This is a genomic window from Pseudomonas sp. GM78, from assembly GCF_000282475.1.
Classification (GTDB): Bacteria; Pseudomonadota; Gammaproteobacteria; order Pseudomonadales; family Pseudomonadaceae; genus Aquipseudomonas.
Map to the genome: position 1 here is coordinate 1 of NZ_AKJF01000095.1, position 57328 is coordinate 57328.

At 60.9% G+C, this 57328-nt stretch carries 52 protein-coding genes and 1 pseudogene (1 of these 53 cut by a window edge); 24 read left to right on the forward strand and 29 right to left on the reverse strand.

The window, feature by feature from the left end:
• Window positions 1-71: 71 nt before the first annotated feature.
• The 5 genes from PMI35_RS15745 to PMI35_RS15725 all read right to left on the reverse strand — a co-directional run bounded on the left by PMI35_RS15745 (window position 72) and on the right by PMI35_RS15725 (window position 4441).
• Complete coding sequence (locus PMI35_RS15745) at window positions 72-1607, reverse strand: ArnT family glycosyltransferase (protein ID WP_008059947.1); 1536 nt, start codon at window positions 1605-1607, stop codon at window positions 72-74.
• 3 nt (window positions 1608-1610) lie between these two features.
• Window positions 1611-1889 (reverse strand): lipid-A-disaccharide synthase N-terminal domain-containing protein, encoded by a 279-nt coding sequence (locus PMI35_RS15740; protein WP_008059948.1) that lies wholly within the window; start codon window positions 1887-1889, stop codon window positions 1611-1613.
• A complete protein-coding gene (locus PMI35_RS15735) occupies window positions 1886-2626 on the reverse strand; it encodes a glycosyltransferase family 2 protein (protein ID WP_008059949.1) in 741 nt (246 codons plus the stop codon). Before PMI35_RS15735 ends, PMI35_RS15740 begins: the two co-directional genes overlap by 4 nt.
• A 46-nt stretch (window positions 2627-2672) precedes the next feature.
• Window positions 2673-3635 (reverse strand): NAD-dependent epimerase/dehydratase family protein, encoded by a 963-nt coding sequence (locus PMI35_RS15730; protein WP_032831621.1) that lies wholly within the window; start codon window positions 3633-3635, stop codon window positions 2673-2675.
• Window positions 3636-3820: 185 nt separating this feature from the next.
• A complete protein-coding gene (locus PMI35_RS15725; protein ID WP_008059954.1) occupies window positions 3821-4441 on the reverse strand; it encodes a cell wall hydrolase in 621 nt (206 codons plus the stop codon).
• Window positions 4442-4585: 144 nt separating this feature from the next.
• Between PMI35_RS15725 and PMI35_RS15720 the strand changes: the two genes are divergently transcribed.
• Complete coding sequence (locus tag PMI35_RS15720) at window positions 4586-5437, forward strand: CAP domain-containing protein (protein ID WP_008059956.1); 852 nt, start codon at window positions 4586-4588, stop codon at window positions 5435-5437.
• Between the two features lie 103 nt (window positions 5438-5540).
• Here PMI35_RS15720 and PMI35_RS33910 read toward each other — a convergent pair whose 3' ends face one another.
• The 4 genes from PMI35_RS33910 to PMI35_RS15705 are packed head-to-tail and all read right to left on the reverse strand — an operon-like array spanning window position 5541 to window position 10491.
• Window positions 5541-5681: a DUF2474 domain-containing protein gene (locus tag PMI35_RS33910; RefSeq protein ID WP_008059957.1), complete on the reverse strand. Its 141-nt coding sequence runs from the start codon at window positions 5679-5681 to the stop codon at window positions 5541-5543.
• The gene (gene cydB / locus PMI35_RS15715) at window positions 5668-6684 is read right to left on the reverse strand and encodes a cytochrome d ubiquinol oxidase subunit II (RefSeq protein WP_008059958.1); all 1017 of its coding nucleotides are present in this window, start codon (window positions 6682-6684) and stop codon (window positions 5668-5670) included. The genes PMI35_RS33910 and cydB overlap by 14 nt, the downstream gene beginning before the upstream one ends.
• Window positions 6685-6700: 16 nt before the next feature.
• Complete coding sequence (locus tag PMI35_RS15710) at window positions 6701-8122, reverse strand: cytochrome ubiquinol oxidase subunit I (protein WP_008059959.1); 1422 nt, start codon at window positions 8120-8122, stop codon at window positions 6701-6703.
• A gap of 44 nt (window positions 8123-8166) precedes the next feature.
• Window positions 8167-10491 (reverse strand): FdhF/YdeP family oxidoreductase, encoded by a 2325-nt coding sequence (locus tag PMI35_RS15705; protein WP_008059961.1) that lies wholly within the window; start codon window positions 10489-10491, stop codon window positions 8167-8169.
• A gap of 307 nt (window positions 10492-10798) precedes the next feature.
• On the opposite strand from PMI35_RS15705, the gene moaA reads away from it, so the two are divergent.
• Window positions 10799-11797: a GTP 3',8-cyclase MoaA gene (gene moaA / locus PMI35_RS15700; RefSeq protein ID WP_008059963.1), complete on the forward strand. Its 999-nt coding sequence runs from the start codon at window positions 10799-10801 to the stop codon at window positions 11795-11797.
• Window positions 11798-11803: 6 nt separating this feature from the next.
• On the forward strand, window positions 11804-12703 hold the full coding sequence (locus tag PMI35_RS15695) for a bestrophin family protein (protein WP_008059966.1): 900 nt from the start codon (window positions 11804-11806) through the stop codon (window positions 12701-12703).
• Window positions 12704-12811: 108 nt separating this feature from the next.
• Here the strand turns inward: PMI35_RS15695 and PMI35_RS15690 are convergent, their stop codons facing one another.
• The gene (locus tag PMI35_RS15690; RefSeq protein ID WP_008059968.1) at window positions 12812-14017 is read right to left on the reverse strand and encodes a molybdopterin molybdotransferase MoeA; all 1206 of its coding nucleotides are present in this window, start codon (window positions 14015-14017) and stop codon (window positions 12812-12814) included.
• Window positions 14014-14553 carry a molybdenum cofactor biosynthesis protein B gene (gene moaB / locus PMI35_RS15685; RefSeq protein ID WP_008059972.1) on the reverse strand — a complete coding sequence of 180 codons (540 nt, stop codon included), beginning with the start codon at window positions 14551-14553 and terminating at the stop codon, window positions 14014-14016. Before moaB ends, PMI35_RS15690 begins: the two co-directional genes overlap by 4 nt.
• Window positions 14554-14848: 295 nt before the next feature.
• Between moaB and PMI35_RS15680 the strand changes: the two genes are divergently transcribed.
• The 8 genes from PMI35_RS15680 to PMI35_RS15645 all read left to right on the forward strand — a co-directional run bounded on the left by PMI35_RS15680 (window position 14849) and on the right by PMI35_RS15645 (window position 22515).
• Window positions 14849-15739 carry a LysR family transcriptional regulator gene (locus PMI35_RS15680; protein ID WP_008059974.1) on the forward strand — a complete coding sequence of 297 codons (891 nt, stop codon included), beginning with the start codon at window positions 14849-14851 and terminating at the stop codon, window positions 15737-15739.
• Window positions 15740-15883: 144 nt separating this feature from the next.
• Window positions 15884-16711, forward strand: a complete 828-nt coding sequence (fdhD, locus tag PMI35_RS15675) for a formate dehydrogenase accessory sulfurtransferase FdhD (protein WP_008059976.1) — start codon at window positions 15884-15886, stop codon at window positions 16709-16711.
• A 43-nt stretch (window positions 16712-16754) separates the two neighbouring features.
• A complete protein-coding gene (gene moaC / locus PMI35_RS15670) occupies window positions 16755-17261 on the forward strand; it encodes a cyclic pyranopterin monophosphate synthase MoaC (protein WP_008059977.1) in 507 nt (168 codons plus the stop codon).
• Complete coding sequence (locus PMI35_RS15665; protein ID WP_008059978.1) at window positions 17258-17509, forward strand: MoaD/ThiS family protein; 252 nt, start codon at window positions 17258-17260, stop codon at window positions 17507-17509. Before moaC ends, PMI35_RS15665 begins: the two co-directional genes overlap by 4 nt.
• Window positions 17510-17512: 3 nt before the next feature.
• Complete coding sequence (gene moaE, locus PMI35_RS15660) at window positions 17513-17974, forward strand: molybdopterin synthase catalytic subunit MoaE (protein WP_008059979.1); 462 nt, start codon at window positions 17513-17515, stop codon at window positions 17972-17974.
• Between the two features lie 69 nt (window positions 17975-18043).
• A complete protein-coding gene (chrA, locus tag PMI35_RS15655; RefSeq protein WP_008059980.1) occupies window positions 18044-19402 on the forward strand; it encodes a chromate efflux transporter in 1359 nt (452 codons plus the stop codon).
• 312 nt (window positions 19403-19714) lie between these two features.
• Window positions 19715-21079 (forward strand): glutamine synthetase family protein, encoded by a 1365-nt coding sequence (locus PMI35_RS15650; RefSeq protein ID WP_008059981.1) that lies wholly within the window; start codon window positions 19715-19717, stop codon window positions 21077-21079.
• Window positions 21080-21231: 152 nt separating this feature from the next.
• Entirely contained in the window at window positions 21232-22515 is a 1284-nt protein-coding gene (locus tag PMI35_RS15645) for an NAD(P)/FAD-dependent oxidoreductase (RefSeq protein ID WP_008059982.1), read from the forward strand.
• Between the two features lie 106 nt (window positions 22516-22621).
• Here the strand turns inward: PMI35_RS15645 and PMI35_RS0132655 are convergent, their stop codons facing one another.
• Entirely contained in the window at window positions 22622-22813 is a 192-nt protein-coding gene (locus tag PMI35_RS0132655) for a hypothetical protein (protein WP_032831617.1), read from the reverse strand.
• On the opposite strand from PMI35_RS0132655, the gene PMI35_RS15640 reads away from it, so the two are divergent.
• The 6 genes from PMI35_RS15640 (at window position 22812) to PMI35_RS15615 (ending at window position 27962) form a co-directional block, all read left to right on the forward strand.
• Complete coding sequence (locus tag PMI35_RS15640; RefSeq protein ID WP_008059984.1) at window positions 22812-23702, forward strand: serine hydrolase domain-containing protein; 891 nt, start codon at window positions 22812-22814, stop codon at window positions 23700-23702. The two genes, PMI35_RS0132655 and PMI35_RS15640, sit on opposite strands and share 2 nt — an antisense overlap.
• Window positions 23703-23897: 195 nt before the next feature.
• Window positions 23898-24065, forward strand: a complete 168-nt coding sequence (gene napE, locus PMI35_RS15635; RefSeq protein ID WP_008059985.1) for a periplasmic nitrate reductase, NapE protein — start codon at window positions 23898-23900, stop codon at window positions 24063-24065.
• Between the two features lie 32 nt (window positions 24066-24097).
• Window positions 24098-24358: a chaperone NapD gene (locus tag PMI35_RS15630; RefSeq protein WP_008059993.1), complete on the forward strand. Its 261-nt coding sequence runs from the start codon at window positions 24098-24100 to the stop codon at window positions 24356-24358.
• Window positions 24355-26859, forward strand: coding sequence for a nitrate reductase catalytic subunit NapA (napA, locus tag PMI35_RS15625; protein WP_008059996.1), 2505 nt, complete (start codon window positions 24355-24357; stop codon window positions 26857-26859). The genes PMI35_RS15630 and napA overlap by 4 nt, the downstream gene beginning before the upstream one ends.
• Before the next feature lie 11 nt (window positions 26860-26870).
• Window positions 26871-27356: a nitrate reductase cytochrome c-type subunit gene (locus PMI35_RS15620; RefSeq protein WP_008059997.1), complete on the forward strand. Its 486-nt coding sequence runs from the start codon at window positions 26871-26873 to the stop codon at window positions 27354-27356.
• Window positions 27357-27365: 9 nt separating this feature from the next.
• The gene (locus PMI35_RS15615) at window positions 27366-27962 is read left to right on the forward strand and encodes a cytochrome c3 family protein (RefSeq protein WP_008060000.1); all 597 of its coding nucleotides are present in this window, start codon (window positions 27366-27368) and stop codon (window positions 27960-27962) included.
• A gap of 4 nt (window positions 27963-27966) precedes the next feature.
• On the opposite strand, the gene PMI35_RS15610 is transcribed toward PMI35_RS15615, so the two are convergent.
• The 16 genes and pseudogenes from PMI35_RS15610 to PMI35_RS15550 all read right to left on the reverse strand — a co-directional run bounded on the left by PMI35_RS15610 (window position 27967) and on the right by PMI35_RS15550 (window position 47967).
• Window positions 27967-28635 (reverse strand): hypothetical protein, encoded by a 669-nt coding sequence (locus tag PMI35_RS15610; RefSeq protein ID WP_008060002.1) that lies wholly within the window; start codon window positions 28633-28635, stop codon window positions 27967-27969.
• A gap of 108 nt (window positions 28636-28743) precedes the next feature.
• On the reverse strand, window positions 28744-29922 hold the full coding sequence (locus tag PMI35_RS15605) for an OmpA family protein (protein WP_008060004.1): 1179 nt from the start codon (window positions 29920-29922) through the stop codon (window positions 28744-28746).
• 15 nt (window positions 29923-29937) lie between these two features.
• On the reverse strand, window positions 29938-30387 hold the full coding sequence (tssE, locus tag PMI35_RS15600) for a type VI secretion system baseplate subunit TssE (protein WP_008060006.1): 450 nt from the start codon (window positions 30385-30387) through the stop codon (window positions 29938-29940).
• 3 nt (window positions 30388-30390) lie between these two features.
• A complete protein-coding gene (gene tssJ, locus PMI35_RS15595) occupies window positions 30391-30927 on the reverse strand; it encodes a type VI secretion system lipoprotein TssJ (RefSeq protein WP_008060007.1) in 537 nt (178 codons plus the stop codon).
• Window positions 30908-32005 (reverse strand): type VI secretion system baseplate subunit TssG, encoded by a 1098-nt coding sequence (gene tssG / locus PMI35_RS15590; RefSeq protein WP_008060009.1) that lies wholly within the window; start codon window positions 32003-32005, stop codon window positions 30908-30910. Before tssG ends, tssJ begins: the two co-directional genes overlap by 20 nt.
• Window positions 31969-33738 carry a type VI secretion system baseplate subunit TssF gene (gene tssF, locus PMI35_RS15585; RefSeq protein WP_008060011.1) on the reverse strand — a complete coding sequence of 590 codons (1770 nt, stop codon included), beginning with the start codon at window positions 33736-33738 and terminating at the stop codon, window positions 31969-31971. Before tssF ends, tssG begins: the two co-directional genes overlap by 37 nt.
• A gap of 24 nt (window positions 33739-33762) precedes the next feature.
• On the reverse strand, window positions 33763-35349 hold the full coding sequence (gene tssA, locus PMI35_RS15580) for a type VI secretion system protein TssA (protein WP_008060012.1): 1587 nt from the start codon (window positions 35347-35349) through the stop codon (window positions 33763-33765).
• Window positions 35346-38738 carry an ImcF-related family protein gene (locus PMI35_RS15575; protein ID WP_238543173.1) on the reverse strand — a complete coding sequence of 1131 codons (3393 nt, stop codon included), beginning with the start codon at window positions 38736-38738 and terminating at the stop codon, window positions 35346-35348. Before PMI35_RS15575 ends, tssA begins: the two co-directional genes overlap by 4 nt.
• Window positions 38725-39717: a hypothetical protein gene (locus PMI35_RS15570; protein WP_032831623.1), complete on the reverse strand. Its 993-nt coding sequence runs from the start codon at window positions 39715-39717 to the stop codon at window positions 38725-38727. Before PMI35_RS15570 ends, PMI35_RS15575 begins: the two co-directional genes overlap by 14 nt.
• Window positions 39718-39857: 140 nt before the next feature.
• Window positions 39858-40121 carry a PAAR domain-containing protein gene (locus tag PMI35_RS15565; protein ID WP_008060017.1) on the reverse strand — a complete coding sequence of 88 codons (264 nt, stop codon included), beginning with the start codon at window positions 40119-40121 and terminating at the stop codon, window positions 39858-39860.
• Window positions 40121-42475: pseudogene (locus tag PMI35_RS0132660) on the reverse strand (T6SS phospholipase effector Tle1-like catalytic domain-containing protein). The gene PMI35_RS15565 and the pseudogene PMI35_RS0132660 overlap by 1 nt, the downstream one beginning before the upstream one ends.
• Window positions 42463-42972 (reverse strand): DUF3304 domain-containing protein, encoded by a 510-nt coding sequence (locus tag PMI35_RS33915; protein WP_081504822.1) that lies wholly within the window; start codon window positions 42970-42972, stop codon window positions 42463-42465. The pseudogene PMI35_RS0132660 and the gene PMI35_RS33915 overlap by 13 nt, the downstream one beginning before the upstream one ends.
• A gap of 64 nt (window positions 42973-43036) precedes the next feature.
• Window positions 43037-43555: a DUF3304 domain-containing protein gene (locus tag PMI35_RS33920; RefSeq protein ID WP_008060022.1), complete on the reverse strand. Its 519-nt coding sequence runs from the start codon at window positions 43553-43555 to the stop codon at window positions 43037-43039.
• 169 nt (window positions 43556-43724) lie between these two features.
• Window positions 43725-44474, reverse strand: a complete 750-nt coding sequence (locus PMI35_RS15560) for a DUF4123 domain-containing protein (protein ID WP_008060024.1) — start codon at window positions 44472-44474, stop codon at window positions 43725-43727.
• A 16-nt stretch (window positions 44475-44490) separates the two neighbouring features.
• A complete protein-coding gene (locus PMI35_RS15555; protein ID WP_008060026.1) occupies window positions 44491-46890 on the reverse strand; it encodes a type VI secretion system Vgr family protein in 2400 nt (799 codons plus the stop codon).
• 387 nt (window positions 46891-47277) lie between these two features.
• A complete protein-coding gene (locus PMI35_RS15550) occupies window positions 47278-47967 on the reverse strand; it encodes a GntR family transcriptional regulator (protein ID WP_008060030.1) in 690 nt (229 codons plus the stop codon).
• Between the two features lie 140 nt (window positions 47968-48107).
• Here PMI35_RS15550 and PMI35_RS15545 point away from each other — a divergent pair, with 140 nt between their 5' ends.
• From PMI35_RS15545 to PMI35_RS15515, 7 genes are all read left to right on the forward strand, one after another.
• Window positions 48108-49190, forward strand: coding sequence for an ABC transporter ATP-binding protein (locus tag PMI35_RS15545; RefSeq protein WP_008060031.1), 1083 nt, complete (start codon window positions 48108-48110; stop codon window positions 49188-49190).
• 1 nt (window position 49191) lies between these two features.
• Window positions 49192-50109, forward strand: a complete 918-nt coding sequence (locus PMI35_RS15540) for an ABC transporter permease (protein WP_008060032.1) — start codon at window positions 49192-49194, stop codon at window positions 50107-50109.
• Entirely contained in the window at window positions 50106-50894 is a 789-nt protein-coding gene (locus tag PMI35_RS15535) for an ABC transporter permease (protein ID WP_008060033.1), read from the forward strand. Before PMI35_RS15540 ends, PMI35_RS15535 begins: the two co-directional genes overlap by 4 nt.
• A gap of 17 nt (window positions 50895-50911) precedes the next feature.
• Window positions 50912-51964, forward strand: a complete 1053-nt coding sequence (locus PMI35_RS15530) for an extracellular solute-binding protein (RefSeq protein ID WP_008060034.1) — start codon at window positions 50912-50914, stop codon at window positions 51962-51964.
• Window positions 51965-52111: 147 nt separating this feature from the next.
• On the forward strand, window positions 52112-53308 hold the full coding sequence (locus PMI35_RS15525; RefSeq protein WP_008060035.1) for an amidohydrolase family protein: 1197 nt from the start codon (window positions 52112-52114) through the stop codon (window positions 53306-53308).
• Window positions 53305-54792 (forward strand): amidohydrolase family protein, encoded by a 1488-nt coding sequence (locus PMI35_RS15520; RefSeq protein WP_008060037.1) that lies wholly within the window; start codon window positions 53305-53307, stop codon window positions 54790-54792. The genes PMI35_RS15525 and PMI35_RS15520 overlap by 4 nt, the downstream gene beginning before the upstream one ends.
• 12 nt (window positions 54793-54804) lie before the next feature.
• Window positions 54805-55467: a flavin reductase family protein gene (locus PMI35_RS15515; RefSeq protein WP_008060039.1), complete on the forward strand. Its 663-nt coding sequence runs from the start codon at window positions 54805-54807 to the stop codon at window positions 55465-55467.
• A gap of 121 nt (window positions 55468-55588) precedes the next feature.
• On the opposite strand, the gene PMI35_RS15510 is transcribed toward PMI35_RS15515, so the two are convergent.
• Window positions 55589-57328 carry the 3' portion of an error-prone DNA polymerase gene (locus PMI35_RS15510; protein WP_162135928.1) on the reverse strand. The gene runs 1359 nt beyond the window's last position, so 1740 of the gene's 3099 nt are visible here — the last part of the coding sequence; its start codon lies off the right edge, out of view; the stop codon is at window positions 55589-55591.

Consider the following 57328-nt stretch of genomic DNA (forward strand, 5'->3'; position numbering starts at 1 on the left):
CCATACATAAGAGCGAAACCCTGGGTGGCTGTAACCGCATTTACACCCAATCCAAATATGCATCAGCTTCGCTAGGGGACGGACACTTGCACCTGCGGATCAGCCCAGGAAAACCGATACACCGGCGACGACGCTTGCGCATGACACTGCCCGTTATCCGCATCCACCCCGACAATCGACCAGCGCGCCCGGGAGTTCTCCCCCAGTTCCCGCGCAGCCTCGGGCTTGAAGCAGCGGACCAGCACGTCGTCCGGCACCAGGGCGTAGTCCTGCGGGTGATCGCGCAGCCATTGCGCGGCTCTTTCGACGGTGGAATCGAGCATACCGAAGTGCACGATCGGCTGGCGGGCGAACAGCCAGTGCCCTTCGCTCCAGTTGACCAGGACCAGATCCGCGCCATGGGTCATGCTGTTGGCCTGTGCCATGAGCGCTTGATTGGGATTGGTCCCGTCCCTCACCGGCTCGACAAAACCCCGGGCGAACCACAGCACCAGCCAGGTCGCGACCAATGCCGGAAACACCCGCCGCAAGCGCGGGCGCTGCCTGAACCAACGCTGCAGCAACCAGGGCACCAGCGGCGCCGCCACCAGCACCAGCCCCGGCAACGCCGGGTAAATGTACAACTTGCGCTTGCCGCTGCTGATACAGAAAAACAGCACCACCAGCGCCACCCAGCCGAGCAGCACCAGCACCCGGCCATCGCGTTTTTGCAGCTGTCGGCGCCAGGCCGGCACCAGCCACGGCAACACCAACACCAGCGGCAGCCAGTACTGTGGAATGACGTTGGTGAAGAAGTACCAGAAGGGTTCGCGGTGATGCCAGGCGGCGGCATAGCGTCCGGCGGTCTGGCGCAGGAGGATTTCCCGCGCATAGGCGATTTCCTCGGCGCTGCCATTGAGTGCTATGGACAAGGCCAGGGGCAGCAGCCAGATCGCAATCGCCGCCAGCATGAACACAAGCCCGAGCAGCCATCGGCGCGCCTGGCCCGGCATCGCCACCACCCCCGGCCAATCCTTGCGCACCGCATAGGCATAGGGGATCAGCAGCAACGCCGGCAGAAAGCCCACGCCCTTGGTGATCACGCCGATGCCCATCGCCGCGCATCCCACGTAGAACCAACGCCAAGCAGGGCCGACCATTAGATGTCGCGCCAGCCCGTAAAGGCCCAGGGTCGTGAACAGAATCAGGAAACTGTCGATCTGCCCGGTGCGCAGGATGCTGTAGGTCTGGTAGGTCGCCAGGTACAACAGTGCTGCGATGCGACCGACACGCTGGCTCCAGAGCCGACGGCCCAGGTCGTAGACCAGCGCCGTGACCGTTGCCGCCGACAGCAGCCCCGGAATGTACAGCGCGACGTTGGGCAGGCCGGTGAGCCAGACGAAGAACGCCACCGTCCACATGAAGATCGGCGGTTTATCGCCGTAGATCTCCCCGGCCCGGTGCGGAATCAGCCAGGAGCCGTTGTGCAGCATCTCCAGGGCCACACCCAGGAAGCGCTCTTCATCGACGTTCTGCGCCTGGCGCAAGCCCAACCCGGCGCCGATCAACAGCAAGGCCAGCAGCATAAGGCCCAGGCATTCGACCCGGGGCGAGAGGGTTCGGCGCATGGTTCAGTCCTTGAGTTTCCGGCTTTTGTTAATCAGTTGCAGGTTACGCAGGTACACGATCGAGCCAAACGCCTGCCCGGCAATGAACACCGGGTCCTGGCGGTAAATGGCGTAGGCAAACAGCAAGGTGCTGCCGACGATGCTCAGGTACCAGAAGCTCACCGGGATGACGCTGCGCTTTTTGTATTCGCTGTACAGCCACTGCAAGACGAACCGTCCGGTAAACGCGATCTGTCCGGCAAAACCGATCACCAGCCACAGGGCTTCGCGGGTCATGATCATCCTTCCAGCTCCTGGGCGTGGCTGTTGAGCCGCGTGCGCTTGATCAGCCACCAGACACCGACCAGGTCAAGAATGCCCACCAGGGCGCGGTCGAGGTTGCCGTACTTGGACACCCCGGCGGTGCGCGCTCGATGGTTGACCGGATAATGGATCGTTCGGCCGTTATGGCGCTGGATCAATGCCGGAATGAATCGATGCATGTGGTCGAAATACGGAAGGCGCAGGAACGCCGCGCGCTCGATCAGCTTCAGGCCGCAACCGGTGTCCGGCGTGGCGTCCTTGAGCAGGCGCCGGCGCAGGCCGTTGGCGAAACGCGAGGCCCAGCGCTTGCTCGCGGTATCGCGGCGGTTGGTGCGGTGGCCGGCCACCAGTTGCACGTCGCCCCTGCCCCGCTCACTGCGCACCAGTGCCAACATGCCGGGGATGTCCGCCGGATCGTTCTGGCCGTCGCCGTCGAGGGTGGCCAGCCATTGCCCGCGCGCTTCCCGTGCCGCGTGGTAGAGCGAGGTGCTTTGTCCCAGCGAGCGGTCATGATGCAGGATGCGCAAGGCAGCCAGGCCGCTGTTCCTGATCTGCCGCAGCTCGTGCAAGGTGGCATCGGTGCTGCCATCGTCGACCACGATGATTTCATACACTTCGTTTGCCAGCGCCTCGCGCACCTCTTCAAGCAACGGCTTGAGGTTGTTCGCTTCGTTCTTGGCCGGAATCAGTACCGATACAAATATGTCTTGGCTCATGGAGTCCCCTCGCCCTATAGGTTTACCGTTATCCGCGGCGAACGATTCAAATCTGATAAAACTGCCGATACCACTGCACAAAGGCCCCGACCCCGGTTTCCACCGACACCCTCGGGCGAAAGTCGACCCACGCCTGCAGCGCCGAGACATCGGCCCAGGTCTTGACCACATCACCGTCCTGCATCGGCATGAAGTTACGCCGGGCCACGGTGCCCAATGCCGATTCCAGGCACTCGATGAAATCCAGCAGTGCCATGGGTTCACCGCGACCGATGTTGAACAATTGATGCGTACCCTCGCCCGGCGGCCGTGTGCGCAGGCGGGCGATGCTTTCAACGATGTCGTCGATGTAGGTGAAGTCCCGCGCCATTTCGCCCTGGTTGAAGACGTCGATGGGCAGGCCGTTGAGGATGGCCTGGGTGAATTTGAACGGTGCCATGTCGGGCCGGCCCCAGGGCCCGTAGACGGTGAAGAAGCGCAGGCCGCTGGCCTTGAGGCCGTACAGGTGGCAGTAACTGTGGGCCAGCAGTTCATTGGCACGCTTGGTGGCCGCGTACAACGAAACCGGGTGATCAACCGCATCTTCGACGCGAAACGGCAGGTTGCGGTTGCTGCCGTAGACCGAACTGCTCGAGGCATAGATCAGGTGCCCGGGCCGATGGTACCGACAGGCTTCCAGCACATTGAGGAAACCCACCAGGTTCGATTGGGCGTAGGCATCCGGATGGTCCAGCGAATAACGCACGCCCGCCTGGGCGGCCAGATGCACCACGTCGCTGAACCGGTATTCGCGGAACACGTCCAGCAATGCCGGCTTGTCGACGATGTCCATTTTCAGGAAGCGAAAACCCGGCAACGACTCAAGCGCCTTCAGCCGCGCCTGCTTGAGCGCTACGTCGTAATAGTCGTTGAGGTTGTCGATCCCGACCACTTCATGGCCGTCCAGGCACAAGCGCCTGGCCGAATGAAAACCGATGAAACCGGCGGCGCCGGTGACAAGAACGGTCACGAGGCGTTCACCCGAAAGGACGCAGCTGGCGGTGCCGAATGACTGCTGAAAAACCACGCTTGCTTCATGTTCTGTTTCCGCTCATGACATTTCTAACGCGTTGCTCCGTCATGAAGCTTGTAAAACAGAAATATTGCAGTTTCGCTGGCCTGGAAGAATTTCAAGGGTTTTCCAGCTAAAAGTAACTACTTCGCATCCCCGCCCAGGGGTTTGTAAAACCTGAACAAGCCGATGTCGGCCGTATGGGTGTACTCCTTGGCCCATCCCGGCTTCACCGTGCGGTCATGGAAATACAGCGCGCCTTTGGTGCGATCCGGCAATTGCTTGTTCAGCGCCTTGCGCGCGATTTCCTTGGCCATCGCGTAGGGCACCTCCTCCTGCACGGAGTCGGAACGGCCGTCGCACCACCACGAGAACTGGCAGCTTTTGGTCTCCGAGCCCTCCTTGACCACGCCGCATACGGTATCGGGAAAACCCTCATGGCCAAGGCGGTTCATGACCACGTTGGCCACCGCTTCCATGTCGGCCGCGTCCTTGCCTTTGGCCTCCCAGTAGATCGAACGGGCGAGACAGGTGATGGCGTCATCCAGCGGTGCCTTGCCCGCCGGGTCCACGGCCTGGACCTCAGGCTGGGTAATGGCTTGAGACTTGCGCGCCGCCGCGGGGCCGCTGTTTTGCGCAGCCTTCTGCTCCAGCACCTCGGCCTTGTCTTCGGCGACTTTCTGTTTTTGTTCCTGGTCGGTTGCGAATGCCGGAACAGCGAGCAGGGTCAGGGCGAGGCAGGTGGCTATCCAGTCGTGGCGCATGATCGGGCACTACTCTGTAGGCAGTATCGCTTGAGTGTAGTAGTGAAATAATGGCGCGGAGGACGCGAGATCCCGGAAAAAGGCATTGCGCTCAAGGGGGGCATTTCGCGCATCATGGGCACAGTCCGCTCAAGGAGGATTTCCATGCATTTCCTGTCATCCACCCTGCGTCTTGCCGGGTTCTCACTGGGACTTCTGTTTGCCGCCACCGCGTTGGCGAGCGATGAGTCGCAACTGATCGAGTCGATCAACGTCTACCGCGCCCAGTTGCAGCGTTGCGCCGGCCAGGTGTCATCGGAACTGCCACCGCTGTCGGCCGACCCGCGGCTGGTGCTGTCCGCCGCCAGCGTCGGCAACCTGCAGCAGGCCATGGCCACGGCCGGGTACCCGATGAAGAACGTGCAGGCGATCAGCCTGACCGGGCCGCGTGATGCGCCCTCGGCCATGAAGGCGATCCAGGAAAGCTTTTGCCAGATCGTGCTCGACCCGCAGTTCGTCGACGTTGGCGTCAGCCGCCAGGACCACGAGTGGCGCATCGTACTGGCCCGGCCATTGTTGAGCGCACGCCTGGGCGACTGGCAGGCCGAAGGGCAAAAACTGCTGGCCGAACTCAATGTCGCGCGCAGCCGCCCCCGCCAATGCGGCGCGCAAGCCTTCAACGCCACCGCGCCGCTGACCTGGAACGCCACTTTGGCGAGCGCCGCCGAAGCCCAGTCGCGCAGCATGGCCAACAACAACTACTTCGATCACAAGGACCGGGACGGCCGCACCCCGGGCGACCGCGCGGAACTGGCGGGCTACGACTTCCAGCAGATCGGCGAAAATATCGCCGCCGGGCAGGACAGCGTGCGCAAGGTGGTCGACGGCTGGCTGGCCAGCCCCGGCCATTGCGCCAACCTGATGAACCCGCAGTTCCGCGATCTGGGCGCGGCGTATGCGGTTGATCCCAAGAGCGATGCGGGGATTTACTGGACGGTGATGTTTGGGGCGCAGTAAACAAATACTGTAGGAGCGAGCCTGCTCGCGATGGACGTCAACGATAACGCGTGTTGCCTGAATGATCGCGTTGTCCAGAAGTTCATCGCGAGCAGGCTCGCTCCTACAGGGTCAGCGCATGCATCAAGATTCGCAATGCCCCCGCCACCACGCCCAACGCCACCACACTGCCCAGCCAGATCAACACCAGCCAACCAACGCGCTTGTACCAAGGCGCTGGTTGATGCTTATCAATGGTAGCCATCGCCAATCCTCACTTTGCCGCGGAAAACGTAATAGCTCCAGACCGTGTACATCAAGATGATCGGCAGGATGAACAGCGCCCCGATCAGGATGAACAACTGGCTGGTCGCCGGTGAAGCCGCTGCCCACAGGCTGATGGACGGCGGCACGATGTTCGGCCAGATGCTGAAGGCCAGGCCGATGTAGCCGAGGAACACCAGCATCAGGGTGAACGCGAATGGCCAGTGGGTGTGACGTTGACGCAGGGTCTTGAGCAGCCCGAACAGCACCAGCAAGGCCAGCACCGCCAAGCTGCCGAACACCGCCAGGTGCGCATGGCCGAACCAGCGCGTGGCGATTTCCGGGTGCAGGATCGGCGTCCATACACAGATCACTCCGATCACCGCCAGCAACAGCCAGGCCAGGGGCCGGGTGAACAGGCGCATCCGCGACTCCAGCATGCCTTCGGTCTTGACCAGCAACCAGGTGCTGCCAAGCAACGCGTAAGCGACGATCAGACCGACACCGCAGAACAGTGGAAACGGCGCCAGCCATTCCCAGCTACCACCGGCGAACTGCCGGCCGACCACCGGGATGCCGGCAATGTAAGTGCCTATCACCACGCCCTGGGAGAACGTCGCCAACAGCGAACCACCGATGAACGCCATGTCCCAGATGTGGCGTTTCTCAGGGCTGGCCTTGAAGCGAAACTCGAAGGCCACTCCGCGGAAGATCAAGCCGCATAACATCAGGATCAACGGCAGGTACAACGCTTCCAAAATCACCGAATAGGCCAGCGGGAACGCGCCATACAGCGCCGCGCCACCCAGTACCAGCCAGGTCTCGTTGCCGTCCCACACCGGTGCGACGGTGTTCATCATCACATCGCGTTCCCTGGCATCCGGGATCAGTGGAAACAGAATGCCCAGTCCCAGGTCGAAGCCGTCCATGATCACGTACATCATCACGCCGAAAGCGATGATCACGCCCCAGATCAGCGATAAGTCGATACCTTGAATACCCATGTTCAACTCCCCTATTTCAATGGACGCGAGCGTCGGTTTCGAGGACTTCGGCGTCGGCCGATAGCGGACGGCGCGGCGTAATCACCTGATCGGAATGACCCGCCGGCAAATGCTCGTGATGGGATTTTGGCCCTTTGGCCACCAGCTTCATCATGTAGCCCATGCCCACCGTGAACACCGAGAAATAGATCACCACGAACAGCGCCAAGGAGATGCTCAACTGCGTGACGCTGTGATTGGACGCAGCATTCGCGGTTCTTTGCAGGCCATATACCACCCACGGTTGGCGCCCCACTTCGGTGTTGACCCAACCCGCCAGCATCGCGATCAGGCCGCTCGGCCCCATCCACAACATCAGGCGCAGGAACCAGCGATTGCGATAAATCGCACCGCTGCGACGCAGCGCCAGGCCCAGCACACCGGCCAGCACCATCAACATGCCCAGTCCGGCCATGACGCGAAAGCTCCAGAAGATGATCGTTGCATTGGGCCGATCCTCTTTCGGGAAGCTCTTGAGCGCCGGGATCTGCTTGTCGAGGCTGTGGGTCAGGATCAGGCTGCCCAGGTAGGGAATCTCGATGGCGTACCGGGTTTTCTCGGCCTGCATGTCGGGGATGCCGAACAGCACCAATGGCGTTGCTACGCTACCGTTGTTTTCCCAGTGTCCTTCGATGGCAGCGATTTTCGCCGGTTGATGTTCCAGGGTGTTCAAGCCGTGGGCATCACCCACCACCGTCTGGATCGGACAGACAATCAGCGCCATCCACAACGCCATCGACAGCATCTTGCGCACTTGCTTCGTGTCGTTGCCGCGCAGCAGATGCCACGCCGCCGAGGCGCCGACAAAGAACGCGGTGGCGACGAACGCCGCAATCGCCATGTGCGCCAGGCGGTACGGGAACGACGGGTTGAACACGATCGCCAGCCAATCCAGCGGCATGACCCGACCATCAACGATCTCGAAACCTTGTGGTGTCTGCATCCAGCTGTTGGACGCGAGAATCCAGAAGGTCGAAATCAAGGTGCCGATGGCAACCATGATCGTCGAGAAGAAGTGCAAACCGCGCCCTACCCGGTTCCAGCCAAACAACATGACCCCCAGGAATCCGGCTTCAAGGAAGAACGCGGTGAGCACTTCATAGGTCAGCAACGGCCCGGTGATACTGCCGGCGAAGTCGGAGAAACGGCTCCAGTTGGTGCCGAACTCGTAGGCCATGACCAGCCCCGAAACCACACCCATGCCGAAGTTGACCGCGAAGATCTTCGACCAGAAATGGTAGAGATCACGGTAGGTGTCGTTGTGGGTCTTCAGCCAAAGCCCTTCGAGCACCGCCAGGAAACTGGCCAGCCCGATGGTGATGGCGGGAAAGATGATGTGGAACGAAACCGTGAACGCGAATTGCATCCGCGCCAGGTCCAGTGCCTCAAGATTAAACATGTCGATATCCTCGTCGCGGATATAAGAGAAACAAAAACGATGATTTACGCGGCGCAAGTCGAAATCAGGCTGTTGGCCTTCGCCGGTTCAATCCGGATGGCGACGAACTTGGAGGTCGGGGTGAACGTGCGGTCACCGTAGCTTTCCAGCGGTACCAGCGGATTGGTTTCCGGGTAGTAGGCGGCCGCCTGACCCGCCGGAATGTCGTAGGCGATCAGGGTAAAACCGCTGACCCGACGTTCGCGCTCGTCATCCCACAGCGCCACCAGATCGACCTTCTGCCCCGGTTCGAAACCGAGCCGGCGGATGTCCTGCTCGTTGGCGAACACCACGTCGCGCATGCCGTAGACCCCGCGATAACGATCGTCCAGACCGTACAGCGTGGTGTTGTACTGATCGTGGGAGCGCATGGTCTGCAAAATCAGATGCGGCTTCACGGCCAGGTTGCGCACGCCTTCGCTGATCAGATGTTCGGGTAATACGCTCGGGGTGAATTGCGCCTTGCCGCTCGCGGTTTTCCAAATGCGTTGCGCGGCGTTGTTGGGCATGTGGAAACCGCCCGGATGCAACAAGCGCTGATTGAAATCCTCAAAGCCGGGAATGGTGTCGGCAATCATGTTACGAATACGGCCGTAGTCGCCGATGGCCCAGTTCCAGTCAATCGGCTGCTTGCCCAGCGTCGCGGCGGCGATCCCGGCAATGATCGCAGGCTCGGACAGCAGGTGCCTGGACTTGGGTTTGAGTTGGCCATGGGAGATGTGAATCATGCTGAAGGTGTCTTCCACGGTGACGCCTTGCGGCCCTTCGGCCTGCATGTCGATGTCGGTACGACCCAGGCACGGCAGGATCAGCGCTTCACGGCCGGTCACCAGATGGCTGCGGTTGAGCTTGGTGGCGATGTGCACGGTCAGTTCGCATTTGCGCAACGCGGCATGGGTGCGCGGGGTGTCGGGGGTGGCCTGGGCGAAGTTGCCACCGAGGGCAATAAACACTTTCGAACGGCCCTGCTCCATCGCGCCGATTGCCATCACCGTGTTGTGGCCATGCTCGCGTGGCGGCTTGAAGGAAAAGCGCTTTTCCAAGGCGTCGAGCAATTCGGTGGGCGCCAGTTCGTTGATGCCCATGGTCCGGTCGCCTTGCACGTTACTGTGACCGCGAACCGGTGACAGGCCGGCACCGGGGCGACCGACATTGCCGCGTAGCAACATCACGTTGATGACTTCCTGCAGCGTCGGCACCGAATGGGTGTGCTGCGTCAGCCCCATCGCCCAGCACATGATCACGCGCTTGGCGCGGGCATACATGCGCGCAGCCAGTTCAATGTCTGCCAGGCTCATGCCCGATTGCTGCTGGATGTGCTCCCAACGGGTGGCGTCGACTTCGGCCAGGTAGGTATCCATGCCCGAGGTATGTTCGGCGATAAACTCATGGTCGAACACAGGCGTGCCACCACTGGCTTGTGCTTCGCGCTCCCACTGCAGCAGGAACTTGGCAATGCCGCGCATGACCGCCATGTCGCCGCCGAGTGCCGGACGGAAGTAAGCGGTGTTGGTCGGCTCGGAGCCGTTCATCAGCATCTCGATCGGGTGTTGTGGATGCTGGAAACGTTCCAGTCCGCGTTCCTTGAGCGGGTTGATGCAGATCACCTGCGCCCCGCGCTTCACCGCTTCGCGCAGCGGTTCGAGCATCCGTGGGTGGTTGGTGCCCGGGTTCTGGCCGATGACGAAGATCGCGTCGGCATGCTCCAGGTCGTCAAACACCACGGTACCTTTGCCCACGCCCAGGCTCTCGATCATGCTGACGGCGCTGGCCTCGTGGCACATGTTCGAGCAGTCGGGGAAGTTGTTGGTGCCGTAGGCGCGGACGAACAGCTGGTAGAGAAACGCCGCTTCGTTGCTGGCGCGGCCCGAGGTGTAGAACTCGGCCTGATTCGGCGAATCCAGGGCATTGAGGTGACGGGCGATCAACGCGAAAGCTTCGTCCCAGGAGGTCTGCACGTAACGGTCGGTGCTGGCCTCGTAGCGCATCGGGTGGGTCAGGCGACCCTGATACTCAAGCCAATAATCGCTTTGTTCCGAGAGCGTCGAAACGCTGTATTTGTTGAAAAAGGCCGGGTCGACCAAACGGCCGGTGGCTTCCCAGTTAACCGCCTTGGCGCCGTTTTCGCAGAACTTGACCATGCCGTTTTCCGGCGATTCGCCCCAGGCGCATCCGGGGCAGTCGAAGCCGCCATTCTGGTTGGTCTTGAGCATGGCACGGATATTTTTCAGCGCGTTTTCACTGCCCAGCCAGTTCTTGGTGACAGCAATCAGCGCGCCCCAACCAGCGGCGGCTCCTTTGTAGGGTTTGTAGCGGTCGACTTGGGTCATGGTTCTTCTCCGTGACAATGCACACAGGCTACGACCTGATTCAGGCCATTGATCGTTTGACGGAGAAAAGCATAGGAATACGGGTTTAATATTGTCTAATCGCTATTAATGACCACATTATCGAAGATATCTATCAAGGTGTTTTATCCTTAAAATACAGTGACTTATTAATCTTAGTAGCATGATCTGCGGGAAAATTAATTCATCATAGAGCCGCTCGATCAACCGGTCATAAATAGTGATTGGACGGTCTCGCAAGTTGCACTTAGCCTGCGCTCAACAACTGTAGGCGCCAAGCGAGGATGTCATGTCGGAACGAGTCTTGATCGATGGGTTCTCCCGGCGCGTGGATTATCTGCGGATGTCGGTCACCGACCGCTGCGATTTCCGTTGCGTGTATTGCATGGCCGAGGACATGCAGTTCCTGCCGCGTCAACGGGTGTTGACCCTGGAAGAGATCTATCAGGTGGCTGAGCGCTTCGTCGCACTGGGTACGCGCAAGATTCGCCTGACCGGGGGCGAGCCGCTGATCCGCCCAGGCGTGGTGCAGCTGTGCCAGAAGATCGCCGCCCTGCCCGGCCTGCGCGAGCTGTGCATGACCACCAATGGCTCGCAGTTGGCCAGGCTTGCCGAGCCGTTGTTCGAGGCCGGGGTCAAGCGCCTCAACATCAGTCTCGACTGCCTGGACCCGCAACGCTTTCGCGAGCTGACCCGCACCGGCGATCTGGCACAGGTGATCAAGGGCATCGACGCCGCCAACCAGGCCGGGTTTCGCAACACCAAGCTCAACTGCGTGGTGATGAAGGGCCGCAACGATCACGAGATAAACGATCTGGTGAGCTTCGCCATCGACCGCAACCTCGACATTTCCTTCATCGAAGAAATGCCCTTGGGCACCATCGATGAACACAGCCGTGCCGAGTCGTTTTATTCCAGCGCCCAGGTTCGTGAGCGGATCGCCGAGCGCTACACTTTGATTGATTCCGCCGAGTCGACCCAAGGCCCTTCGCGGTACTGGCGTCTGGCTGAAGCGCCGCACATTCGCCTGGGGTTCATTTCGCCCCACAGCCACAATTTCTGCGGCACTTGCAATCGGGTGCGGCTGACGGTGGAAGGTCGCCTGCTGCTGTGCCTGGGAAACGAGCATTGCGTTGATCTCAAGGCCGTGTTGCGCAGCCACCCCGGACAGCCAGAGCGTCTGGAGAAAGCCATCATCGAGGCGATGAAACTCAAGCCCTATCGGCACAATTTCCAAGTGAACGACGATGTCCAGGTCGTTCGTTTCATGAACATGACGGGCGGCTGAAAAACCATGATCGTCAGACCCAAACCCAATCTGATCGGCGTGCTGACTTCGCTCAAGGGCTCGATCGCTAAACGCATTGCCCTGCGCAGCCTGTTAGTGACGCTGCTCGCTTCTGCCATCGTACTGATCGAAACATTGCACCCGAGCTACTTCTCAAAGGTCAGCGCAACGCCGTTCACCCTGCTCGGTCTGTCGCTGTCGATCTTCATGAGTTTTCGCAACAACGCCTGCTATGACCGCTGGTATGAGGCGCGCAAGGCATGGGGCGATGTGATCGTGGAAATCCGCTCGATGATTCGCGAAACCCAGATCATCAAGGACGCGCCTGAGCGGCACACAATCCTGAGCAACCTCTGTGGCTTCGCCCATGCGCTCAATGCACGCCTGCGCAAGGAAAACGAACTGGCCGACAGTGGCGACTGGCTGCAACCGATGCCCAAGGGAAATACGACCGATGTGAGCGGGCAGATTCTGCTGCAGGTCGGTCAACAGTGCTCGGCGCTCAATGAGTCAGGTGTGATCAGCGAATGGCGCTACACGATCATGGCCAACCATCTGTCCAGCCTGACCCGTTCTCAAGCGGTCTGTGAACGGATCAAGAACACCCCGCTGCCGTTCCCCTACACCTTGTTACTGCACCGGACCATCTACCTGTTCTGCATCCTGTTGCCGTTCGCCATGGCCGAACCCCTGGGCTGGCTGACACCGATCTTCACCGCAATTGTCAGCTACACCTTTTTCGGCCTGGATGCGATTGCCGACGAACTGGAAGACCCCTTCGGCCGCGACGAAAACGACCTGCCCACCGACGCCATCGTGCGCAACATCGAGCGCGATGTCCTGGCGGCGCTGGGCGTGACGGAACTGCCACCACAGCTGGAGCCGGTGGATTTCGTGCTGAATTGATTGATTCCGGGCGGCGTTCCGACGATGGCGGCAGGTCAGTCAATAACCATGCCGCATGTGCCGGCCTCTTCGCGAGCAAGCTCGCTCCCACAGGGGGTTACCGTTGGTTCAGAACAATTCGTTGAACGGGATGAATCGTGCCGTATCGCCCTCTTCCAATGTGCGACCCTGCGCAACCTCCACTAACCCATCCGCCCAGCAAGCGCCCAGCAGCACACCTGAACTCTGGTTTGGATAAAGCACAGCGCGACCCGCCTCCAGCTTGGCCCGCAGGTATTCCCGGCGGCTTCCCGGTTTCGGCCAGGCAAAACCGACAGTGACCGCAAAGCTCAAGGGCTCGACATCTTCGACACCTTGAATCCGCAACAGATAAGGCCTGGCCAACAAGCCAAACGTCACCAGTGCCGAAGCTGGATTACCCGGCAAGCCAATCACGGGCACGCTACCAAAATGGCCCACGGTCAGCGGTTTGCCGGGTTTGATCGAGAGTTTCCAGAGCAGTGGTTTACCGCATTCACGCAACACCTGGCCAAGGCAATCGGCCTCACCTGCGGATACGCCGCCAGTGGAGAGAATCAGGTCTGCAGCTTGCTGCAATTGTTCGAGCTTGAGCCGCGTCTGCCGAAGCTCGTCGGGAAGAATGCCGATATCAATGACATCGCAACCCAATGCGCTCAACCAGTGACTCAACAAGGTGCGGTTACTGTTGTAGATGCTGCCGGGTTTGAGCGGCGCGCCTGGTTCGACCAGCTCATCCCCGGTGGACAGCAACGCCACCCGTGGTCGTCGCACCACCTGCACATGGGTGCAGCCCTGCGCCGCCGCGACCGCCAGTTCGAACGGCCCGAGACGCTTGCCGGCCTGCAACAACACATCCCCGGCGTGGTTCTCCTGGCCTTGCGGGCGGATATTGCAGCCCAGGCTCAGCGGCTGATTGAAGCTCACGCGGCCGTCATCCAGTACTTGCGTGTTTTCCTGCATCTCTACGCAGTTCGCGCCTGGCGGTACGGGGGAGCCGGTGAAGATTCGTGCGCAGGTACCCGCTGCTAATGCTTCGGGGGCGTGCCCGGCAAATACCTGCTGCGACACGGGCAACGGCTGGCCGTCCCAACCGTCTAGATTCAAGGCATAACCGTCCATGGCGCTGTTCGGCCAGGGCGGCAGGTCCAGGATCGCCAGCAAATCGTTGGCCAACACCCGTTGCCGTGCCGCGCTCAACGGCACTGCTTCGCTTTCCTGCAGCCGTTGCGTCTCTGCCATCGCCAGTAAACGGCGGATGGCCTCTTCCATCGGCATCAACGCAGAGCTGCTCATCCCCGCGTCCCACAGGCTTGCACCGGTTTGAGGTGCGGGACGAAATTGCACGGCCGATGCCGCGCATCCAGTTGCTCGGCGAGGATACCTTCCCACGCGGTACGACAGGCGCCCGTGGACCCCGGCAGGCAGCAGACCAGCGTGCCATTGGCCAACCCGGCCAAGGCCCGGCTCTGCACCGTGGAGGTGCCAATGTCGAGGATAGAGATCGCACGAAACAGTTCGCCAAAGCCATCGATCTGCTTGTCCAGCAAACAAGCCACTGCCTCGGGTGTGCTGTCACGCCCGGTAAAGCCGGTGCCGCCGGTAATCAGCACCACCTGAATGTTGTCATCGGCAATCCAGGTCGCCACCTGCGCACGGATCTTGTACAGATCGTCCTTGAGCAGGTTGCGCTCGCTCAGGGTATGCCCGGCTTCCAGCAGGCGGCTGACCAGCAGTTGCCCGGAGGTGTCATTGGCATATTCACGGGTATCGCTGACGGTAAGCACAGCAATATTCAGGGGTATAAACAATGCATCTTGCTTAACGCTCATGTCATTCTCCGACAGATATAAATTAAATAACTTTCAGAGACTAAAGCGCTGGAACAAGCACTGTCTAATCACTCTAACCAACCAAGTTATCGAGCGTATCTATCGGCATTTAGTTTGAATAATCGAAAATAAGCTGACTACCGATAGATCGGGTTGATGATGTCTTAAAAACAGCTGATTGGACGCCCGCCCGGGACAATGAGATCGTCCACGGCCAACGTTATCGCGCATACCTTGTGTCTTGCGCGCTTGAGTCAATACTTACCCTTCATTTCCTCCGTCAGCAGGTGCCGTCATGGACATCAAACAACTCAAGTTCCTGATCGCCCTGGAGCAGACCCGTCACTTCGGCCAGGCCGCCGCGCGTTGCCACATCACCCAGCCGACCCTGTCGATGCGCCTGCGCAACCTTGAGGATGAACTGGACCTGGTGCTGGTCACCCGTGGGCAGCGCTTCGAAGGCTTTACCCAGGCGGGTGAACGCGTACTGGCGTGGGCCCGGACCCTGTTGGCCGCCCATGACGGCCTGTTCGCCGAAGCCGCTGCCTGCCGTGGCCAATTGGTCGGTAACTTGCGACTGGGCCTGGTGCCGCTCAGCAGCTTCAACCCGGTCAGCTACATTCAGGGGCTTTCACGCAGCTTTCCCGAGCTCAAGTACAGCCTGTCCTCGTTGAGCTCCGACCAAATCATCGAGGGGCTTGGCAATAACCAGCTGGACCTGGGCGTGTGTTACCTCGATCACGTCAACCCGAGCTATTTCGAGTTTTTCGAGATCGGCGAAACCCGGGTCGGCCTGCTGTACGACACCCGTCACTTCCATTTCGAAGGCATGCATATGAGCTGGGAAGACGCCGCCGAGTTGCCGCTGGGCATGCTCAGCAACGGCATGCACTATCGAAAATCCATCGACCTGAGTTTCCGCAGCCGCGGGCTCGACCCGCAGCCGATCCTGGAAAGCGATTCGACTTACCAGCTGCTGCAGGCGATCCACGAAGGTTTTTGCTGCGCGATCATGCCCCTCGATAGCGGCCTGGAAGCGCCAATCGAATACCTGTCCTTCATCAATTTGCCCGATGCCAGCGTGCTTGCACCGTTGGGTTTGGTCATGCGCAAGACCGAACCGCGCTCTGCAATTGCCGAGAAGTGTTTCGCTGAAGCGCGGCAGTTATTTACCGCAAAAATCTGAGTCTTTAATTTGATATAAAATCCGAATTAAACAACTTCGACCTTAACGATAGACATCACCAATCACTGCATCGGAACTAGCGATTGGACGCACTGAAAAGTTACCCGTAGCCTGAACTCAATTCAGCGCTTCGAGGTTCTTCCCATGTTGTGCAAAGTTCAGAAAATCATTGATCGAAGCGATACCAATGCTCCTGCGCCAACGCCGTTGAGTGTGAACTTTCGTGAGTACGACGGCGGCGCAGCCATCGCTCAAGCGGCGCTGGCGTCCGAGATTGCCCTGGCGATCACCTACAACGGCTTGAGCCAGGCAGTGATGATGGTCTCGCCCGGCAACCTCGAAGATTTCATCCGTGGTTTCAGCGTCAGCAACGACATCGTGCAAGACCAGAGTGAAATCTACGACATCCACCTCACCCACTTTGACCAGGCCGTCCAAGCGGATGTGCAGATTTGCAGTCGCGCGTTCTGGGCGCTGAAAGATCATCGCCGGCAAATGACCGGTACCAGTGGCTGCGGACTTTGCGGGGTTGAGGCGCTGGAACAGGCATTGCCGCAACTGCAGATTCTCGACCCGGTGAGACTGCCTGCGGCCGAACATCTCATCGGTATCCGCGATCGTATCGAACAGGCGCAGCAGATGGCCCGTAGTAGCGGCGCATTGCATGCGGCGTTGTATTTCGACACACAAGGCGAGGCGCTGATCTGCCGTGAAGACATCGGCCGGCACAACGCGCTGGATAAATTGATCGGTGCCCTGCAGCACGTCGGCATCAACAGCCGTCGCGGCTTCACCGTGGTCACCAGTCGTTGCAGCCTGGAACTGATCCACAAAGCCGTCAGGGCCAGACTCGGCACGCTGGTCAGCCTGTCCGCGCCTACGGCCCTGACCGTGCAATGGGCGATCAAACATCGCCTCAACCTGATTCACGTGCCGCACCGTAACGCTCCACGAATTTACAGCCCGGCATGATGCCTTCACCTGATCACCGCGCTGGTAAGCGCAGGAACTTTCCATGACAGTCTGTTCAGATTCATCCCCCAACGGCTTGACCCACCTCGATAGCCAGGGCCGCGCCAACATGGTCGATGTCAGCGACAAAAGCTCGACCCAGCGCGAGGCTCAGGCACAAGCCTGGGTGCGCATGCGCCCGCAAACCCTGAAGTTGATCCAGAGCGACGGCCACCCCAAGGGCGATGTGTTCGCCGTGGCACGGATCGCCGGAATCATGGCCGCAAAGAAAACCCACGAACTGATCCCGCTGTGCCACACCTTGTTGCTCAGTTCGATCCACGTCGAACTGAAGGCCTGCGCACCGGACAGCGTAAAAATCGTCGGCACCTGTCGCGTCGAGGGCCAGACCGGTGTGGAGCTGGAAGCGCTGACCGCTGTCAGTGTCGCCGCGCTGACCCTCTACGACATGTGCAAGGCGGTGGACCGCGGCATGGTCATCGACGACGTCCGCCTGCTCAGCAAACAAGGTGGTCGCTCGGGCCACTTTACATTCGAGGATGCACAATGATCCTGATCAATTACTTCGCCCGCTATCGCGAGCAGCTCAACCTGGGTGGGGAAAAATTGCCCCTTACCACCAGCCTCAAGACCATCGAAGACGTCCGTCAGATGCTGATGGCCCGCGGTGAAATCTGGAACAGCGTACTGGGCGAAAGCAACCTGATGTGCGCGCTTAACCAGGAGCTCTGCCACCTGAACCTGGCGATCGAGGACTTTGATGAAATCGCCTTTTTCCCGCCGGTCACCGGAGGCTGAAGCATGACGGTTCGAGTCCAGTACAAAACGTTCGACACCGGCCAACTGATCGACAGGCTGCGGGCAAACGATCCCGGCGTCGGCGCCGTGGTCAACTTCGTTGGCTATGTGCGTGATATCAATCAGGGCGAGGAAGTGACCAGTCTGTTTCTTGAACACTACCCTGGCATGACCGAGCGCTCGCTGCAAAAGATCATCGACAACGCCAAGACGCGATGGCCGCTCAAGGCCGTGGAGATCGTGCACCGGATCGGCCAACTGTCGGTCAGTGACCCGATCGTGTTTGTCGGTGTGAGCAGCCAGCATCGTCAAGCCGCCTTCGATGCCTGCGCGTTCATCATGGACTACCTGAAAACCGACGCAGCATTCTGGAAACGCGAAGATGTGGCCTCTCGCGCACGTTGGGTCGATGCCCGTGACAGCGACCGATCCGCGGCAGGACGCTGGGAAACCGTGTCACAATAAGCAACTATCCAAAGCGCGGCATCATGGCTAAAGTCACGGGCTCAAAGCGCCTTCGCAAGGAACATCCGCTTGAGCCCCACGCCTGCCCCGAACAGCCAACCAGAGTCACCAAGGCCTGCTGCAATCAGCCTGCGAGAAGCGTTCCGCTTCTGGCTCAAGCTCGGTTTCATCAGCTTCGGCGGGCCGGCCGGGCAGATTTCGATGATGCATCAGGAACTGGTGGAGCGCCGGCGCTGGATCTCCGAGCGACGCTTTCTGCATGCGCTCAACTATTGCATGTTGCTGCCCGGCCCCGAAGCCCAGCAACTGGCGACCTACATCGGCTGGCTGATGCACCGGACCTGGGGCGGCGTGATGGCCGGCGCGCTGTTCGTGCTGCCGTCGCTGTTCATTCTGATTGCCTTGTCCTGGGTGTACATCGCCTTTGGCGAGGTGCCGGTGGTGGCCGGGCTGTTTTACGGGATCAAGCCGGCGGTGACCGCCATCGTACTGCAGGCGGCGCATCGGATCGGCTCCCGGGCATTGAAAAACGGCTGGATGTGGGGCATCGCCGCCGCGGCATTCGTGGCCATTTTCGCCCTCAACGTTCCCTTTCCCCTGATCGTTCTGGGGGCGGCAATCATCGGCTACTTTGGCGGGCGCCTGGCCCCCGAAAAATTCCGCACCGGTGGCCACGGCGCCGCGCAGAAATCCTACGGCGCCGCCGTGATCGACGACGACACACCGACACCCGAGCACGCCCGCTTCAACAGCGGGAAACTGCTGCGCCTGGCCCTGATTGGCGCGGTGTTGTGGACGCTGCCGATGGCCACCCTCACCGCCCTGTTCGGATGGGAAGGCACGCTGACGCAGATGAGCTGGTTCTTTACCAAAGCGGCACTGCTGACCTTCGGCGGTGCCTACGCGGTGCTGCCGTATGTGTACCAGGGCGCGGTCGGCCACTATGGATGGCTGACGCCGACGCAGATGATCGATGGCCTGGCGCTCGGCGAAACCACACCCGGGCCACTGATCATGGTGGTCGCCTTCGTCGGTTTCATCGGTGGCTACGTGCATCAGGTGTTCGGTCCCGACCAGGCCTTCGTCGCCGGGGCCGTCGCCGCCATGCTGGTGACCTGGTTCACCTTCCTGCCTTCGTTCCTGTTCATTCTCGCCGGTGGTCCGCTGGTGGAATCGACGCACAACGAACTCAAGTTCACTGCGCCGCTCACAGCGATTACCGCCGCAGTCGTCGGTGTGATTGTCAATCTGGCGTGTTTTTTTGGCTATCACGTGCTGTGGCCTAAAGGCTTCGGCAGTCAGCTGGATTGGCCTTCGCTGCTGATCGCGGTGGCAGCGGCGATTGCGTTGTTTCGCTTCAAGCGCGGGGTGGTCGAAGTGTTGATCGGCTGCGGGCTGATCGGGCTGGGGGTGTACCTGCTTCGCTAAAACAGACATTTACAGACGGAACATTCACCCCTAGTATCCAGACACCCCCGGATGGCTTGCCATCTGCCACTGACGTTTTCCTGGCATTGCCTCATGAAACGCATCGTCAACCTGCCCATGGCCCTGCGCCGCTCCAAACTGCGTCACTCCGCACGCCCGCCGGATAGCACCCCGCTCGCCTGATCGCGTCCACGACGCGTAGAGCCCCCCTCCTTTTTCGCTATCGCTGCCAGAGCGCCGCGGGTCTTTATCCGTCGTCGCGCCCTGGCCTGAATCCGTGCGTCCGCGGGACGCCAACGTGAGTGATGAACAATGAAATTCGCAGCCCTTGAAGACGCCCAACGCTTTTTGGCGAACAACCCCGATATCGACATGATCGAGCTGTTCATTCTCGATGCCAACGGCGTGCCGCGCGGCAAGCTGTTGCACCGCGAGGAACTGCTGGCGGTGTATGAAAGCGGTCGCCCGCTGCCTAGCACCATCCTCGGCCTGACCCTGCAAGGCGATGACGTCGAGAACTCCGGGCTGGTCTGGGAGGTGGGCGACATCGACTGCCGCGCCTATCCGCTCGAAGGCAGCCTGGTGCGTTTGCCGTGGCGGCAGATTCCGACAGCGGCGGTGCAAGTCAGCATGCACCCGCAAGAAGGCCTGCCGGCGAGCATCGCTGACCCACGGCACCTGCTGATCAATGTTATCGAGCGTTTGCAGGCCGAGGGTTACCACCCGGTGATGGCGTGCGAGCTGGAGTTCTATTTGCTGGACGCCAGGCGCGACCACAACGGTCGCCCGCAACCGGCGCTGGACGCTGACGGCGGTCGACCGCGACACACCCAGGTCTACGGCCTGCGTGAGCTGGAGCAGATCGAACCCTTCCTCGCCGACCTCTATGCCGCGTGCAAACTCCATGGCATTCCGGCGCGCACGGCGATTTCCGAATACGCCCCGGGGCAAGTGGAAATCACCCTGGAACACGGCGATGCCTTGCAGGCGATGGATCAGGCCGTGCGTTACAAGCGCCTGGTCAAGGCCGTGGCCCACAAGCACGGCATGCAGGCGACGTTCATGGCCAAACCCTTCGATCATCTGGCCGGCACCGGCATGCACATGCACGTCAGCATCGCCGACGCCGAAGGCCGCAACCTGTTCGCGTCCGAGGACCCGGCCGGCACCCCGCTGCTGCGCACCGCCATCGGCGGCATGCTGGCGTCGCTGCTCGATTCGCTGTTGCTGTTCTGCCCCAATGCCAACTCCTACCGGCGTTTCCAGGCCAACAGCTATGCGCCGCTGGCCCCGACTTGGGGCGTCGACAACCGCACCGTCAGCCTGCGGGTTCCCGGTGGCCCGGCCAACAGCCGCCACATCGAACATCGCATCTGCGGCGCCGACGCCAACCCGTACCTGGCCGCGGCGGCGATCCTGGCCGGCATCCATCGCGGCATCAGCGAGAACCTCGACCCGGGCGAACCGGTGCAGGGCAACGGCTACGCGCAGGCCACGCAGTTGCTGCCGACCGACTGGCTGACGTCACTGACGGCGCTAGAAAATTCGGCGTGGGCGCGGGATGCATTGGGGCAGGAATTTCTGGGGGTGTACCTGGCGGTCAAGCGTGCGGAGTATCGGCAGTTCATGGCTGAGGTGGGTGAGCAGGATTGGCGTTGGTATTTGACTGAGGCGTGAGCCGCCCATTCATGCACCGCAAAAACCTGTGGGAGCGGGCTTGCCCGCGAAGAGGCCGTGTCAGTCAGCATCTCTGCTAAATGACACACCGCTTTCGCGGGCAAGCCCGCTCCCACAGGGATCTTCTCTGCCTTCCCTGCCAGGACTTACCCATGACCCAACGCACCAACTCCTACTACACCGCCACCCTCAACCACGAAACCGACTATCCAACCCTGCAAGGCCAGCACCGCGTCGACGTGGTGATCATCGGTGGCGGTTTCACCGGCGTCGCCACCGCGGTCGAACTGGCGGAGAAAGGCCTGAAGGTCGCCATCGTCGAAAGCCACAAGATCGGCTGGGGCGCCACCGGGCGCAACGGCGGCCAGGTCACCGGCAGCCTTTCCGGCGACGAAGCCATGCGTAAACAGATGCGCCGCACCCTCGGTGATGAAGTCGACGATTTCATCTGGCACCTGCGCTGGCGCGGGCACCAGATCATCGAGCAACGGGTGGCGAAATACGGCATCGCCTGCGACCTCAAGCACGGTCACCTGCACGCGGCGTACAAACCGAGCCACATGGACGGTTTGCGCAAGGACTACGACGAAGCGCTGCGCCGTGGCATGGGTGATGAAGTCAGCCTGCTCGACCGTAGCCAGGTACGCGACCTGCTGCAGAGCGACCTCTACCACGGCGCGATCAAGAACACGCGCAACATGCACCTGCACCCGCTCAACCTGTGCATCGGCGAAGCCCGGGCAGCGGAAAGTCTCGGTGCGTTGATCTTCGAAAACAGCGAAGTGCTGGAAATTATTCATGGCGACAAGCCAGGCGTACGCACCGCCCACGGCCGCATCGACGCCAATCAGGTCCTGCTGGCCGGTGACGTCTACCACAAGCTGGAACCGGACAAACTCAAGGGTAAGATCTTCCCGGCCATGGGCGGCATCGTCACCACGGCGCCCCTGGGAGACCTGGCCCGGCAGATCAACCCTGAAGACCTCGCCGTCTACGACTGCCGCTTCGTACTCGACTACTACCGCCTGACCGCCGACGGCCGCCTGTTGTTCGGCGGCGGCGCCAACTACAGCGGCAAGGATTCACGCGACATCGCCGCCGAGTTGCGCCCGTGCATCGAACAGACGTTCCCGGCACTCAAAGGCGTGGCCATCGATTACCAGTGGAGCTGCGCGATGGGCATCGTGATCAACCGCATCCCGCAACTGGGCAAACTCTCGGACAACGTCTGGTACTGCCAGGGCTACTCCGGGCACGGCATCGCCACCACCCACATCATGGGCGAAATCATGGGCCGCGCGATCACCGGGCAACTTGCGCAGTACGACACCTTCGCCGCCTGCCAGCACATCCGCGTGCCCATGGGCGACCTGCTCGGCAACCCGATGCTGGCGGCGGGCATGTGGTACTACCAGATGCTGGAGCGACTACGCTAATAGTGCGACGGCCAAATTCCAACTGTGGGAACCTGCTCGCCCCCACAGTTGGATTTCAGTGACTCATTACACAACTCACGAGCCAGCTATCAATTCCTTCGATCTTTCACATCACCAAGCCGAATTTTTTATTTGCGCCGGACCTGTTCAAGATGAGCGCCATCACCCCTGTCACGGATGGAAACGACATGAATCTAAATTTCGCCTTTGCCTGCATGATCGTGGTTTCATTCACCATCGCGTTGGTGCACACCTGATTCGCGTCAGCGCGCTCCCTTTCCATCCAGAGTCGACCCATGCTTTTTGCCCTTGTATCGAACGGCGCCCTCCTCACGCCTGAACAGCCGGATACAACGGTGCCCTGGTGGAGCTTCAGCAAAACCGTGCTCGCAGCGGCGGCCCTGACACTGGTGCGCGACCGGCTGGTCAACCTGGATGACAGGGTCGCTGAAGGCCCGTTCACCCTGCGCCAGTTGCTACGGCATGAGGCCGGCCTGGCGGACTATTCGGAACTCGCTGATTACCACGCTGCGGTCGCTAATAATGAGGCTCCCTGGTCGGCGGATGACATGTTGCAACGTCTCGATGCCTCCCGCTTGCGCTACACGCCGGGTGACGGTTGGCGTTACTCCAACGTTGGCTACCTGTTCATCGCAAGACTGATTGAGCGCACCACCGGCCTCCCCCTCGAAGAAGCGCTGAAACAACGGGTGTTTTCCCCCCTCGGCTTATCCAGAGTGCGCCTCGCCAGAACACCTTCCGATCTGGCAGGCGTGAACATGGGCGCCGCGTCCGCCTACGATCCCGGTTGGGTCTATCACGGTTTGCTGGTGGGTCCACTCGCCGAGGCAGCCCTTTTCCTGAACCGACTGTTGGGCGGCGACTTGCTGCCGCAATCCCTGCTCCTGCAAATGCAGACCGTGCGCACCCTTGGTGGGCCGATTCCCGGCCGTCCATGGACGTCTCCAGGATATGGCCTGGGACTGATGCAGGGTGGTGTTGAAGGTCATCGAATCCTGAGCGGCCACACCGGCGTCGGGCCGGGTAGTGTCGTGGCGGTCTATCAATGGGTGGGTAACGACCACAACTCGAGTTGCTGCGCGGTGTTTGATGAGGGTGCCAACGAAGGGGCGGTCGAAGCCGAAGTGGTAAAAAGTTTATCGGCCATTGACGGTATGAACGAATAATCAGGTTGAACAATTATCAAATAAGAAAGTATATCAACTCGCTGCAAACTCAACGCTGTAACGACGGCAAGCGTTATAACCGGTGACTTCATAACCCTGCATATTGGCCACCGCCGGTCGATAAATGCCGCAGTAACTTAACCCTTCAAAACTCCGTGATCTAGTCTGAGTGCACGTTCGGCTGGAGCGCACTCCATGTCATTGACTCAAGAGCAAAAACCGCAGCGGCGCAAGGAAATGCGGCTGTTCCTGTTTCTTGTTGTCTGCCTTTTTCCGCTACTTTCGGTCGCTATCGTCGGCGGTTACGGTTTCATTATCTGGTTTTTCCAAATGCTCTACGGCCCGCCCGGGCCGCCCAACTAAAAGAACTCGATCAGAGCCTGTTGGAGTCGCCCATGGACGAAGCCCTGCATATAGCCAGCCTTGTGGTACATGCCCGCCCCGAACTTTTCGACGCCGTCAAAGCCAACCTGCGTCTATTGGAAGGCGTGGAACTGCATCAGGAAAGTGCTGCCGGGAAACTGGTGGTAGTCCTTGAGACCGTACACGAAAACCAGATCCTGCAACGCATCGATCAAATCAGCAATCTTCCGGGCGTGCTCAACGCTGCGCTGATCTATCACGAAATTCTCGATTCCGCGGGAGACATCCAATGAGTATGTCACGCCGAGCATTCGTCAAGGCCCAGGCCGCCGCCATTGCAGCCTCCGCGGCCGGCCTGCCGATATTCACCACTGCCAGCAACCTGGTCACCGAAGCGGACATGGTCACCCTGGACTGGAACAAGGCGCCCTGCCGCTTTTGCGGCACCGGCTGCAGCGTGATGGTCGCGACCCGGGACAACCGGGTGGTCGCCACCCATGGTGACGTCAAGGCCGAGGTGAATCGCGGGTTGAACTGTGTGAAGGGCTACTTTCTGTCCAAGATCATGTACGGCGTCGACCGCCTGACCCAGCCACTGCTGCGCATGAAAAACGGCCAGTACGACAAGCAAGGCGAGTTCCAGCCGATCAGTTGGGACAAGGCCTTCGACATCATGGAAGAAAAATTCAAGCAGGCCCTGAAAAACAAGGGGCCGGAATCGGTCGGCATGTTCGGCTCGGGACAATGGACGGTGTGGGAAGGCTACGCCGCCAACAAGCTGATGAAGGCCGGTTTTCGCAGCAATAACATCGACCCCAATGCCCGTCATTGCATGGCCTCGGCGGTGATGGGTTTCATGCGCACCTTTGGCGCGGATGAGCCGATGGGGTGCTACGACGACATCGAAGCCACCGACGCCTTTGTGTTGTGGGGCTCGAACATGGCGGAGATGCACCCTATCCTGTGGAGCCGGGTCACCGACCGGCGCCTGAGCTATCCGCACGTGAAAGTCGCTGTGTTGTCGACCTTCGAACACCGCAGCTTCGAACTGGCCGACATCCCCATGGTGTTCAAGCCGCAAACCGACCTGTTGATCCTCAACTACATCGCCAACCACATCATTGAAAGCGGCGCGGTCAATCAGGATTTCATCAGCAAGCACACGCGCTTCGCCAAGGGCGCCGACGATATCGGCTACGGCTTGCGCGCGGATGACCCGCTGGAAAAACAGGCGAAGAATGCCGACAAGGCCAATACCTGGACAGACATGTCCTTCGAGCAGTTCGCCGCGTTCGTCAAACCCTACACCCTGGAACGCACCGCCAAGGAGACCGGGGTGGCGCCTGAACGCATCAAGGCCCTGGCCGAACTCTATGCCGATCCCAATCGCAAGGTCGTGTCGTTCTGGACCATGGGCTTCAACCAGCACACCCGCGGAGTCTGGGCCAACAACCTGATCTACAACATCCATTTGCTCACGGGCAAGATCAGCGAGCCGGGCAACAGCCCTTTCTCGTTGACCGGCCAACCGTCGGCCTGTGGCACCGCGCGCGAGGTCGGGACGTTCTCCCACCGCCTGCCCGCCGACCTGGTGGTGACCAACCCCAAGCACCGCGCCACCGCGGAAAAAATCTGGAAGCTGCCTGCCGGCACCATTCAGGAGAAAGTCGGCTTTCATGCGGTACAACAAAGCCGCATGCTCAAGGATGGCGTGCTCAACGTCTACTGGACCCAGGCCAGCAACAACATGCAGGCCGGGCCCAACATCATGCAGGAAGTCTTGCCGGGCTGGCGCAACCCGGACAACTTCGTGATCGTCTCGGACGTCTACCCCACCGTTTCCGCCCAGGCCGCCGACCTGATCCTGCCCAGCGCCATGTGGGTGGAAAAGGAAGGCGCCTTTGGCAACGCCGAGCGCCGCACGCAGTTCTGGCATCAGTTGGTCAGCGCACCGGGGGATGCCAAGTCCGACTTGTGGCAATTGGTGGAGTTTTCCAAGCGCTTCAAGACCGATGAAACCTGGCCCGCGGAGTTACTGGCCAAGGCCCCTGAGTACAAGGGCAAAACCCTGTTCGAGGTGTTGTTCAAGAACGGCCAGGTCGACGAGTTTCCCGTCGAACAAATCGAGACCGGTTTTAAGAACGATGAAGCCAAGGCCTTTGGTTTCTACCTGCAAAAAGGCCTGTTCGAAGAGTACGCGCAGTTTGGTCGCGGTCATGGCCATGACCTCGCGGCCTTCGATCGTTACCACAGCGAACGCGGCCTGCGCTGGCCAGTGGTCGACGGCAAGGAAACCCGCTGGCGCTACCGCGAGGGGCTCGACCCCTACGTGGAAACCGGCAGCGAAGTGCAGTTCTACGGCTACCCGGACAAGAAGGCGATCATCTTCGCCCTGCCCTACGAGCCACCGGCCGAAGCCCCGGATGCCGACTACCCGTTCTGGCTGAGCACCGGCCGGGTCCTTGAGCACTGGCATACGGGCACCATGACCCAACGGGTGGAAGAACTGTACAAAGCCGTGCCGGACGCACTGGTCTACATGCACCCCGAGGACGCCAAGGCCATGAAGGCACGCCGTGGCAGTGAAGTGAAACTGATCAGCCGCCGCGGCGAGATCCGCGCCCGCATCGAAACCCGCGGGCGCAACAAACCGCCTCGCGGCCTGGTGTTCGTGCCGTTTTTCGATGCCAACAAGCTGATCAACAAGGTCACGCTCGACGCCACCGACCCGATCTCCAAGCAGACCGACTACAAGAAATGCGCGATCCGCATCGAGTTGATCAGCGTGGCTTGAGGAGAACCGCCATGAGTTTTCGCATCCTGCCGTTGTTCCTGCTCGCTGTGATCGGCGCGGTCATTGCCGCCGAGGTTGATTACCCCCTCGATGCACCTGGCCCGGACGGACGCCGGCCCGGCGGCACCCTGACGCAAAACGCCCCTGCGCCGCCCCTGGCCGACGATGAAAACAAGGACCTCAAGCGCGAGCGCAACTACCCTGACCAGCCGCCGACCATTCCCCACAGCATTCGCGGTTACCAGATCGACAAGAACGGCAACAAGTGCCTGTCCTGCCACAGCCGGGCCAACAGTGCACGCAGCCAGGCGACGATGATCAGCATCACCCACTACATGGACCGCGACGGCCAGGCGCTGGCGGCGGTATCACCGCGTCGCTACTTCTGCAACCAGTGCCACGTGCCACAAAAAGATGTGCTGCCGCTGGTGGGCAACAGCTTCGAGACCATCGACAAAATCCTGCAAGACGACGCCAACGCCGCGCAGAAACGTTGAGGAGGCGCCATGAAAGCACTGTTCGCCCTGCTTAAGGACTACTGGGGCATCCTCTGTCGGCCGAGCGTTTATTTCAGCCTGGGGTTCCTGACGTTGGGCGGTTTTATCGCCGGGATCATTTTCTGGGGGGGATTCAACACGGCACTGGAGCTTACGAACACGGAGAAGTTCTGCATTTCCTGCCACGAGATGCGCGACAACGTGTTTGTTGAATTGCAGGACACCATCCACTACACCAACCGCTCGGGCGTGCGCGCCAGTTGCCCGGATTGCCACGTACCCCATGAATGGACCCACAAGATCGCGCGCAAGATGCAGGCGTCTAAGGAAGTCTGGGGCAAGCTGTTCGGCACCATCGACACCCGCGACAAATTCCTCAACCTGCGCCGTGAACTGGCAGAACACGAATGGGCCAGGCTCAAGGCCAACGACTCACGCGAATGCCGCAACTGCCACAACTTCGAATTCATGGACTTTACCCGCCAGGGCAAACGGGCGGCGGCCATGCATTCGACGTCGTTGGCCAAGGGCGAGGCCACCTGCATCGACTGCCACAAGGGCATTGCGCACAAGCTACCGGATATGAGCGGCGTCAAGGGCTGGTAGCGGTTCAGTTGCTTGCCACATGATCCACATGGCCTGCCGTCACCAGTGTCTTCAACGACGCATCGAACTGTTTCAACGCGTTCACTTGCAACGCGGTCTGCTGATTGATCTGCGCGGCAATCTGCGGCGCGGCCTTGCCATGCACCCACACCGAAGGCATCTGCTCAACACGTGAACCTTGCGCCTCGCCAATGTATTGCAGGTTCGCATCGTAGAACCGGGCCATGAAGCGCGCCTCAACCTGATCGTTGCGTTTGGACACCAGGCGACTGTAGGTGTCGAGCATCACCACCACGTCCGGATGAGCCTGCAACGCCGCATCGAGGTTGTCGTAAACGGTCACCGCTGCGAACTCTTTCTGCAACGACGCCATCAACCAGCCAATCGCCCGCTGCGGATCAGAGCTGTCGACAAACGCCTGACTGATCCGTGAATCCAGCTCGGGGTTCTGCGCCCCCTTCACCGCCACGGCGTGGTAGCTCTCGAGGTATTGCTGGGTGTTGAGGGTGTTCTCGCTGTAGAGCACCGCCACCTTCTGCGTGTGTTGCAAACGCACAGCGCTGTCGGCAATCGGCAGGAAACGGTAGGCCGCTTCGGCAGCAATCGCCGGTGCGGTGGACGCCACGCCAGCGCTGAACACGGCGACAAAAGCCAGCAGGGTCGAGATTCTCATCGCGCTTATTCCTTCAATGGCGAGATCGGTATGGCGCTATCTTCCTCCCTTGGCGGAAAAACAGAACTTGCATTCTTTAATGATGAGTATCGAGGGAATGAATGATTGCTATGACGCCGCCCGCTCACTCGGTTTCCCACAGGCGCCTGTTTGAGGCACCAACTGGATATCGACACGCCGGTTAGCCGCACGCCCGGCCTCGCTGTCGTTGCTGGCGATCGGCTGACTGTCGGCAAAGCCCTGGACCGCGAAGCAACTGTCGGGGATATCCCCCATCCGTTGCATCCAGCCGCGTACGGCCGAGGCGCGAGCGTGGGACAGCTGCAAGTTTTGCTCGGCACTGCCCTTTGCATCGCTGTGCCCGGCGATGACGATCAACCAGTCCGGTTGGGCCTTGATGTCGACCAGGGCGCTGATCAGGACCTTGGTCGAGCCGGGCTTGAGTTCGGCGCTGCCGGGGGTGAAGAGGGAGAGGCTGTCGAGGCGTACGGGCTGGGGCAGCGCGGGTGGCGCCTGGAACACACTGGCGAGGCGATTCGCGCCATCCTTTTCCGGGCTCGCCAGCCAGGCCGTCCAGAAGGCACCCGTGGCCAAGGTGATCGTCGCGACGGCGGCGAACAGCCAAGGGCTGAGCCGATGCGCCTTTTTCTGAGCCAGCACTTCGGGCAGCGGCGGTGTCGGCAGGATCACCACCGGCATCACTTGGGGCGGTGGCGGCAGTCTTGTCGACAACGCCACCGCATCGAACAACGCGTGGGTCTGCGCATGGGGCTGTGCCAGTCTATGCAGCAGGCTGTCGACTTGCTGACGCAGGGTTTGCAACGCGCCTGGCGGATGCTGAACCTGCCGATCCAGTCGTGTGTGCAGGCGCTCCAGCCCAGCACTCAGTTGGGCGATCGCAGGCAGACGCCAGAATTGCAACTCCAGGCTGCGCAACAGGGACTGCAGGCGCGCGAACAGCCAGGCCAGGATCTCCAGGCGCGCCGGCTCCATCGCCGGCCACAGGGTTGCCCATTCGCAGACCAGTGCTTCGATCAGCGCGATCCCCTGAGCCATGCCTTCCAGGCCGTGCAGTTGACTGCGGGCCAGTGCGAACGCAGCGGCCGTTTGCAGCTCCGCCCCGTTGCGCTGGAACAACGCCAGGCACAACTGCTCCACCGTGGCCCAATCCACATCCGGGCAGGCCGGATGACTGAGTCTGGCCAACTCCTCACGCAGCACCTTGAACTCACTGAAGGCAGTTGGATCGCTGCCGAGCCTGATTCGCATTTCAAACAACGCTGTCATTACGCATCCCTTTGTTTAAACAATTCCTGACTTCGATAGATAGTGCTGGCGCTTCAAGTGCCGCACCAGGACCTGGCCCCCTGGCGTGAGTGTGGTGCCGAAGGTCACTCGACGGCCCCCTCTGAGTTGCACTTCGAGGCTGTACTCCAGGTGACCCGGTCGGGTCTGGGGCAACAGCTCGATGCCAATCGTGGCCACGCGCGGCTCGTACCTGGCCAGGGTGTCGGCCATGGTGCGCATCAGTCCATGGGCCGACCCAGGCAGGCCCTGGAGGATCTGGCCCATGTCCGGCAGGCCATAATCGGGCAGATGATCGAGCGCGCCGGCCCGGCTGTTGAGGATGCGCCGCAGGTTGTCCAGCACCGACAGCGTGCACTGATCCTCTTCGGCGACCTGGTGCAGATCCAGTTCGCCGTCGAAATTCTGCAGGAGTGTCTCGTACAACGAGGGATTGAGATCGCTCATTCGTCACTCCTTGGCCAGCGGGCGCAGGGTCAGGCGGTTTTCCCCCAGTTCGATCACCCGCACCCGGTCCGGGTCAAGGTCCTCCCGTGCCAGGGTCAGGCGCCAGGTATCGGCTCGGCTATCGAACTCACGGAACAATGCGACCACCGCAACGTAGCGCGCCTGCTTGTCCAGGGGGATGTTCAGTTGCATGCCCTCATCTGGCTTGACCACCAGGGTTCGCTTGTCCAACAAGTCGGCACTCAGTACCTGCTCGTCATGGCTGAGCAAGCTATCGTAGTTCGCCCTGTCCAGCGCCTTGCGCTCACGCAGTTGATACACCCGCACCAGGGTCGGTACGGATAGCGCATTCATGTCGAGCGCGGCGGTGTTCAACGCCGCGCGCCCGCTGAGGTCCAGGTGCAGGGTTTTCACCTGCTTGTAGAAGATCGCCTCGGTGGTCGAGGTGGTCGCGTCTGTCACGCTCTGGGTTACCCCGCAAGCGGTGAGCAATACACAGAACGCGGCGACCCCCAATGATTTAGAAACGGTATGTGACATGCTGTCTCTCCCTGTCCCGGGGGTTGTCTTGCAGGCCTTCATAGCGGCCCAGATTGATGGTGATGGTGGTGTTTTCACGGGCCTGCCAGGCGTCACTGCCCAGGCCCAGCACCGCGGTCATGCCGAGCAACACCTGCGCGCGCCCCAACAGCGGTCGCGGCAGGCTGTGCAGGGGCAACGACAACTGCAGCTTTGCCGTGCAACGCCAGCCCAGGTACACGCGCAGCAGTACCAACAGATCGTTGTACAACTGGCCACCCGGCAGCCAGCCACGGGCCTCGTTCCGGTCTTCGGTGAACAGCGCCAGGTGCAGCTGACTGTTGGCGTCGTAGCCGACACGGCCCAAGGGTGTGCCCTGGGACAAGCGCACCGGATGCCCGGCGGACAGGCTCGCCGGTTGCGCCAGCAGCACTTTCTGCGGCCAGTGTGGCGTCACTTGCGTTCGGGTTTCGGGGGCCAGCAGCTTCACCAGCGCAGCGATGCCTTCGGCGTTGCGGGTGGGCAGGCGCATCACGCTGAGCAAGGCGAGGAAGCGTGATATCGGCGTGGCGACCTGCCTGGCCGTTCCAGGGATGCCCAGGCCGATCAGGCCCAACAGGCATTGCGAGGTTGCGTCCGTTCCACCGGCTTCGAAGGTGGCCGGATAGGAGTACTTGCGCCATATCCGGTAGAACTGGGTGAAGATCCGATGGTTGAAAATATCGAGGAAAGCTTCCAGTGCCTCGTGCCCCTCGCGTCGCTGGGCGATATCGTCGAGAAAAGCCGTCGGCAACGGCGAGTCCACGCCGTACAGGCCCAACAGGCGCGTGCGCACCGTAGCTGGACGCCAAGGGTGTTCATCGTCGGTTTCAATGGCCTTCAATTCACCGGCGGGAAAACCCATGCCGGGGTCTGGTCGAAAGCGCACCGGGTCATCCGCCGGCGACGTGGTGCTGCCAAGTGGCGGGTGATCGGGCAGCGCCTGTTCGAGCAACTGGCAGAAGCGATACAGATGCGCCTCGGCCACCTGCTCCTGCAGTGCATCGAGTAAACCGCTGGCTTTCAGCCGGGAATACGCTGACTGTGGTTCTCGTTCCATCGCAGGCACTTTCCAGTAGGTTGCAGGATCAGCGTGAGCTGGTTGTAGAGGTGGATGTCGGCGTACAGGCCGAAGAAGCGGTTGAGCATTTCGCCGAACAGACTGATGTCGCCCTCACCGCTGAAGCCGTTGGCGTCCAGGGTGACTTCGATATCCACCCCGCGCAGCAGAAAGCCTTTTTCGAAGCGCTGCACCAGGTGGTGGCCAACCTCGACAATCGCCGCCAGGCGACGTCGGTTCAGCTCGCTGCCCGTCCAGTCGTACAACGCCAGCGTGCCGCGCAGCACTTCGGCATTGTCGAGCATCGGCAGGAAGTTCGACCCCAGGTGGCTCAGCACCCGCCAGTGGAAGCGGTCGCGGTTGGGCGGATAGCACGGCAAGGTCGGCGCGCACAGGTTGCGCACCCGCAAGTCGACCTGAATCGATTGCACCGGCGTATCGAGCAAGGTGCCTTGCAGTGCCTTGCGCGGCAGCTGGCCGTGGGTGCCGGTCAAGCGCAGAGACAGGCTTTCGCTGGCATTCAGCCGATCCTGATCGAACCCTTCGCCGCCCAGGATCAACCAGGTGTCATGCAAGCCATTCGGGCCACGCTTGAGTCGGGTATGGAAATAACGCTCGGGCGCTTCGTCACGCAACATCCCGCCCTTGTGACGAAAGCTGGTGAATGGCACGTATTCGTGGCGCACGGCACTTTTTGACGCGCTGACCCTATCCACCGAGTAGATCTCCGTATGACCGTCCTGCAAGCGCATGGGGCGAAGCAAGTAGTCGGTTTGCAGGGGTGCCAGGGTCATCGGGTCGGAATCCAACGTGAATAGATTGATCACCGGCACGCAATGCAGGCGAATGTGCTCGGCACTCGGCGTGAATGCCGGTGGCAATGGCTCGCGCAGCACCACCTCGAGTTCGAACCAGGGGGTATTCGGTGCCAGCGCCAGGTGCTCGAGCCCGCAGAGGGTCACGAACATGAATTTCTCACGAAAGGTGAAATACTCCAGCAACAGCTGATAGCCGCTGAAGGCACTGTCGCCCTTGGGCCACAATCGATCGTCATCGGCAAACCCCTTGGGCGAAAAATAACCCTCCAGCAGAGAGCGGCCCGCCTGGTCAGGCAGGCGTACATACAAGGCTTGAGCGTTGAGGGTCAGCGCCTGGTGCAGTGCACTGGCCAGCGGTGCGTCGGCGTTGAGGTACAACGGCAGGCGGCTCAGGTCGATCTCGCTGGTATCGGCCATTGCCCCGCAGGTAAACCGCAGTCGCAGCAGCGAGCGACCATCCGGTTCATGGGCCATCTGCACGCGTTCGAGGGCCAGCGGCTGTAACGTCAGGCCCTGGGTGGTGGTATAGCGGCAACGGGTGCGCAGCGGTCCGATGGGTTGCGACAGCACTTCGAATCCGCTATCGATGCGCTCGCTGCGTTTCATCTGTGGAAGCTCGGGCGTCAGCTCGACAATCGAAAGCGATGGAATGGTGCGCAGATAGTGTGGCCAGAGCAGGCTGACCAGGCCTTCGGTCAGCTCCGGCAGGTCATCGTCGAGTTTTTCGCGCAACCGCCCCATCAGGAAGGCAAACCCTTCAAACAGGCGCTCCACATACGGGTCGCGCGCGCCCGACTTGTCCAGGTTCAGCTGGGCCGCCCGGTCCGGAAACGCTTCCGCAAACTCCTTGCCAGCCTCGCGCAGGTAGCGCATTTCGGCGTCGAAATACTGCAATGTCAGATTATCGATGCTCAAAGTAAGAATCCTGATAAATGAGTTTTAGCCACAGAGCACTGCGGCGCGTACCGGGTCTACAGCCACCAGCGCTGCCAGCAGCGCCTCCATCCGCCGGGCCAGCGCCGGCTTGTCCGCGTCATTGCGTTGAGCCTTCAAGCGCAACAGCTTGAGCAAACGCGCCTTGACCTCGAAACTCAGCTCGGATTCCCATTCGGCCAGCCCATGACGTTGTCCGCCGGCATCCAGTTCACCCAGCAAGTGAATGGCCAGTTCGCTCTTGCCGTATTGCTCGGCCACACGTGCCATCAGCAGGCGCAACAACCAGCGTTGGCGACCGGTATGGATACCCGGGCGCGCGGCCAGCCAGGCCAGTGCGTGCTCGACGCCATCGCTGTCGGCCTGGGCCAGGGCCTCGCCTTCCAGCGACAGGATCTCGGGGTCTGTGCCCGTCGCGGCAACGGGTGGCGCCGCCAGCCATTGCTGGGGGCGATTGCCACAGACGTGCTGGCTGATCCACTCACGGGTGGTCTCGTCCGCCAAGGGCGACCCATCGTTCCAGGATAATGCGTCCAGCCCAGGCATTCGCTCGAGGAACATTCCCAGGTCGCGCTTGGCAATGTCGGCAAAACTGTCCTGTGGCGCAGGCTGTTTGCTCAGCGCCTGGTACAGGTACCACTGCAGATCCAGCCAGAAATGGTTGACGCCCTCGGCGTAGATCCGCTCCACCAGATCCAACAGTTCACCGAAGCTCTGTTGCAGGTGCAGGCGCTTGAGTTGTGCCCGGTATTCGCCACGGGGAGGTGCCAGGCGCGTCTTGCCGCTGGCATCCTGGAGCGGTGCTTCATGCACGGTGTCCCAACGCAGGCTTTTCATCAGCCGATGGGCCGCCAGCCACCCCTGGGGCTGCTCGCGCAGATAACTGGCCAGCGCGCGACCGCTGTCCAGCAGGTCGCGCCCGGATTTGATGGCCGTTGCCTCGGGGGCAGCCGTGCGCGTGCTCGTCTCGTGGCTGGCGCTGTTCTGGGGTACCAGCGCGTCGACCCCGCCGGATTGCGCCAACCGCGCAAACAGTGCGGCATACATCGGCCCGAGGGCCGGACGCTGGTCCTCGGGCCAGGCAGCCAGCCCATGCTCTATCCAGACCAGCGCCGCCACCGTGCGCTCGGCCTCGTTCTTGACCACCTCCGGATACCGCGACAGGGTGTCGAGCACCTTGCTGCTCGCCAGCCACTCCAGCGCCATCTTTCGACTGTTGGGACGCGCGGGCAGCACCTGGACGGCAAAACGTTCCAGCAACGCGGCCAACAGGTTCAGACCGTCGGCCAAGCCCGCTTCGCCTTCCCTGTGCAAGCGTGCCCAGATGTAATAAGTGACCACCCGCAGATCCTTGCACGATCCGGCAAGCAACGTCTGCGCCAGGTGAACAACCTGTTCGATATCGGCCCCGGACAGTTTGTTGACCTCCTCCCGCATACGCTGGAAGTCATCGTCGCAGGCCGGGTCTTCCCCTGCGGGCAGGTCCGCGCTGATCGGCTGCAACCAGGCTTGCCACTGCGCTGCCTGCGCCCGGGCAAGGCCCAGGGCATCGCGTTCCCCCAGGCAACGTTCGATCAATCGGTCCAGGCTCATTCAAACCTCCCGTTCACCGCGTAGGGCATGGCTTTTTCGTCCTTGCCGAGAAAGATCTGCGCCGGCAACTTGAAATCCCGCAACTTGAGCAACGCCATCGGCCCCGCCCCCAGTTCGGTGCGCAAGTACCAGGTCAGGCCGATGCCGTCGGGCGCCTTGAGCACCACACGAAAACGGCTGTCGCCGTCGTCCAGTGGCGTGACTTGGGCCTGCTCCAGGAGGCGGATCAGGCCCCAGGTGCCCGGGTAGTCGCCAAACAGCCGTTCGTTGGCCCGCACGCTGGTCCAGGTCAGGCTCGCGCCGGGGTACTGGCGGCGACCCGGCCAGTTGAAGCGCTGCCAGCTTTCCTTCTGGTTGAAGTACTCGTGTTTTTCGCCGTTGAGGGTGAAGGTGGTTTGCACCACATCGCGCACCGGTTTGCCTTGCAGCTCGAAGCTCAGACCCATGCCGCCGTCGGTGAACAGCACGTCGGCCAGGTGACTGAGCTGGTTGATTGCCGTGAGGAACTGCGGGTTGAAGCGCAAGCCCTGGCTGTGTGGCGTGTCGACCACCCAGCGGCTGCCTTCTTTGCGCAGCAAGCCGCCCAGTTCGCGCTGCAGGAATTGTTCGAGGCGCCCGGAATCGGCGCGGATCATCTGCCCGAGCATCGGTAGTGAGGCGTCACTGGCGGTGGCCGCGAAGGGATAACGGCCGGTGAACGCCTGCTGCCATTCGCTGACGATCGCCCGTTGCCACTGGCGGTTGAGGCTGCTGGCCGAGGGTTGCAGGACGCGCTGCCAGGCCTGCTCCAGCGGCTGCACGAACAGGGTCTGGCCGATGCCGCCCCACTCCGCGCCGAGGCTGGCGGCGAGCTGGCTGCCGTAGGCGCGGGTGTCGGTGAGGTCGATGCTTTTGCCCTGGAACACCGTCTGCGCCAGGGTCTGGGTCATGTCCTGCGGGTCGGCGGCGTGGTTCACCTGTTGCAGGGTCAGGCGCGTGCGCGTGACCTGATTGAGAAAGGCCTGCAGGCTCAGGCGCTCGCGCTCGTCCTGGCCTTCAGGGGTTTTGCCGAGCAGGGCCAGCAGCGGGCCGAAGGTGGCGTCCAGGGGGCCTTTGGGTCCCTGCTGCTCGATCAACGGCGCGGGGGCCTGGGCGATCAGCTTTTGCGCGGAGCTGATCAGCGAGTCGGCCAAGGCCTGGCTGCGTGTGCCGGCCTGCCCTTGGTAGGCCAGGGTGTTCATCAGGGCGATCAGCGGCGACTGGCGCACATCGCTCATCAGGGTCAACTGGTCGATCACCTCGCCCAGGCTGTTGGCCGGCTGCCAGCGCAGGCGGTTGAGAAACTTCAACCAGGCGCTGGCGTAGTCCTGGAAGTAGCGCCGGGTCAGGCGTTCACGCAGCATGTCCGGCGTCAGCTCGGCGGCGATATCGCCTGGCCGGTCGCTCAGCACCCAGTCGATTTCCTCGCGCCGCGCCTCGGCGATGGCCTCGATCGCCGGGCGCACCTGGCCCTCCCAGGCCTGGCGGGTAAACACCCCCGGCACACTGGTCTGGCTGACGAACAGCGCCCGCGCCTCGGTGTCACCAACCATCTGCGCCAGGCTCAACGCCGGGTAATGATTGGCCGAAGCGTCGAGCACCTGGCGGTACAGGCTGGCTTCGGCATTGCGCTGGCCCAACTGGCCGAGCAACAGCTGACGAACCTGCGCTACCAGCGCCGGGTCGGCCACGCTGCGCCAGTCCGGATGCGCCGCCAGTTGCTCGCCATAAAACTGCCAGAGCATCGGCGACAGGCCGTGCCACAACCCCGGCGAAACCCCGCCGGCGCTCGGCTCGAGCGTGCCCAAGGTCTTGACCAGAAAGCTCGCATCGGCTTTTTCCGGGCGCGCCAGCATCAGGTAGGCCTTGAGTTGTTCGTAGGCCTGCGGCGCGCGTTTGAGCCGTTCGGGACTGTCGGCGGACAAGCGGATCAGGGCGCCGAGCTGCTGTTGCAGGCTGGCCAGCACCGGGTCGCGCAGCAGGCGCTGGTTGGCTTCGACGTAGGTGGGCCAGAGCATTTGCAGCAGTTCTGGATTCTTGTTCAGGCCGAAGCGCTGGTACCAGGGGGTGCCGTGGGTGGCGCGGTAGTCCAGGCGGCCCAGTTCACGGGTCAGCTCGTTCAGGGCGAGGAATTGTTCGTCGCTGGTGGAGGATTGTTGCAAGGTTGCCAGCGAGGTCTGCACCTGGGTGATGTGCGTGCGGTTACTGACGAAGGACAGCAGCATGCCGGTGCCCCAGAGCAGTGCCAGGCCCAGTGCCAGTGAATAAGCCACTCGCGTGATGCCCCAGCCGAGGCGCCGAGGGTGAACCTGTTTATCACCGAGCACGCCGTCCCAGGGTGGTGTGGCGTGCCAAAGGTGGTCTGTATTTTCTTTGGATTCTTTACCGCCCTGCACCGGCAGGCTGAACCACAACCCGCGCAACGGCACGCCACGGTCGAACACCCGGAACAACGGCGCGAGGGCCTGCCGCCATCGGGCAATGCCTTCGGTCTGCAAATCGCGGGACAGACGCAGCAGGAAATCATGGCTCATGGTGCCATGTACCTGCGCCCAACCGCTGTCGCGCAGGGGTTGCAGCAGGCTCTCCAGCCCGCCATCCACGGCCAGCGGGGTCACCTGTGACGGCAGCAAACAACCGACCGCCTGGGTCTGGCGTTTGTCCTGATCCCATCCACTGTCGCAGACCTGCCACAGGTGCAGCGGCAACTGCCAATGCAGCTGGTGGGCCAGTTCTTTCAAGTGACGTACGCCAGCGTCCATCGCCTGGGCATCAGTGCTTTGTTGCGCGGTCAGGGCCCAGATCACACCGTCGAGAGCGCGCCAGCGGCTCAGGTTTTGCCACGGAGTGAAGCGTTCATCATCGAATTTAGTTTGGATGCTGCCGCCCCAGAGCAGAATGGTGTCGTGACCTGCGAGCCATTTTTTATCTTTCAGGTTGGGGGCGATGGCGGAAATCTGATCAGGTTCGCCGACCACCAGCAGCAGGCGGAGTTTGCGGCGCCAAAGAAAACTGTGATTTTCGTGCAGGTATTCCTTTAACTCAGCGACCCAGGAATTATCCGGCGGAGCGCTCTCTTTGCTTAATGGCGAAATCGGTGCATCAACACCCACTCCTGTCACGCGCGTCGCCCAAGCCACCGCCAAACGATCCCAGGCCAGCAGTATCACCGGACAGAACCCGCACAAGACAAACCAAGTACCCGCCCCCCACAGCACCAACGATTTGAGTGGCAGTCGAGGCCAGCCGAAGTACTCGCGGCTCAAGTCGTACAGCAGACAACCGAACACCACCAGTACCGTCACGACCAGCAGATAACCCAATCCCACCTTCATCAACGAGCCTTGGCTCGCTTGCTTAATCATTGCCATGAGGCACCGCCATTCCAATAGCCAATCGATTGTTTCCGTCCTGACTCAGCCAGCCACAAGGCTGTCCGGCCTCCCTCGCCTGCAACAACGCCAGGGACATGCCGATGAAGGGCGCCAGTTGCGCCAATACGCCCCAGTGCCCGGACAATTGATGTTCACCAGACTGCCAACCACCTTTCAGGAAAGTGCCCTGGCTGGTTTTATCCAGCGCCAGGCAATCCGGCGGTGCTACGTCCAACCCGGCGTAGCGCTGGATCTGTACACAGAGTTCAGCGGGTGATTCGTCGAGCTCGCTCAACAGGTACTCGCCCCTGTGCAACAACTGCCGCCCCTGGCGGCTCACCAGCCAGAGAAATCCTGCTTCACCGGGCAGCCCAGGCGCTTCGGTCTCCGGCACCGACACCACTCCGGCGCACAACAGCCAATCAGCCTCTTCACAACAATCCTGGTGAAAGGCATCGATCATTCGATCCAGATCGGATAGGTCCTGCAGAGGCAAACGCGTCTCGGGCAACATCACGCCGGTTTTGGCCAATACCTCGACAAAAGCAGCCTGGTCGCGCTCGTCCCCCACCCAAGCGATACCTCGCAGCTGCGGCCAGCGGTCATTCAATTGCGTAAGCGCCAGGGTTAACCGAGCCAGGCGTCGAGCCAAGGCCGGCGCACGCTCAGGGGTCGTACCCAGCGACACCGCGCAGCGCAACATGGGCTGCGCAGCACCCTCCGGTTTCGATGGCTTGGGTGCGGGCACGTTGGCCATCAAACCATGGTAATGGGTTTGCTCATCGCCCACCGGCCCTAGCAGCAGCACCTGTTCCACCGGCAAACCCAAGCGGCGACGCCCCCACCAGAGCTGCACCGCGACCTCCACCGTGCGTCGATACACATCACGGTTAAACAGGCAGATTTGCCACCCCAGCATGCGCAACGCTATCGCCAACGCCCAGCAACAAGGCATGACGGCACTCCAGATCCACAGTTCGACCCTTGGCTGCTCTTCTGGCCATAACGACAACAAAACCGCCGACTGCAACCCCCACAGCAATAGCAAAGCCAGCCACCAGCGGCGCCAATGCGGTTCACGCGGTTCGACAAGGTCCGGGTATTGCGGCGCGTGGTTCATGGCGCCACTACCATGAACGAGGCCGCAAGCGAGCTGACCAGAGTGCAACCACAATCACACTCATGCCCGTGCAGGGCCACAAGCTTGCCGTCCATGATCGCCACCGAGGTGCCCTCTGCAATGTGCGTCAGGCCGTGCAATTCGCAACGGGCCTGATCCCCCACGCAGGCAACCGGCTGGCCGAATGCCTCGTAGTGACCTTCAAGCACTTCACCACCAAACGGGCTCATCGAGTCCCCCACACGTACCAGAGGCAACATCAGGCGCCCTCCCCGGTGAGTTCGAACAAACTGCCCGCCTCGCGCAGAAAGGCGGTGGTGCGGTCGATGCGTTGGGCATAGTCTTCCTCGGCAATCTGCTGCTTCAGCTCAGCCGCCACCTTGCCGATATGCGCCGTCGGTTTCAGCAACTGCGCGGCCTCCGGCAGGAACGGCAGCACCACTCCACGCGCCTTGTCGATCACTTGATAGCCGATGCTGGCGCCCCCTATACCCGCGACCAGCCCGCCAACCCCGCCCAACGCCCCACCGCGTTTGATGCCGTACACCGTTGCGCCGGCCAGCATCGCAACGCCCAGTATTCGTCCAGCCACCACCACCGGTGACAGGTCCCGGCTGTTGTCATTGCCGAAATACGTCATGCGATAGAAGAAATAGCCCGCCCATATCTCACGCGATCCCAACGCGTCATGCATGAACCAGGCGCGTGAGTCGTGTACCTGGTCATCGAACAGCGCGACCACCAGCGCCATGTGCGGGTCCTTGCTGGGCGTACCTCGGGCGTCGCTGAACAATTGTTTTGTGCGCAGCTCACCTGCCGCCTTGATCGCAGCGTGGTCCTGCAACTCATCGTTTTCGTTGAGCAGATAGATCGCGTCGCGCAACAGCACATCGGTGATCGTGCCGACCGCACTGGTTTGCTTGCGGTCGAAGCCTTTGTAGTCGCGTTTGAATTCCGCAGCTGCCTGGCTGAGTTGAGTCTTGTCGATCTGCGGTTCGTAGATGGGCGGGCCGGGATGGTTCGTTGCCGCCGCGGGCGTTTTCAGCCGATCGGCCAAAATGATTTTTTTCTGTTTTTCATAGGCCTCACGTTGATCACTGGTGTCGTAGACAGTGACTTCATTGGCCTGGGTGAAGAACGGCTGATGTTTGTAGCTGTCGTTATTCTGCAACGGGTCATCGGCATAACGACCGATACGCCAGCCGGTGATCCAGCCCAGTTGATCGGCCAGGGTTTCTTCTACGGTGATGCCGAGTTGCTGTGGTTTGTACTCCCAGGGTTTTGTGTGGGTGGGGGTGTCGGTGGTGATGCCTGGGAGGGTGTGGCGCCAGGCGTTGAAGCGCTCGATTGCTTGGGGGCTGATATCAAACTCAGTGTTAGTTACTTCTGAGATAACTCGCCATGCCTTCTGATCCTCTAAAGTTTTTGGCAGCACTGTTTCCGGCACTTGCAAAGGCGCGCCCGCAGCGAAGGCTTCGGCATACATGTCGTGGAGGACGATTTGTGACACCAGTTCATTGGTGCCACCTCTGGCTTTGCCTTGGTCATTCTGCGGATAACCACCACCGACATCGGAATGCACACCGGGGTACACCACTTCATAGGTGTGGAGCGGGTACTGGCCGTCCTCGTTGCGGATCGAGTCCAGCGGAAAACACGAGCGCTGCTCGAAGGCCGCGACGAAGTGTCGGCAGCATTTGACGAAGTTCGGAAACTTCGTGGCGTCAGGCAGCAACTGACTGTCATCGGCCCAATCCATGTGCCCGGCAAAAAAAGGCGCCGCATGGGCGATGCCGACCGAGGCGACGGTGTCCAACACACCGAGAAACTCGACGCTGACCGGCAGGCCGATCAGACGTTGCTCAGGCAACGTGGCACCGGCCGGCGTATCAAACAACTGGCTCAGCCAGGTTACGAAAGTGCGAGCCTCTGCTGCCCCGCGCGAGAAGCCGTACACGTACAGTTTGACTGCCAATACTTCAGGCTGCCGGGACTTGTCTTTACAGGCCTCCAAGGAATCAAACAGTCCTTTCATGACTCGTCGTCGTTTGCCTTCCCCCAGTACGCTCATCAGCGGTGCCTGCCACGTGCTCATGGCATCGACTGCTTTTTTTCTGTCGGCTTTGGATAACTCTTTCTTAGTCAATGCAACCCTCAGCGCATGAGCTAATGACACCAATGCCCAATTGATGCGATCTTCACCACCCGTCGCATACCTCAGTCCCTCCGCGCTGTAATCCAGTTCGCCAATTTCAGGAAAGGGAGTTCCTACACCGGGCATATAAAAAGAAAAAAAACCCTCTTTTTCTGCCTGTTCACCCCTGAGCGACGCATGAAAAAGCTTGGCAATATTACTGGGGTGATTTTTCTTGGTATCGTTATCTTAATTATTGTTAGTACCATCGAAAAACAAACTGACGTGTAAACTTTGAACGCATTCAAATCGCTGAGACTTATTTTTTGCATTGACCTGTCGATGGTGACAATCCTCCTCGGCAGTTTGCTTGTCACAGTTAGCAGTCACCGACGAAACATGACCCGGCAAACGCCCCACCATCGGAAAAACTGGCGGAGCCCAGACTTTGGCGCTTGAATTTCTCATTACTTCGGGCATACGGATGGCTCCTTCATTCCCATAGATACTTTGATCGGATAATTAGGTGAGCTGGGTGCCCAGCAAGAAGTCGTAACCTTTACCTGGTTACATGTGAAAAAATGCACCTTAAGATCGCATGACTCCGTTCCCGGCCACTCTGGAATTTCCACGACAGTGCTGTAGCGCTGATAGTTGGCCTTATGTTTAGCCTGAGCAACTCTATAGCCATCAGTCCCTAGCGGCGGCCATTTAGAATAAGCATAAGGATCAGTATCAACCTCCCATTCAATATGCGCCTTCAAGCCAGGGCGCCATTTAGTCGGCATGATAATGCAGCAAGAACGCCCCCCACCCCCGTCGGCCCGGTAACCATTCACCGAGAGCCAATTAATATTGCTCAGCGTATGATTAACCGCTTGTATATTTCCTCCCGCCATTTCGTTGTCCGCTGTGGAACATCCAACCAACATCAACACAAACACACCCAACAACCATCGAGCCCAGGTTATTTTCATTGCCGATTCCCCGAAAATGGAAAGACGGGCGATGTCCAGACCTTAGCGCTCGAGTTAATTTTTACTACGGGCATACGGATGGTTCCTTCATTTCCATAGATACTTTGATCGGATAATTAGGTGAGCTGGGTGCCCAGCAAGAAGTCGTAACCTTTACCTGGTTACAGGTGAAAAAATGCACCTTAAGATCACACGACTCCGTTCCCGACCACTCTGGAATATCCACTTTGGTGCTGTAACGTTGAAAATTCGCTTCATGCGCAGCCCACGCACCTTCATCGAACCCATACCCAGTAGTTTTTCTTTTTATTTTTGCAAAAGGTTCCGGATCAACCTCCCATTCAATATGCGCCTTCAAGCCAGGGCGCCATTTAGTCGGCATGATAATGCAGCAAGAACGTCCCCCACCCCCGTCGGCCCGGTAGCCATTCACCGAGAGCCAATTGATATTGCTCAGCGTATGATTAACCGCTTGTATATTTCCTCCCGCCATTTCGTTGTCCGCTGTGGAACATCCCACCAACGCCAATCCAAACAAACCCAACAACCATCTCGCCCATATTACTTGCATGGCCATCTCCATCACCGACAACTCCATAATTTCAATTCAGGCCGCATGAAAAAAATCCCGCACGGGCCTCTTTCACATGCAACATGACGATAGAATTTATACTTAGCCCATATCCTGGTCGTTCCGCGAATATCCACCGCCAACATCGGAATGCATACCGGGACCACTATTTCCAGCCAACTCATAGTCGTTGGCGTGCGTACTCGACTATATTGCCAAAGTAATTCTCACGACTTGCTTGCATGACAATCGTGTACAACATCTCAAAACGCCTTTCCTTGCTTTCGTCCAGATGATCAAACTCACTGCGAACCAGGAGTTTCTGGGCATCGCTAATACATCCGATCATTTCGCATTGCTGATCACTAAGTTCCACGCAGGGAATGACTTCGATGCTGCTCTGCTTCGTCAAGCAATGGCTTTGCAGCCATTGCGACTGGTCGTCCCGATCAAGCCAGCCCCAAAAGCAGGCAACTCGCAGGAACTCGGCGCGCTGTTCGCTGGTGAGAATGGAATTCATCAGCACGGGAAAGATTCTCGGATCGTAAAAACGCAACAAGCCAGCTTGTCCACCCCACTGCATTTGAGACAGGGCTTGCAAGGCATGACTCAATTCTTGAAACGGCAGGTTCGAGATCAGGACCATCAGGCGAGCATCTGCTGCGCAGTGTTCGATCAGTTCTTCCAGCCAAGCCTTGTGCTGCCAAATGGTCAGGTCCAGGCGCATCAACAGCGGTGCCTGGTCCAGCAGGTTTTCCTCTGGTGTACCGGTGAACAATGAGAACCAAGGCACCTTGGGGCTCAGTTGCTGCAGCCCGGGAACAGCGCATTTGCTCCACGTGGCTTGATCAAGCAAAAGATCAACTTCCTGTACTTCCGTTCTGGCACACACCTGCTCGATCTGCTCCAGCCATTGGATAGGCGTATTCATCTGTATGTCTCCTCAATCAGCCTTGGCGCATCAGCAAGCCAATGGCGTTTTTCCGAGCCTTTTGCAGGCACTCCTCACACACCGACTTGGGCAACACCGCCAACGGGAAACGCTGGCCACCAGGCCCCTCCCAAATGTGTTGCCCCCTGGAGCGAACCTTGGTGTGACTGTCGAAAAAAAGTCCTTCCTCCGGGTCGAGGTGGATCGCCACATCTCCGGTGCCGAGCGTGATGCCTTTTTCGGACAAAAACTCCAGACGCCCCTGTACCGACTGCACGGTGATGTCCCGCTGGGCGATCAGGTTCATCAGGTCGCCGTGGGATTCGATTTCCAGTGGGCCCTCGCCGGAGACCAGGCGCATGCCTTCGCGCTGGGCGAGCAGCGAGATGCCTTTTTTGGCGTGTGCCGACAGGCGCTGGTCGGCGGCAAGGTTGATGTCGTCCCGGCTTTGCAGGTACATCCCATCGCCACTGTTGAGCAGCAAACTGGCCGGCGTGACCGCGCCGATGCCGTCGGGGGCGCTCAGGAGGATGGCCGGGGCGGACAGGTCTTTGGCGTCCGCTTGTAGTTGCTGCAGACCGTCGATGGCGGGTGGTCGACTGTTATGGGCCTGGGCAATTTCCTGCCACTGGGCCATTTGCTGGCGGGCGCCTTCGATCTGGCTGGTGGCCGGCGCCATGGCGAGTACATCGTCTGAAGCCTTTATTTGTTCATCGGCGCTGATCAACAAGCCTTTGCCCGCGCGCAATGCACCCCAATCGTCCGTGCGCAGTTCAAACCCTTCCCCGCGCTTCTCCTTCCGGGCATCCACTAGATGCCCTAAATTCAACTGACTCTTGCCACCATATTCCGTGCTGAGCTTGACGTGCTCCTGCCCCCGCAGGTCTTCCATGCGCAGCTTGTTGTTCGCCGGCGTGCGCAGCACGTTGCGGGTGTAGTCGCGATTGCGCAGGGTCACGTGGTCGGGGTGTTCGCTGTCGTGCAGGGCGTGGGCGATGTAGGGGCGGTCGGGGTCGCCCTGTTCGAAGGCGATGGCCACTTCGGTGCCGCAGATCAGCGGCAGGTGCAGGCCGTGGGTGTCGCCGGCGTAGGCGCGCGCCTGGCGTAGCCACATGCTTTCCTCGCCCAGTTTCCAGGGGTCGCGGTCGAACAGGAAGTTGACCTTGTAGCGGCCTTGGAGATCGATCTCGGCGTATTTGTCGTGGGCTTCGCCGCTGGTGACCCGGGCCGGGACGGTGCCGGCGATTTGTGGTTTGGCCTGCAGTGGCGGGCGAAAGCACAGGGTTTCCGAATAGGGCATGGCTTCAAAGCGGCACTCGAAGCTGGCATCGCGGGCGGCACGGGTGCGCATGGCGACGATCGCGCAACGCGGGGTGAAGGCCTGCGGTGCTCCGCCGCCGGTGATGGTCAGCACCTGGCCCGGTGCCAGGGTGGCGCTGCTACTGATACCGCTCAGGTGGGTCTGGTCGTTGAGGTAGCGCTCGTGGCGCAAGCGTGCGTAGAAGTAGCCGCTTTCGGTGGTCAGGCGTTCGTGCTGATCGTAGGCGCCACCGAGCACGCGGTAGGGCTCGGCGTAGTGGTAGGCCTCACCGTAGGTGATTTTCGCACCGCGGGTCTGGTCGACATCGGCGTCGAGGTGCGCGCTGGCGTCAAGGGGTTGATAGGTGCGGATGTTGACGTTTTTTTCCACCACCTGGTGCCTGGTTTGCAGGCCCCACACGCCGTCTGCATCGCTGCTGCTGAGCCCGGCGGGCGAGAAGTTTGGCAACTCGACGTCGAACTGGTAGCCGCGCTGGCCGTCGCAGAATTCCACGACGTCGATGTGCAGGCGTTGGTCGCTGGTGAGGCGGTACCAGATGCCCACTTCAGCCAGCAGGCGGCTGATGAAGGCCAGGTCGCTTTCGCCGTACTGCATCACCTGTTCGCGCCGGGGGTACTCACGGACCAGGCGGAACAGGAAGTCCTGGCCTCGGAAGTCGTGGCGGCTGCGCAGGATGCTCTCGACGATTTCCGGTACCGACTGTTGCTGGTAGATACGGTACTGCCGGCCGCGCTCGAGCAAGGCCAAACGCGGTTGCAGGGTCAGTTCGTAGCGGGCTTCGTCGACGGAGGCAGACAGGCGTTTTAACCCGGTGATCACGCCGTTCAGGGTGCGCAGCGGATTGATTTCAGGGGTAGGCAGGCCTTTGATGACCGGTGGTTGTTTGGCGGCGTACAGGCTGAAACTGGCGTCCTTGCCCAGCAGGTGTTCGGCCGCGAGATCCTGCTCGGTGCTGGTGAATTCCACGTGGTAGGTGAAGGGTTGGCTGAGACGTTCTTCGCCGTGGAAAGCGAGGACGTCGAGGTGGGTCGCAAGATCGCGGACCCAGAGTTTATGATGGCTGTGGTTGAAGAAGATGCGCGATTGTGTGCTCATTTCAGGCCTTCCTGGTCTGCGGGGGGGAAACGTGCAGGAAGGGTTTGGCGTTCACCCGGGTCCTGAGGGGTGAAAGCATTGGGGAATTTAGTGGAAGTGAGGAATGAGACGTTTCCGAGAATCGTGTAGGGCTTTTCCTTATTGGAATCTCGGCTTAACCGTGTCGGATAACGCTGTAGGAGCGAGCATGCTCGCGAAAAACCTGAGAGCACCGCGGGGTGTCAGGCTTCCCGCGTAATCGTTAACGACCATCGCGAGCATGCTCGCTCCTACAAGGGGGGCTAGCGCTATTGCGGTGGGTCGATGTAAACCTCCCGGGGACTGTCAAGCCCTCATCGCGGGCAAGCCCGCTCCCACAGATTGCATCTTCAGATTCAGACCGGGTGTTTACACCTCAATCAAATGCTTGAGCGGGTTGTAGCTACTTTTCAAGGTCGCCGCCACATCCAGAATCGCCTTCTCGATTCCATTCAAATGGATACACGTCAGCTCGATGGCCGCGCTCTGGTTGCCCGCCTCGATGTACTCGATCAAACGCAGGTGTTCGTCGTCGCGGCAGGCTTCGTGGCTGTCGTCATCCAGCGCGGCGGCGTACAGCGAGGCCCGGGAGATCAGTTTCTGGAACCAGTCGAGCAACACCGGGTTGTTCAGGCTGCGGGCCAACTTGATGTGGAACTCGCCGAGCAGGTGGATCAAGCGTTCGTGGTCACCGTTGCGATGCGCCTCATCCTCGAGCAGCAAGTGATCGCGCAAATCCCGGGTCACCGCCGTATCGCGCCGGCGACACAGTTCGCTGACGATGCCGATCTCCACCAGGCGCCGGGTTTCGAACAACGAACGGATCTCTTCGTCGCTGGGCAGCGACACCGACGCACCTTTATTGGGCTCGGTGGTGACCAGTCCATCGGCTTCCAATTGCTTGAGCGCGGCACGAACCGACGTGCGGCTGACATTGAAAAGTTCGGCCAACGAAACCTCGCCCAGCTTCATGCCGGGACGCAGCGAGCGTTTGCTGATCGCCTCGTAAACCCCTTGGTAGACGCGGTCTACCGTGGTTTCCAGTTTCTTTTCCGCCATTCAAAGACTCCTTCAGTGCTGTGCAACCGGCCCCAGGCGAATGAACAGCCTTGAAAAAGGGGGTTGCATGAGCAGGTTAATCCGGGTATTTCTAAATTGCATCCAGATTTTGCATACAATAATTAGAGGAATGCACCATTATGGGTCATCCAGTTGCAATTGAAGTGCGTAACGTCTCCAAGCGCTATTCCGACGATCCAGGACTGGCACCCGCCCTGGACAACGTCTCGGTCGACATCGCCGACAACGAGTTCTTCACCCTGCTCGGCCCCTCCGGCTGTGGCAAAACCACCCTGCTGCGCACCATCGCCGGCTTCGAGCATGTCAGCGAGGGTGAAATCCGCCTGGCCGGCGAACCGGTCAACGACCTGCCGCCGTTCAAGCGTCGGGTCAACACGGTGTTCCAGAGTTACGCGCTGTTTCCGCACATGAGTGTTGCGCAGAATATCGCCTTCGGGCTCGAGATGCAGGGTCTTGATCGCAAGCAGATCGCACAACGGGTCGATGAGATGCTGGCGCTGGTGCAAATGCAGCACCTGGCCAAGCGCAAACCCGCCGAACTGTCCGGCGGTCAGCAGCAACGGGTGGCTCTGGCCCGGGCCCTGGCGCCGAAACCGAAAGTATTGTTGCTGGATGAACCGCTGTCTGCGCTGGACCTCAAGCTGCGCAAGGGAATGCAGGTCGAACTCAAGCGTGTGCAGAAAGAAGCCGGGATTACCTTCATTTTCGTCACCCACGATCAGGAAGAAGCCCTGACCCTGTCCGATCGCATCGCCGTGATGTCCGCCGGCAAGATCTTGCAGATCGGCACACCCAACGACATTTACGAACGGCCCCAGCATCAGTTCGTCGCCCAGTTCATCGGCGACATCAACTTCCTCCCCGGCCACCTCAAGCGCGGCCAGCACAACGAACACCTGTTCGTGCCCAATGGCATGCCGGTGGAGATCCCCTGCCTGCCTCAGGGCATCGACGGCAAGGTGCAACTGGCGTTTCGCCCGGAGCGTTCGCAACTGGTCGACCCGGCACAACCGCACCACCTGCGCGGGGTGATCGAGGCCGTGCTGTATGTCGGCACCGCGACCCTCTACCAGTGCCGCTTGAATAACGACATCAAAGTCATGCTGCGTGAAAACAACGAAGGCCTTAACCGCAATCGCGGGGTCGGTGACCGTGTCGCGGTCAACCTGCCACCCCACGCCTGCCTGTTGATGGAGGCCTGAGATGAGCGTCAGCAGCACTTCCCCAGCCCTCAACCGCGCGCTGTTGCTCAGCCCGGTGGTCCTGACCCTGCTGGCCCTGATCGCCATTCCGCTGGGCATCATGGGCTACATCAGCCTGTTGCCGCGCAACGTCTATGGCGGCGTCGACTGGCAGGCCGACTGGCAATTGCAAAGCTACGTGCAGCTGTTTTTCCAGGAAGGTTTCGATGGCGAACTGGAGCTCAACTGGGTCTACGCCCAGGCGCTGTTGCGCTCGGTGTTCCAGGCCGGTGGCACCACGGTGTTGTGTTTCCTGTTCGGCTTTCCGGTGGCGCTGTGGATGTCGAGCCTGACACCGCGCCGGCGCAACCTGATGGTGTTGCTGATCACCATCCCGTTCTGGACCAACCTGCTGATCCGCAACTACGCCTGGCTGATCATCCTGCGCGAACAGGGCTGGGTCGCCCAGAGCCTCAACGCACTGTTCCCCAGTGCCGGCGGCATCACCCTGCTCTACAACGACTTCGCGGTCAGCGTCGGGCTGGTCTACAGCTTCCTGCCGTTCATGATCCTGCCGATCTACTCGACCCTGGAAAAACTCGACTGGCGTTTGGTGGAAGCCGCCTATGACCTGGGCGCCAATCGCTGGCACGCGCTCAAGCGGATCATCCTGCCGCTGTCGATGCCGGGGGTGATCGCCGGTTCCCTGCTGGTGTTCGTGCCGAGCCTGGGTGCCTTCATCACCCCGGCGATTCTTGGCGGCGGCAAGACCCTGATGATCGGCAACCTGATCCAGCAACAGTTCGGCACCGCGCGCAACTGGCCCCTGGGCAGTTCGCTGTCGTTCCTGTTGCTGGGGATTCTGCTGCTGTCCCTGGTGCTTTACGCCCTGTATAGCCGCAGCGCCGCCAAAACTCTTCGTCGGGGAGCCACCGCATGATCGCCCTGCACCTGAAAAAACTGCCGATGACCCGGGAAATCAGCCTGCTGATCCTGGCCTACCTCTACTTGCCGATCTTCGTGTTGATCGCCTACAGCTTCAACGCCAACCGCTCGGCGACGGTGTGGACCGAGTTCTCGTTCGCCTGGTACGGGCGGATCCTGGCCAACCCGTCGATCCAGACCGCGGCGCTGAATTCGATCATCGTCGCCGGGATCGCCACGGTCTGTGCCACGGCGATTGCGCTGCTCGCGGCACTGGCGACCTACCGGCCGTTCTATGGCCAGAAGATGGTCGAAGGCGGAATCAACCTGCCGCTGATCCTGCCGGAGATCGTCACCGCCGTGGCCACCCTGCTGTTGTTCATGGCGCTGGGGATCAAGCTGGGTTTGCTGACGGTGATCGTCGCGCACATCGGCTTCTGCATTCCTTTCGCCTACCTGCCGATCCGCGCGCGACTCAATGACCTGGACAAAAGCCTGCTGGAAGCGGCGAACGACCTGTACGCCAATCCATGGCAGGTGTTCCGCCGGGTGACGCTGCCGCTGTTGTGGCCGGCGGTGCTGTCCGGTTCGGTGCTGGCGTTCGTGGTCAGCCTCGACGATTTCATCATGACCTTCTTCGTCGCCGGTCCCGGTTCCACGACCCTGCCGGTGTACATCTTCTCGGCGATCAAGGCCGGCGTGACGCCGGAGATCAATGCGATCTCGACCCTGATGCTGGTGATTTCCATCGTGCTGGTGGTGCTGGCCTTCTGGCTGGGACAGCGCGGCAAACAACAATGAGCCTGGAGTGTTCGTCCATGAAAGTGAAAAGCATGCGTTTCGCCTTTGCCGGTCTGGCCTTGAGTTGCTTCACCGCGCTAAGCGCCCAGGCCGCCGAGCCCAAGGAACTGTTCTTCTACAACTGGACCGATTACTACCCGGTCGACCTGCTGGCCAAGTTCGAAAAGGAGACCGGGATCAAGGTCACCATGGACGGCTACGACAGCAACGAAACCCTGCTGGCCAAATTGCAGGCCGGGGGCGCGGCGTACGACGTGATCGTGCCGTCGCAATCGATCATGCGCACCTTGATCAACCAGAACCTGCTGCTGCAAATCGATGCCTCGACCCTGCCCAACTTCCAGTACGTCAAGCCGGCGTTCCGCGATCCGAGCTTCGACCCTGGGCGCAAATTCTCGGCGCCGTACCTGTGGGGCAGCACCGGGTTCTCCTATGACAGCGCGCGGGTGCCCGGCGGCAAACTGGATGACTCGTGGAAAGAGTTCTTCGAACCGCGCAAGGAACTGCAAGGTCAACTCGCCGCCCTCGACACCTCCAGCAGCGTGATCAACGCCGCCAGCCATTACCTGAACGTCGATGAGTGCACGGAAAACCCGCAGGACGCCAAGCGCATCCTCGAACTGCTGCAAAAACAGAAACCCTTCCTGAAGATGTACAGCTCGGACAACACCGTCGACCGCATGGCCTCGGGCGAAGTGATCATGATGCAGAACTGGAACGGCTCCACTGCCCGGGCCACCTTGCAGAAGAGCACCATCAAGTACGTGTATCCGAAAGAAGGCCTGGCGATGTTCCAGGACAACTTCGCCGTGCCCAAAAGCGCGCCGCACCCAGGCAACGCCAAAATCTTCATCGACTGGATGATGAAACCGGAAAACGCCGCCGCCGTGTCCAACGCCATCGCCTACGCCAACGGCATCCAGAGCGACAAGCTGATCGATGCCAAGTGGCGGGTCATGGACGCCATCAACATGCCCGACGAATTCGCCTCGCGCCTGCGCCCCGAAAAGGAATGCAGCAACAAGGCGCGTGAGCTGCAGGACCGGATCTGGGCGAAGCTCAAGGGCTGATCCCAAACCGAGTCGCGGCCATCGCTGGCAAGCCAGCTCCCACAGTGATTTGTGCTGATCACACATTTTGTGAACACCCCCAAACCTGTGGGAGCTGGCTTGCCAGCGATGAGGCCCTCCCAAACAACACAGAATTTGAGGTAAGCAATGACCCAACCCCGCTGGCTACGCAACGTGCGCCCCTACGGCGCCCCCGCCGAAGACCTGCTGATCGAAAACGGCCGGTTCAGCCAACGCCGCCCCGCTTCGAACGAAGCCCTGTCGGCCACCGACATCGACGGCCGAAACCAACTGCTGACCCCTGCCCTGGTGGAAAGCCATGTGCACCTGGACAAAACCCTCTGGGGCCAGCCCTGGCGCCCCAACAGCGCAGGTCCGACCCTCAAGGACTATATCGCCAACGAGCGGCGCATCCTGCGCGAAGTCACCGCACCGATTGCGCAACGCGCCGGTGCCCTGCTGGAAAACTGCATCGCCCGCGGCTCGCTGACCCTGCGCTGCCACGTCGATATCGACCCGGAGTTCGGCCTGCGTCATGTCGAAGCCATGCAGCAGCTGCAGGAAAAATACCGTGACCTGATCGACCTGCAACTGGTGGTGTTCCCGCAAACCGGCCTGATCAGTCGCCCCGGCACCGCCGAGCTGATGCGCGAAGCCATGGCCCTGGGCGTGGAGAACGTCGGTGGTCTTGACCCGTGCGGCATCGACAACGACCCGATCGCCCAACTCGATTTCGTGTTCAAACTGGCCAGCGAGTTCGACCGTGGCGTCGACATTCACCTGCACGACAAGGGCGAACTGGGCCTGTGGCAGATCGCCCTGATCGCCGACTACACCGAACGCTTCGGGCTTCAAGGCCGGGTGATGATCAGCCATGCCTATTGCCTGGGCATGTTGCCGTGGAACCAGGTCAAGCCGGTGGCCGAACGCCTGGCGACCCTGGGCATTTCGCTGATGAGCTCGGCCCCGGCCGATTGCGCGGTGCCGCCGTTCCTGGCATTGCGCGAGGTTGGCGTGAATGTATGCCTGGGCTCGGACGGTATCCGCGACGCCTGGTCGCCCATGGGCAACGGCGACATGCTGGAGCGGGCGATGCTGCTGGCGTTTCGTTTCGATCTGAACAAGGACGAAGAACTGGCGGCGGCGTTTGAGGCGGCAACGGTCAATGGCGTCCGGGCGCTGGGTCATGAAGGTCTGGGCCTGGAGATTGGCCAACGGGCGAACTTCCTGTTGATGCCGGTGCAGACCTTGGGCGAAGCCGTGGTTTCGCGGCCGCTGCGCGAGGTCTATCGCGGTGGGCAGTTGATTGCCTGCGGTGGGCGCCTGCTGGAAAGTCGCCTGTGAAACGCATCGGCCTCAAGGCCACCTGCGTGGTCGGCTTCGACGGTGCGCAGCATGTGCTGTGGCGCAACGGCGAAGTGGTGTTCGAAGGCTCGCGCATCCTGTTTGTCGGGCGTGATTATGCAGGGCCGGTGGATCAGTGGATCGATTACGGCAACGCGCTGATCGGTCCCGGCTTCATCGATCTGGATGCCCTGGGCGATCTCGACTCGACGGTGCTGACCCTGGACAACGGCAACGAGCGCGACATGGGCCGGATGTGGTCGGCGCAGTATCTGGCGCGCGGCCCACGGGAGAGCTACAGCCCCGAAGAAGAAGTCTTCAAGTACCGCTACGCCTTCAGCCAATTGATCCGCAACGGCATCACCACGGCCATGCCGATCACCTCGATGTACTACCGCGAGTGGGCCGAGACCTACGACGAGTTTGCCGCGGTGGCCGGCGTGGCGGCCGAGTTGGGGCTGCGCACCTACCTCGGCCCTTGCTACATGAGCGGCATGAGTTACTGGCAGGCTGACGGTACCCTGGCCCATCACTGGGACGAAGCCCGGGGTCTGGCCGGACTTGATACGGCGCAACGTTTTTTCAGTGAATTCGACGGTGCAAACGCAGGCCTGATCCGCGGCGCGCTACTGCCGGATCGCATCCAGACATGCACGCCGGCCTTGCTGCAACGCACCGCTGCGCTGAGCCGGGAGCTCAATGCACCGATGCGCTTGCATTGCTGCCAGGGCCTCGGCGAAGTGGCGATGGTGGAGCAACTTCGCGGTTTTTCACCACTGGGCTGGCTGGAGGATCTGGGCCTGCTGACCCCACGCAGCCTGTTGCCCCACGGCATCTACACCCACGGCGATGCCGACCTGCAACGGGTAGTGGATGGTGGCGCCAGCCTGGTGCATTGCCCGGTGGTGTTTGCCCGGGATGGCGAGGCGCTGAATTCGTTTGGTCGCTATCGCGCCAAGGGCATCAACTTCGCCCTGGGTACCGACACCTGGCCTGCGGATTTGCTGGACAACATGCGCCAGGGTTTGAACATCGCGCGCCTGATGGAAGGCGGTAATTCGCTCACCAGCGCGCTGGATCTGTACAACGCTGCCACCCTCGGTGGCGCCAAGGCCCTGGGCCGCGACGATATTGGTCGCCTGGCGCCGGGGGCCAAGGCCGACATCACCGTGTTCAGCCTGCGCGGCCTGCACCTGGGACCGTTGTTCGACCCGTTGAAAAACCTGGTCCTGGCCGGGCGCGGCGACGATTGCATCGCCAGCTACATCGATGGCCGCTGCGTGATGCAGGACGGTCAGGTTCAGGGTGTCGACTACCCCGCCCTGCAACGCCAGGCCCAACAGCAATTCGAAAAACTGATGCGCAGCCACAGCGACCGGGCCTTTGGCCAACCGGACTGGAAGACCCTGTTCCAACCGGCCATCCCGTTCGCCGACGACTACAGCGCACAGGCGCCGCTGTGCGCCATTGATCCACTCCTTTAGAGAATCCTGCCCATGCAAAGCTTCGACTTCAGCCAACTGAGCCCACGGGACAAATACAAGATTCTGATCGGCAGCGTGGTGCCACGGCCGATTGCCCTGGTCACCACCGTCGACGCTGAAGGCCGCGTCAACGCCGCGCCGTTCAGCTTTTTCAACGCGCTGTCGGCCGACCCGCCGATCCTGGCGCTGGGCGTGGAGAACTACGGCGACCAGAGCCCCAAGGACACCACGCGCAACATCCAGCTCAATCAGGAATTCACCGTGAACATCGTCAGCGATGCCTTGGTGGAAGCCATGAACGTCTGCGCCGTCCCCTTCGCCCCGGGCTTCGACGAACTGACCGCCGCCGGCCTCACCGCCATCCCCGGCACCACGGTCAAATGCCCGCGCATCGGCGAGGCTCCGGTGGCACTGGAGTGCCGGCGGATGATGGCGCTGAACATTGGTCAGTCGCGGGAGATCATCTTTGGTGAAGTGTTGATGGCCCATGTGCGCGATGAGCTGATCGACCCGAAGACGTTGTACATCGATCAGCTCGGGCTTGATGCGATCGGGCGGATGGGCGGCCATGGCTATGCGCGTACCCGGGATTATTTCGATTTGCCGACACGCTCTTTGCAGGCGTGGACGGATGCACCGGGGGGTGGCGAACGGTTTTGGCCAGTTACCAAATAATGCGTGTTCACACATAACCTGTGGGAGCGGGCTTGCCCGCGAAGGGGCCAGCACAGCCAGCATCTGCGTTGACTGACACTCCGCCTTCGCGGGCAAGTCCGCTCCCACAGGTTTTGCGGGGTCAATGGAAATCGCGGCTGCGCACAGTGATGCCGTCGAGCAGTGGGCTCAAGTCACTCAAGCGCCCGGCAATCAGATGCCGCACCTCCCCCTCCTTCTCCCAGCGCCCATCGACCTTGAGCAATTGCGAGCCCACCAGCACCTGGCGCTGGCGCTCGGCCAGGTCGCGCCAGACCACCACGTTGACGTTGCCGAACTCGTCTTCCAGGGTGACGAAGGTCACGCCGCTGGCGGTGCTCGGGCGTTGTCGCCCGGTCACCAGCCCGGCGACGCTGACCGGTCGCCCGTGCTCCACCGCCAGCAACTCCTTCGAACTGCGGCAGCGCCGGGCTTTCAACTCAGCGCGCAACAAGGCCAGCGGGTGCGGCCCTAGGGTGGTGCCGAGGCTGTTGTAATCGGCCAGCAGGTCCTCGCCGACCGTGGGTTTGGGCAGCGCCACTGTGTCCTCCTCCTGACGGGGTAGGCCGGCAAACAGGCCGAGCTGCTTTTGCACCCCCGCCACTTCCCAGCGTGCCCGGTGCCGGTCGCCGGCCAGCCCCCGCAAGGCACCGGCATCGGCCAGTTGCTCCTGGGCGCGAGCATCCAGGCCTGCCCGTTCGCCAAGGTCGGTGATGTCAGCAAAGGCGCCTTTGGCCCGCGCCGCCTCGATGCGCCGGGCATCGTCCTGGCGAAAGCCCTTGATCATGCGCAACCCCAGGCGAATCGCCGGTTGCGCACCGGCAATCGGTTCGAGGCTGCAATCCCAGTCGCTGGCCCGCACGTCCACCGGGCGAATCTGCAAATGGTGACGGCGCGCGTCCTGCAGAATCTGGTCCGGGCTGTAGAAACCCATGGGCCAGCTGTTGATCAGGGCACAGGCGAAGGCCGCCGGTTCGTGGCATTTCAACCAGCAACTGGCGTAGGTCAGCAAGGCAAAGCTGGCGGCATGGGATTCGGGAAAACCGTAGCTGCCAAAGCCTTTGATCTGTTCGAAGATCTGCGCGGCGAAATCGGCGCTGTAGCCTTTTTTCTTCATCCCGGCAGCCAGGCGATCCTTATGCGGCTCTAGTCCACCGTGGCGTTTCCAGGCCGCCATGGAGCGGCGCAACTGATCGGCTTCGCCGGGGCTGTAGTCGGCGGCGACGATGGCGATCTGCATGACCTGCTCCTGGAACAGCGGCACGCCGAGGGTGCGTTTCAACACCTCGCGCAGCTCTTCGGAGGGATAGCTTTCGAGCTCCTCCTTGTTTCGCCGACGCAGGTACGGGTGCACCATGCCGCCCTGGATTGGACCTGGGCGAACGATGGCCACCTCGATCACCAGGTCATAGAACTCGCGGGGCTTGAGCCTGGGCAGCATCGACATCTGTGCCCGGGACTCGATCTGGAACACGCCGATGGTGTCGGCACGGCCAATCATGTCGTAGGTCAGCGGGTCTTCGGAGGGGATCGTCGCCAGGCTCAAGTCCAGGTTGCGATGACGGCGCAACAAATCGAGACAACGACGAATCGCGCTGAGCATGCCTAATGCCAGGATATCCACCTTGAGCAGGCCGACCGCGTCCAGATCGTCCTTGTCCCACTGGATGATGGTGCGCTCGGCCATGGCCGCGTTTTCCACCGGCACCAGCGTATCCAGGGGATGCTCGGAAATCACGAAGCCGCCGGGGTGCTGGGACAAGTGCCGGGGGAAACCGATCAGTTGTTGCGTCAAACTCAACACCCGGCGCAGCACCGGGCTCTCGGGATCGAAACCGCCTTC

Excerpts from the sequence above, each read along its gene's own strand:
- PMI35_RS15745 (WP_008059947.1), bottom strand. The coding sequence starts at position 1,607 with ATGCGCCGAACCCTCTCGCCCCGGGTCGAATGCCTGGGCCTTATGCTG.
- PMI35_RS15740 (WP_008059948.1), bottom strand. The coding sequence starts at position 1,889 with ATGATCATGACCCGCGAAGCCCTGTGGCTGGTGATCGGTTTTGCCGGA.
- PMI35_RS15735 (WP_008059949.1), bottom strand. The coding sequence starts at position 2,626 with ATGAGCCAAGACATATTTGTATCGGTACTGATTCCGGCCAAGAACGAA.
- PMI35_RS15725 (WP_008059954.1), bottom strand. The coding sequence starts at position 4,441 with ATGCGCCACGACTGGATAGCCACCTGCCTCGCCCTGACCCTGCTCGCT.
- PMI35_RS15720 (WP_008059956.1), top strand. The coding sequence starts at position 4,586 with ATGCATTTCCTGTCATCCACCCTGCGTCTTGCCGGGTTCTCACTGGGA.
- PMI35_RS33910 (WP_008059957.1), bottom strand. The coding sequence starts at position 5,681 with ATGGCTACCATTGATAAGCATCAACCAGCGCCTTGGTACAAGCGCGTT.
- cydB (WP_008059958.1), bottom strand. The coding sequence starts at position 6,684 with ATGGGTATTCAAGGTATCGACTTATCGCTGATCTGGGGCGTGATCATC.
- PMI35_RS15710 (WP_008059959.1), bottom strand. The coding sequence starts at position 8,122 with ATGTTTAATCTTGAGGCACTGGACCTGGCGCGGATGCAATTCGCGTTC.
- PMI35_RS15705 (WP_008059961.1), bottom strand. The coding sequence starts at position 10,491 with ATGACCCAAGTCGACCGCTACAAACCCTACAAAGGAGCCGCCGCTGGT.
- moaA (WP_008059963.1), top strand. The coding sequence starts at position 10,799 with ATGTCGGAACGAGTCTTGATCGATGGGTTCTCCCGGCGCGTGGATTAT.
- PMI35_RS15695 (WP_008059966.1), top strand. The coding sequence starts at position 11,804 with ATGATCGTCAGACCCAAACCCAATCTGATCGGCGTGCTGACTTCGCTC.
- PMI35_RS15690 (WP_008059968.1), bottom strand. The coding sequence starts at position 14,017 with ATGAGCAGCTCTGCGTTGATGCCGATGGAAGAGGCCATCCGCCGTTTA.
- moaB (WP_008059972.1), bottom strand. The coding sequence starts at position 14,553 with ATGAGCGTTAAGCAAGATGCATTGTTTATACCCCTGAATATTGCTGTG.
- PMI35_RS15680 (WP_008059974.1), top strand. The coding sequence starts at position 14,849 with ATGGACATCAAACAACTCAAGTTCCTGATCGCCCTGGAGCAGACCCGT.
- fdhD (WP_008059976.1), top strand. The coding sequence starts at position 15,884 with ATGTTGTGCAAAGTTCAGAAAATCATTGATCGAAGCGATACCAATGCT.
- moaC (WP_008059977.1), top strand. The coding sequence starts at position 16,755 with ATGACAGTCTGTTCAGATTCATCCCCCAACGGCTTGACCCACCTCGAT.
- PMI35_RS15665 (WP_008059978.1), top strand. The coding sequence starts at position 17,258 with ATGATCCTGATCAATTACTTCGCCCGCTATCGCGAGCAGCTCAACCTG.
- moaE (WP_008059979.1), top strand. The coding sequence starts at position 17,513 with ATGACGGTTCGAGTCCAGTACAAAACGTTCGACACCGGCCAACTGATC.
- PMI35_RS15650 (WP_008059981.1), top strand. The coding sequence starts at position 19,715 with ATGAAATTCGCAGCCCTTGAAGACGCCCAACGCTTTTTGGCGAACAAC.
- PMI35_RS15645 (WP_008059982.1), top strand. The coding sequence starts at position 21,232 with ATGACCCAACGCACCAACTCCTACTACACCGCCACCCTCAACCACGAA.
- PMI35_RS15640 (WP_008059984.1), top strand. The coding sequence starts at position 22,812 with ATGCTTTTTGCCCTTGTATCGAACGGCGCCCTCCTCACGCCTGAACAG.
- PMI35_RS0132655 (WP_032831617.1), bottom strand. The coding sequence starts at position 22,813 with ATGGGTCGACTCTGGATGGAAAGGGAGCGCGCTGACGCGAATCAGGTG.
- napE (WP_008059985.1), top strand. The coding sequence starts at position 23,898 with ATGTCATTGACTCAAGAGCAAAAACCGCAGCGGCGCAAGGAAATGCGG.
- PMI35_RS15630 (WP_008059993.1), top strand. The coding sequence starts at position 24,098 with ATGGACGAAGCCCTGCATATAGCCAGCCTTGTGGTACATGCCCGCCCC.
- napA (WP_008059996.1), top strand. The coding sequence starts at position 24,355 with ATGAGTATGTCACGCCGAGCATTCGTCAAGGCCCAGGCCGCCGCCATT.
- PMI35_RS15620 (WP_008059997.1), top strand. The coding sequence starts at position 26,871 with ATGAGTTTTCGCATCCTGCCGTTGTTCCTGCTCGCTGTGATCGGCGCG.
- PMI35_RS15615 (WP_008060000.1), top strand. The coding sequence starts at position 27,366 with ATGAAAGCACTGTTCGCCCTGCTTAAGGACTACTGGGGCATCCTCTGT.
- PMI35_RS15610 (WP_008060002.1), bottom strand. The coding sequence starts at position 28,635 with ATGAGAATCTCGACCCTGCTGGCTTTTGTCGCCGTGTTCAGCGCTGGC.
- PMI35_RS15605 (WP_008060004.1), bottom strand. The coding sequence starts at position 29,922 with ATGACAGCGTTGTTTGAAATGCGAATCAGGCTCGGCAGCGATCCAACT.
- tssE (WP_008060006.1), bottom strand. The coding sequence starts at position 30,387 with ATGAGCGATCTCAATCCCTCGTTGTACGAGACACTCCTGCAGAATTTC.
- tssJ (WP_008060007.1), bottom strand. The coding sequence starts at position 30,927 with ATGTCACATACCGTTTCTAAATCATTGGGGGTCGCCGCGTTCTGTGTA.
- tssG (WP_008060009.1), bottom strand. The coding sequence starts at position 32,005 with ATGGAACGAGAACCACAGTCAGCGTATTCCCGGCTGAAAGCCAGCGGT.
- tssA (WP_008060012.1), bottom strand. The coding sequence starts at position 35,349 with ATGAGCCTGGACCGATTGATCGAACGTTGCCTGGGGGAACGCGATGCC.
- PMI35_RS15575 (WP_238543173.1), bottom strand. The coding sequence starts at position 38,738 with ATGGCAATGATTAAGCAAGCGAGCCAAGGCTCGTTGATGAAGGTGGGA.
- PMI35_RS15565 (WP_008060017.1), bottom strand. The coding sequence starts at position 40,121 with ATGTTGCCTCTGGTACGTGTGGGGGACTCGATGAGCCCGTTTGGTGGT.
- PMI35_RS33915 (WP_081504822.1), bottom strand. The coding sequence starts at position 42,972 with ATGAAAATAACCTGGGCTCGATGGTTGTTGGGTGTGTTTGTGTTGATG.
- PMI35_RS33920 (WP_008060022.1), bottom strand. The coding sequence starts at position 43,555 with ATGGAGATGGCCATGCAAGTAATATGGGCGAGATGGTTGTTGGGTTTG.
- PMI35_RS15560 (WP_008060024.1), bottom strand. The coding sequence starts at position 44,474 with ATGAATACGCCTATCCAATGGCTGGAGCAGATCGAGCAGGTGTGTGCC.
- PMI35_RS15555 (WP_008060026.1), bottom strand. The coding sequence starts at position 46,890 with ATGAGCACACAATCGCGCATCTTCTTCAACCACAGCCATCATAAACTC.
- PMI35_RS15550 (WP_008060030.1), bottom strand. The coding sequence starts at position 47,967 with ATGGCGGAAAAGAAACTGGAAACCACGGTAGACCGCGTCTACCAAGGG.
- PMI35_RS15545 (WP_008060031.1), top strand. The coding sequence starts at position 48,108 with ATGGGTCATCCAGTTGCAATTGAAGTGCGTAACGTCTCCAAGCGCTAT.
- PMI35_RS15540 (WP_008060032.1), top strand. The coding sequence starts at position 49,192 with ATGAGCGTCAGCAGCACTTCCCCAGCCCTCAACCGCGCGCTGTTGCTC.
- PMI35_RS15535 (WP_008060033.1), top strand. The coding sequence starts at position 50,106 with ATGATCGCCCTGCACCTGAAAAAACTGCCGATGACCCGGGAAATCAGC.
- PMI35_RS15530 (WP_008060034.1), top strand. The coding sequence starts at position 50,912 with ATGAAAGTGAAAAGCATGCGTTTCGCCTTTGCCGGTCTGGCCTTGAGT.
- PMI35_RS15525 (WP_008060035.1), top strand. The coding sequence starts at position 52,112 with ATGACCCAACCCCGCTGGCTACGCAACGTGCGCCCCTACGGCGCCCCC.
- PMI35_RS15515 (WP_008060039.1), top strand. The coding sequence starts at position 54,805 with ATGCAAAGCTTCGACTTCAGCCAACTGAGCCCACGGGACAAATACAAG.